We start from the raw sequence: 57,671 nt of genomic DNA on the forward strand, positions 1-57,671 counted from the left end.
GGCTGCGGATTCCACCATCGCAATCCAGCATGAGGAAATTCGCCGATTACGCTCGCAATTGGCATCGAGGCAGTGACGGTATCGTTCCCGATAGCGTTGACTTGTTCTCTTGCTTTTAAAAATGCCGTAGTAACGATTTGTGCTGCCTGTATGATTCATATTGAGATTGCGCTATGTAAACTGAGTCCTGAATAACCGTTATTCAGCAATTCTCGTCGTTTTATTGTGTGGCTGCAATGCGCGAATGCATACGATGGTTTTTCTCTACTGAAGACGGAATAGTGTCGGCGACGTTGGCAGTGGTCAAGTCCGATGAGGCCTCTTTCTGATCGATATGCATGACCTGCTCGGCGATACGGTCTGCCTCGATGGCGGCTATCTGGCGCGAAAACATGATGAACCAGCCAAGGAAAACGAGACCGGCGAGAGCCTCGACGTTGGTCATCGTATTTGCGCCCATCAGCCATTGCACGAGTACCACTCCACATACGGCGATGGCAAGATAGCCTGCTGCGTAGATGGCGATGGAAAGTTGCGGGGCGAGCCAGGGGAGGGCAATTAGGAGCAGGCCCATGACTACGACGATGCCGTGAGCGAATACGTTGTGCAGGAAGGGATGTGGTGTATAGCGAAACATGCCTATGCCGATGAAGGCGATGCCCGAGAAAGTAAGCATGATAGCGAGACAGGCCAAACGTGCCTGGTAATGCTTGATTCTACTAGAACGTAGGGGGCCCTGTTCCTGATGCCATTCGCGGCGCTGGCGATACGAGGTGATGAGCTCGGAGATGGCGAAGTAGCTGACGATGATGATGCACACACCGGCAAGAATCAACGTCGAGTTGAACATGCGTGCAGCGAAGGTGGTGCGGTCGCCGAGCTGCGAGAAGTTATTGGTGTACCAATTCGGATCGTCGGTCGTCAGACCCGCGACGCTTACACCGGAGACCACGAAAAGCGGCAAAAGGCCAGCGAGCGTTTTGGCGTCCATCAGCTCGGCCTGCACGAACGTGACGTAACCTGCAACGCCCGAGAATCCGGCGCAGACTGCGACGATGTATTCAAGGAACATTGTGCCCATCAGATTATTGGCTATGTTCAGAACGGCGAATGAGGTCAGAAACAGCGTGGAGGCATAGACTGTCGCGAGGGCGAGGATTTCTATCAGACGCCTCAAGATTTCAATCCAGCGATTGTGAGGGCTTAGCGAGCTGGAGCGTTTTGCGTAGCCGGAGATGAAGGAAATGGTGCCGCATGCGGCGATGATGATGGAGGCGATGACGAACTGGCGGCGGCTGATCATCCATGCGGCCGGCAGTAGCGAGACGCACAGCTCCATGATGCCCGCCCCTGCGATTGCGCAGACGATGAAGGAGACAAGTCCCGAGGTTTCCGTGCGCTGATGCAATCCCATGGTTGCCTATCGTCCTTCGTATCTTCGTTTTGCTTGTTCTGTGTATCTCTGCTCATTTTAGCGAGTCGCATGGCCGGGGTTGCGCTATACTAATTACTTGTGCCTTGTTTTGTTGGTACATCGGGCTGTAGCGCAGTTTGGTAGCGCGCCTGCTTTGGGAGCAGGATGTCGCAGGTTCAAATCCTGTCAGCCCGACTGAAAACGTTGGAATTGCAACGTTTTGTACGTGGTATTTCTAGCCGTTTTGGTGTCTAGACACGATGGCTTTTATTTTCAGTATCCCTGTTTCATGTTGAATCATTGACATTCCTATATGTTCATTAGCGCTAACCTATATTTTGTCATGGTTAGTGGGATGATGGCGCCAGGTTCGGGATTGTCTATGTGAGGGTATGGCCGAAATCGTAATCCGGTTACAGTCGGTTCAGAAAACCTGATTCTTGTGCGGACGATGTATCGAAAGGAGGCCGTCAAATGCCTGATATTCTTAGAAAGCCAACCCCGATCGCGAAGATATACGAGGCTTTGAGCGCGGTGGCGGATGGTCGTGTGGAATTGCGCGGCTCAGAATCGAAGGCCATCGTGACGTCATCGGCCCGCACGAAGCGGTATACGGTGATGATTTCCGGCGGGTTGTATACTTCGAATGACAATGCGACGTATTGGCAGCATTATGCTGGCTATCCCATCATCGCGGTGCTCATCAAGCAGGGAAGGATTAGTCTTCCGTTGGATTCCCAACTTCTGCTGGAGCATTTCAGGAACGTCAATTGGAAGCAACTGAATACTGACAATAAGAATCACTATGATAAAGCCGTCTCTCAGTTCCTATCTTCGACCGGCCATGCGGCTGAAATTGAGAAGCTCGTCCGAAACGTCTACGAGCAAGCCAATAGTCTCCCGTTCGCGGTCAAAGGCAATCGCAAACCAATCATCAAGATGTCGCAGAGACAATGAAATTCGCCACATGAAAAGTGGCATATGGTCGGACAGCACGGATATTTTGCCGGAAGTTATTCAATTACCGCGTTGATAGCATCTGCAACTTGCCGAGGGTCGTGTACGCCCAACACCAGACGGTCATATTTTTCGTCGCGAAGCTGGATGACCAGCGGTTGCTCAGGTTGCTTGATGTTCCAAAATTCGGTGTCGCCGTCAGGGAATTTGAAGGTGCCGGCCCTTTTGCCTGGAGTGGCGAGGCCGGGATTTCGGAACGCACGGCGTCCAGACATGTTAAATCCGGGGTCGACGGTTGCGCCCGCCACGTGAGCCAGCGGAATCTCCAAATTGCCTTTGAATGACCAGAGTTTGTTCAGACCGTTCGGAACGACCTTTATGTTCTTTCCTTCGATGGTTACGGTGTTGCTTCCCGTGTTTGCAGAATCGTTGCGGTTTGTCTCGTTGCTGTTCTTCTGGTTGTTCGCGATCTCTGACATAGTGATACTTCCTTGTTGTGATAATTGGTTTACGTAGATTTGATGGATTCGAATTGGCTTAGACTGCATTATTTGAGTCAGTCGTCGAATCTGTGCTGATTCCAGCTCGATTAAAGAGGTTGTCTCCGAGGGCTCGCGATAATATTGCTACTTGTTCCGGAGGAATCTGAGAGCGCCATTTGAAGATGATGTCACGAATCTTTGCATCGTGAGGCGCCAGTTCCAGACAAGCGATGGTCGCAAGTGTCAGAACATTATCTGAGAAGAGGCCATTGGTCGGAGATTGCGGTTCTGATTGAATCGCCGTTCTGCCAGAGCCGGATTGATTCTGCGGGGAAGTGCTGTGGCTAGGAATATTATCGTCCTGACGAGATTCGGATTCGTCTGCAGCCTTGCTTTCGGTTTCACAATCAAGCACACTCTGCAACACTTTCAGGAATACTCCGCGTTTACTACCAAACGCTTGGTAAAGGCTGCCGCGTTTGAGTCCAGTTGCGGCTACGAGGTCATCGATCGAAGTGGCGTCGTAGCCGTATGCGCAGAAAACTTCACGACATTGTTCGAGTACTTGGTACTCATCAAAACTTCTTGGTCTTGCCATAATTGGCAGTATAGAAGTTTTTGAATAAATAGTCAAAAACTAGATTCCGCGCAAAGAACATTCGGTTTCGTTGGCGGTTGTGTGAATCTCGCGGAGTGCGTTTGTGGCAGCAGTTCTTACCGATTTGCTCGGAGCTTGCTGCTCCAGACGAGTGAGTGGGCCGACGGCTGACGAGTGGAGTTGACCGAGATAGTCGGTATCGACTACTTCGATGCTGCCGTTGAGATAGCCGTTTACGTCAACATGAGCAATGATGGCATCCGGCTGGATGAAAGCGAAAACAAGCCAAAGTGCAAGCATGCCGAAGAATGCGGTGCGAAACAGTGCAAAATCTGGGTGGAGCAATTTCAATACCGTGACCGCAAGCAGGAATGCAATCGCGATCATGCCCCAGAACGTAAGAATACGTAAACGTGTCAAGCCATATTTGCCGGCATAAAGGCTCATGCGCCAAGCGGCGGAAATCAGCATCACCGCCGTAGAGGCGACCAGCACCAGTTCAAGCGTCAACAATGACATCGCACGTTTTCGTGCTTGCGAAGATAGGTACAGGCCATCAGAATGACAAGATTGATGGCTGTGACGCCGACGAGCTGGAAGAATCCTGCGCGTGCATAGGCGGCGTAGCCGCCGAAACGTTTCAATGTATTCACTCCGCCGAATAGATAGGAGGATTGGATGGCCACGAACAACAGATAGACCACGTCGAGCATGCCAAGCATCGTGTTGAGTGTCGCTGTGGAAGCCTGATAGTGGGATACGCCCGTGCCCGAATCGGCTTTCTTGTGCTGGTGACGTAGTCCGAAAAGCAATGAGAAGGCAAGTGGAATAACCGCTATGAAACGAACGATGTCGAGAGCTCGAGGGCCGAAATCGATATCGGAAAAGCTCTCTAAGAGATGATTGACAATCCACTGGAAGTTTCCGTCGGCAGAGGAGAGCGCGGGAATCACGATAAACAGTACCGCGACCGCGCATATCGCGCCGATTCCAATGCTGCCGAGCGTGCGACCGCGTCCGTGCACCCACGATGAAGCGACCCGACCCAAAACCGACCAGTGACGGAATTGCTCGGTAAAAAATGTTCCGATACTATGCACGACTCCGCGAAAGCGGAACAATTCGGCGTCGCTTTCGCCGCTCAGCAAGAGAAAAGTGAGTGGTAATGCGATGGCCAGAGCGAAGGCATTAATGGCTCTGATCCAAGTTGCCTGGGAGAACGTGGGCACGAACATGAGAGCAATCGTGCAGAGCAACAGTGCGTACGACGCTTTGGTCATTCGTGATTTCGATTGGCTTTGTATGTTCTTGCCGTTCGTGCCGGTTGCATTCTTAATCGCCTGTGATTCCTGTTTTCGCCTCAAAAACCACGCACAGCCAAGGAAAGCGAGCAGGCAGACGCTCAGTGCCGCACCGCCGGCAAATGCAAAATATCCTGAAAACAGTACGGGTGAGACACATACGCACCAGAGCAGCGAAAGCGCCAATGCGCAGATCAATGAGAATTTGTCGGCTCGGGTCAGCGGTGCAGGAGGTACTGTTGCGCTCGCCTTATCAGGGCTGACGGTTATGGCGGGTGTTGTTTGTGCTTTGTCGGGTTTGTTTTCATCGTTTTTAGGCTGATTTTGGGTATAGTTGTCCTTATCCATGATGATTTCCTTTTAAATCGTATGGCTAATCGTGGTTATGAAGCCGCTACTCTGCGGCGAATTATTGTGTGGGCGTCTGAGGCTAATCCTCCGGTTCGTAATGTAAAAGGTCTGCAGGCTGACAATTGAGTTCGTCGCAGATGGCGGCGAGTGTTGTGAACCGTACCGCGCGTGCCTTGCCGGTTTTGAGAATCGAAAGATTGGCCACCGTCACGCCCACACGTTGGGAGAGCTCGGTCAGTGTCATGCGTCGGTCGGCGAGGATGTCGTCAAGGGTTACCGTGATATGTCCCATGTCAGATCACCAGGTCGTTTTCGGTTTTCAGCTCCGTGGCTGCGGCGGTCAGTGAGGCGAGGGCTGCGGACACCACCGCAAGTACGACGCAGAACACGAATGCCACACCCGTGCCCAAGATGGTGCGTCCGCGCGTTCTATTCAGGTTGAAAGCGGCCAATACCAGCTCGACCAGCCATATCGCGGCGGAGACCCCGAACGCCGAGCCAATCATTCGTAACCGGTGGACATTGTTGTCCGTAAAGGTTTCCTCACGTCCGATTGCGGAGAAAAGTCGCCATGCACATATGGCCACTACTGCCAAAGGCAACATGCCGATGGCGGCGAACAGTGCTGCGCCATGCTTGAGATCGCCGACACTTTCGGCCGCGGGAAGTATCAAAAGCGCGATGACAAGGCATATCGCGACCGCGAAGGCATCGGTGACTTCGAGCAGGGTGGCCAGTGTGTGGTGTGACATGTGTGGCTTGCGTTTGACTCGTTCGATGTTGGATGGATGCATTGTGTCTCCGTCGCCGGAAGCATTGGAATCTTCTAGGGGTCTCATCTGAATCTCCTTCAATGGCTAAATTTCTTTCTGAGTTCATATCATAATCACTTCATATTGTTTTTCGATAAAATGCATATCGTTTTTCAATAAAGACACAATTGGATTGTATGAAAAATTATTCTGCAAGAAAGATGGAGAATTCGATGGGTTTATGGAAACGAATACAGATATAAAAAGGAACCGTCCTTGTCTGAATACAGAAGAAGGGCGGTTCCTTTTAGGAGTTAGGAGTACTGTCTAATGACTTGCTGACATTTACTGCTTGATGTCGTCAAGATCCAGCCCGAGCGCTTCGGCAACGCGGGTGCCGTAATCGGGGTCGGCCTGGTAGAACTGGCGGGTCTCGAGAACCTTGATTTCCTCGGCGTGCTTGCCCTCTACCTGGCCCAGGTTGGAGGCGATGGTGGCGACTAGACGCTGCTTTTCGTCCTCGCTCAGCACGTTGTAAAGCGCACCGGCGGCAGAGAAGTTGTCGGGTTCGTGGGCGGTGTAGTTGCCGGTCTTGCCTTCCAACTGGTCGCCGTGGTTGCGTGCGGAGTTGTCCTCGGTCGGGCCGCCGAAGCTGTTCGGCTCATAGTCGACGGAACCGTCCTGAGCATTGTTCGACATGAAGCCGTCACGCTCGTAGTTGTGCACCTCGTTGATGGGGCGGTTGACCTTGAGCTGCTCGTAGTTGGCGCCGAGACGGTAGCGTGCGGCGTCCTTGTAGGCGAAGAGACGGCCCTGCAGCATCTTGTCGGGGGAGGGCTCGATGCCTGGCACGAAGTTGGCCGGTGCGAACGCAGATTCCTCGACGTCCTCGAAGTAGTTGTCGGGGTTGCGGTTCAGGGTGAACTCACCGATTTCGATCAGCGGGTAATCCTTGTGGGAGACGACCTTGGTGATATCGAAGATATCGTGCTTGTAGTTGAGGCCCTCTTCGTAAGGCAGGATCTGTACGCAGACCTTCCAGGACGGGTAGTTCTTGGACTCGATGGCGTCGAAGAGCTCGTGCAGCAGGTAGTCGGTGTCCTCACTGGCGGCCTTGGTTGCGGTCTCCTCGCTCATGTTGACCACGCCCTGCTCGCTCATGAAGTGGTACTTGACCCAGAAGGCGGTGCCGTCTTCGGTGACCCACTTGAAGGTGTGGCTGCCGTATCCGTTCATGGTGCGGTAGCTGGCCGGGTTGCCGCGGTCGCCCATCAGGTAGGTGACCTGGTGCACAGTCTCGGGGAGTGCGCCCAGAAGTCCCACTGACGGGTCGCATTGCGCAGGTGGGTGCGCGGGTCGCGCTTCTGGGAGTGGATGAAGTCGGGGAACTTCAGCGGGTCCTGGATGAAGAAGGTCGGCGTGTTGTTGCCAACGATGTCGTAGTTGCCCTGCTGGGTGTAGAAGCGCAGAGCAAAGCCGCGAACATCACGCAGGGTGTCGGGGTAACCGAGCTCGCCGGCCACCTGGGAGAAACGCAGGAAGATCGGGGTTTCCTTGCCCTCGCCGTTGAAGACGTCGGCCTTGGTGTACTCGCTCATGTCCTTGGTGAGCTTGAAGGTGCCGTAGGCGCCAGCGCCCTTGGCGTGTACCACGCGCTCCGGAATGCGCTCGCGATTGAAGTGCGCAAGTTTCTCGACTAGCTGGTAGTCCTGCAGCAGCACCGGGCCGCGCGCGCCGGCGGTCTGCGAATGGGTATTGTCGGCCCACGGCTGGCCGGAAGCGGTATTGAGATTATCGGTCATTGAAATCCTCCTGTCGTAACAATGTATGAAGAAGATAACAATTTCGTCGGCGTAAAACAAGGTTTTTCTGTCGTTTTGTGGTCTTTGCGACATTTTGTCCTCAAACTATTGACTGAGTGATTTTCCAGCGTTGAGAACTATTTACATGGTGATTAATCCAAATCTGATTAGCAACAGGCGAGCGTGTCGAGTATTGCTGACGGGGCTGTTTGGATGTATTTCGGACTCATCAATGACGAGAGCATCGGCATGAGCCGGGGAATAGGTGCGGTAATTCCGGTGTGTTCCTTGCGGACTCCTTGATTGATGCGTTTCGGAATTTCGATGAGTCATTCGCTAGACTTGGAACCATGCATCTTCTTTTACCGCCGTCCGAAGGCAAGGCCTCACCGACCGAAGGCCCGACGTTTGACCTTGATCGTCTGTCATTTTCGGAACTCAATGACGCCAGAAAATTGGTTTTGTCTGCATTGATCGATGTGTCGAACCGAGAAGACGCGGCGCGAATATTGAAAGTCGGAGCCAAAGGCGCTCATGAAATCGTTGCTCAGCGTGACATTCTTTCCGCTCCCTGCGCCTCGGCGCATGAGGTGTATACAGGTGTGCTATACGAAGCGGCGCAATTGCGTCACGACGATGATGTGTTGATCTTCTCGGGTCTCTTCGGTGTTACGCAAGGGTCGGATTTGATACCGTCGTATCGTCTTTCGATGAACGTCTCGCTTCCCGGCATCGGCCCGTTGAAAGCCTTCTGGCGCAAGCAGCTCGCGGGCTGGACTCCGGACAATGGTTTTGCCGACGGTTCGGAAATGCCCGCTCGGACAACGAATGGTAATGCAATTACTGATGCGACAATGCAAGAATCGTCGATATCTGGCTTCGTGCGTAATGATGATGTCACTGTCGATTTACGTTCCGAACTCTATCGAGTGACCAAGCCAGATCCGTCAAGCGAAAATAGTCAGTGGTGGAGCGTCCGCATCGCCGATTCCCGGAACAAGACAATCTCACACATGGCCAAGTACTACCGAGGCCTGTTAACGAGAGCCTTGCTCGACTCTCCAACGCAACCCGTAGTCGAAGTTGCTCGCAACCTTGGTACAGTAAGCACAAAGATAGAGAACGGTATCCAGCATCTGACGTTGGTTCCATTTGGCATGTAAAATGCTTTTCTGCCCGACGCTGGATTTGCCCGGTATTATGCTTGGATTGAGAGATTTGCTATCTGACGATAGGCAAGAGGGCAAAAGAGATCGGTGGGTGTATGTTTGGCAACGACAACGACGGTTCGTCGGATCAGATAGATTTTTCGGATGCCGCTTCCGACAACTTCACTTCCTCGGACTCGCAGGTATTCGTCAATGACGAGGACTCATGGTCGGCTGCAACCGATGATGGTGCCGAGGGTGCCGAACAGCTTTCTTTTGACCAGGGTGGTGCTGGCAAAACAAAATCGAAAAGCAAACATGGCGTGGCCCGTGTTTTCGGTGTTCTTCTGGTGGTTGTCGTAGTGATCGTTTTTGCATTCGGCTACATAGCCAAGAAGAACCCGTTCGTGGCTTTGAATTACTTGGCGATGACCGACAAATCCTATAAGGACAAGTACCAGCATGATTCGTCTAATCTCAGCCAGTTGGACAAAAGTGTCGAAGATATCCAGGATGACCATGTGAAAATCACAGGCACCATATCGAGCTTGACCCTTAACAATCACGTCAACGATGGCGATCTTAGCAAACTCAAATCGATTGTCGACAAAACCGACAAGGACAACGCGACTTTCGCGGCTTTGCCATATATGGCCGTCCCTGAGGCGAAACCTCAGCTTGACCGCTATGCCAAGGCCACGGACGCTGAAAAGGGCGTGGTCAATGAGTATCTGAACAACGCGAAAACTATCTCGTCGGTCTACGAGGCCTGTGATATTTGGGACTATGTATCCGACCAATCGGATATCGACGATTACAACGCCAAAATGAAAACGTGCAGAAGCCGGATGCAGCCGCTGTCGGCTTCCACGGATCCGGCGATGAAAACGTTTGTTGCATCTATGAACACCGTGTTGGATACCAGCGAGCAGGCCGTCAAACAGATTGCGGCCATCAGCGGCGACACAATATTGGACAGGGCGGCCACAAAACAGATAGAAAAGCTCAACAAGGATGTTGATACCTCTTCGAAAGTGATGGATTATGTCGATAAATATGGTGACGACCTCTGCAAAGAGTGCGACAAGCCTCACCTCGAGTGGGCTTTCGACCGTTCCTATCAGACGGCGAGGGCGGCAAAGGATGCGAAGGATGAGGCCGACGGCATAGTGAAGATGTTCTTTGACGGGTATGGGAAAACTCTCAAAGGTGAGAACAGACAGAAAACCGGCACTGCTCTGGACAATGTCGCCAAGGCATGGAATTTCATGATTGAGATTGCCAGCAATTGCAATCATAGCGGTTTTGGTAATCTGAAGAGTGAGGATATCGACGACATCAACAATGCCATCGCCGCGGCCGACCAAGCCAACCAGCGGCTGGCCGACCAGCTTGCTGCCGATAACGACAAAGACAACAAATGGTTTGCCGATTATCTGACTGCCTACAACAAAGACAAGACGCAAACCCAGCAATATATCAAGACCCTGCTTGCTGTCTCCGACGCCGATTCCCTGTGCGTCAAAATTCCTATGCCCGACAATTCGGATCCGACCTATTCGGCGTATACCAATGGTGTCGCTGTGTGCCAAGCCGCGTTGAAACCGCTGGGTGAAAACGGCGACAACCGCATGCAGAAGATGGTTACCAGATTGAACGATAATTTTGATGGCAATCTACGTGTCATACGCAAAATGAAGGCCCTGGGATCTCCTGATGAGGCGAGCTCGGGGAAGCACAAGAAGGAATATCATAATCTGAACAATAAGCTGGTCTACGATCAGGAAGGCAAGCGCGAGGGGATATTCAATGACTACAAAAGGGAGTTCGACGATCTGCGCGAGCATTCCGGTGTCACCGAGGCGCTTTGGATTCGCAGGCAATGACTCCCAGGATGACATGTAGGAGAGTCCCTCCAAAGTCTTGGCGATGACTAGCATTCAAACCCCGATGAATGTCCCGTTTCCCGGCATTGACCCGTTGAAAACCTGTTTGGACGGTACGAGTTATGATGGTTTTCACCATGTTAGAATATTTCGGTTGCCGCTTGTGAGGTTTGTGGCACATGAGTTATTCAGAGTTAAAGGGAGAGAATTTATATGGTTGACGGCGACAATATGAATGATGATGCATCGCAGTATCAAAACGGACCAGATCAGCCGGCTTCTGAAACGGGTTTGGAGCAGAACGGTCAACCGGACGTTACTGCAAATTCTGTGACGGATTCGACGCCGAAATCTTATGAGCAATCAGCTCAGTCAGGACGGCCGGTTCAGGCGAATCCGCTGAACCAGTCAGCTCAGTCTGTTCAGCCGAGCCAGCAGTGGCAGCCGGCTCAGCCGGAACAGGCTGGCAATTTTGCCCAACCTGGCATGCAAGCATATCCTGGCCAACAAGAGCCGATGACTCAGCAGCGCTTCGATAACCAATATGCACCGATGCAAGATCAGCCGTCTGCTGGGCAGAATCCGACTGCTCCGATGAGTGGAGCCCCATCTCCGGTGAACAGCTCTTTCCCATATCCTCCTCAGGCGTCGCAGAACCCGGAACAAGGCTATCAATATCCACCTGCCATGGGTCCCAACGGAGGTATGGCCATGGCCGAGGGCGTGCCAGTCAAGAAGAAGAGCAGCAAGGCTGTCGTCGCAGTGGTTACCGTCGTCATCGTTATCGTGGTGGTCGTCGCGGTCGTTCTTGGTCTCGATATCGCCGGAGTCATCGGAGGGCCGAAAGAGAAGGACTATAAGGCTGGGCAGGATGATATCGCGATCATGACTCATTCCCTGACTTCGATGACCACTGATTTTGTCTCTGCGTCCTTAGGCGTTGGCAGGGATGGCGTAACCGATCAGAAGACCTCTCAGTTCAAGACGGACAAGGAAAAGTATGAGCAGGCCAATGCTGATTTCAAGAATCTCAAGGTGATGAAGGATTCGAACGTCAAGGCAGCATACGATGCCTACATGCCGAAGGCTCGCGGGTTCGATACCTATATGGACGGTCTTTCCACGGGAATGCAGAAAATTGCATCTCTCAAGGACTCCTGCACCAACGAGAACGATGGCGGAACCGTTGGCAATGATTTCTATCACCAGCAGGATGCGTTCTTCTCTCAATGCTCGGCCAAGATTCAGTCTGTCGGCAAGCTTTCGAATAAGCCGATTGCTGATTTCCTGCAGAGTATGCAAAATTATCTGAACACAAAGAACGGTATCCTCAAGCAGATGGAGGCCATGGGAGACCCGAATGCGATGACTTCGCAGGCTCAGGTTGATCAACTCAATGCTTTGGTTGACAAGTTCAACGCCGTTCCGTCGCCGGAAGAGAACGCCACGTCGCTTCAAGAGTCGGTGACCAAGGACATCTCCAAAACCGATCCTACAAAAAGTCTGAATAATCTAAAGACCGTAGTGGACAACGGGGCTCGTGCCAAGAGAGGGTCGTTGCTGTAAGCCACCCCTTCCGATTATTGCGTGAATACTACTCCCACTGAATATTGTTGAGGTCAATGCCAAGAGTTACGACGTTGACCTCAACAATGTTGGATATTCGCTCATGTCGTTATTCCGGCTGATAATTGAACGTAAATTCTGGTGTTGTACGGTTACCATCAACGTTGACAGCCGTTTTGCAACAGATCGGATGCAATCAAAGGAGTGGAAATGATCGATAAAAAGAATTGATTGAAAAGGCGTTTGACGTTCAACAGCGTGCCTATACCCCGTATTCTCATTTTCAGGTGGGTGCCGCTTTGCTCTGCGAAGACGGAACAATCTATCAGGGATGCAATATCGAGAATGCCGGTTTGACTGCCACGAATTGCGCCGAAAGAACGGCGATTTTCAAGGCGATTTCAGAGGGGAAGAAAAGTTCAGTGCCATCGCAATCGTTGGCAATATGGAAGGGGTCAAGAAAGGCGAGGGCGATTATTGCTCACCCTGCGGTGTGTGCAGGCAGGTCATGGCGGAATTTTGCGATCTGAAGCATTTCACCATTATCATGGCGAAAGACATGGATGACTACATGGAACGTACCTTGGACGAAGTGCTGCCGCTTGCCTTTACCGGCGACAACCTGGAGTAAGCGTGTAGGGGAGTTCCTCTAAAATCACTAGCATGACAAGCGTTGAAGCCGTAGACGGCATTGGTGATGTGCAAACGAATAAATCATCTGAATCTGTTCGTTCCGATGAGAGTCAACTGAGTGGAAATCAATCAAATAGGGATACTGATATGTCTTCTTCTCGAAGCACTTCCTCTGATGTTCCTGATCCATGGCCGGCGCCTCTGGCCATGCAACCGTTGAATGCGACGGTTGTGGTTCCGGGGAGCAAATCACTGTCCAACCGCTATCTGATTCTGGCGGCGTTGGGGAATGGTCCTGTCACGATTGCGGGTATGCTGCGCTCACGCGACACCGAGTTGATGGCGGACGCTTTGCGAACGCTTGGAGTTGGTGTTGAATTCGATGGAGAGGAAGACCGTGTTACGGTCACTCCGCCGGCAAATAGCCGTTTCAAGGGCAATGTCACCGTTTTCTGTGGACTTGCCGGTACGGTGATGCGTTTCGTCCCTGGCCTGGCTTTGTTTGCGGACGGTCCCGTCCGCTTTGACGGCGACGAACAGGCTTACGCTCGGCCGATGCATCCGTTGCTTGATGGGCTTGAACAGTTGGGTGCCCACATCAAATATGAGGGCGAGCCCGGCTTTTTGCCATTTACCATTACGCCGCCGAGAGTGCTGGAATCCCAGGGGCCACAACAAAATGCTGGAAATTCAAGCCTTGTAAATAATTCCGCTGATTCTTCGACTTCGCATCTCGCAAAGGTTGAAATCGATTCGTCTTCGTCTTCACAGTTTATTTCAAGCTTGCTGCTGATTGGCTCACGACTGCCGAATGGTTTGGATTTGAAACACACAGGCAGCAAACTTCCCAGCATGCCCCACATTCGGATGACGATGGCCGATGTAAGTGGTGCAGGCGGAGACGTTGCGATGCCTGAAATCGGCCATTGGCAGGTAACTCATCGTTCCTTGCAGTTGCCGGACGGAGTGGTCGTGGAGCCTGACTTGTCGAACGCTGCTCCGTTCCTAGGTGCGGCAATGATCGCCGGCGGAACGGTCAGTGTGCCGAACTGGCCGACTTCCACCACTCAGCCCGGTGGTCTGCTTCCTGATATCCTCCAAAAGATGGGTGCTACGGTTACATTGGACGGACGTGCTTTCGATGAGGTTATGGCTGACACACGCGGTCAGCAAAATCGGAGTTCGATACCCAAGAACGGAACGTTGATGGTTACTATGAACGGGCCGATTCATGGGCTAGGCCATGGCTTTGACATGTCGGCGGCAGGGGAGATAGCTCCGAGCATCGCCGCATTGGCGACGTTGGCTGACAGTCCCAGCGAGCTAGTGGGCATTGGCCATCTTCGTGGGCACGAGACGAACCGCCTGGCAGCTCTCGTCACTGAAATCACCCGCGTCGGAGCTTCAGCCATGGAATTGCCGGACGGGCTGGCCATTATTCCAGTGCCGCATAATCAATTGTACGGTGAAACCATGGAAACCTATGCCGACCACCGCATGGCGACGTTCGCCGCGATGATTGGCCTGGCTGTCCCAGATACCCGCATCCGTAACATTGCCACCACCCGTAAGACCATCCCTGATTTCCCAAGTATGTGGCGCAAAATGCTTGAAAATTAGTGGCGATGCCACCAGATAGATAGGGAAAGGCCGGAACCGAATATTCCAATCGGTGCCGGCCTTCTTTTCGCGTTTCTCTAGATTTCAGAAGCTGGAGAAACACGGCGGGTTTACTTTTCGAAGACGTTGCCGCAGGAATCCTTGCCTTCGGTAGCAATCTTGTCGAGGTTGTCGCCTTGCAATACCATTAATTATAGGGATATGTTTTCGGAAGGGTTTCATCGTGGACTTTTCGCAAAACAAAGAGGATAAAGTCGCGTGTAACCGGAGAAAGAATGTTTAACAAAAACGATAAAGGTCAGGATGACCAAATAGATTTCTCCGGCGACATGTCATCCACGTCGTTGTCGTCGGATCCTAAGGTTTTCGAGGACGTTGATGACTCTTGGTCCGACGTCGTCGATGACGACGGCACGCAACGTTTGCGCAAACGAGAGGAGAGAAGGCGGCGGTCGGCTTATCGTAAAGCGGCCGGAGACAACGGCCACAGCGGGGGTGCACACGTGCTGAAGGTCGTTCTTCGTATCGCGCTGATCGTCATCATTCTCGCCGTAGTCGTGGTTGGCGTGCTTGTTGCTGTCGGCAAAATCAACGAGGCAAGGCATCCGATGCCAATATGTCAGGGCAAGGTCCAGTGCGACGCGGAATACAAACGTCAGGACCTGAATCGCGCCACATACGACATGGACACTAAATTGCGTGACCTGATTGATGATATGACCACTGCAGATAGGCAAAGCGTGAAGCAAAGCGACGTGGATGCCGTGGCCAAGAGCATCACCAAGGTCGAAAAGTTGGGTGGGGAGTTCGAAAAGCTGCCGGCGATGGACAACGCCGGTGTGAAAAAGGCTTTTACGCAATATAAAGCCCGCTATGAGCGCAAGATTGCCTATGCGCGTGACATCATGACGGTGGCTCCCGCCGCTTCCAAGGCCAATCGTATCTGCGGAAAAACGCCGCTGTACGTACCCATGGATCCGACATGGATGTCTCAGCAGAGCAATTATCTGACGACCTGCAAGGCTGCTGTAGACGCGATTCCAGACGTGAAAAACACCGACGTGGCGAGTTATAAGGCGTCGTGGAATGCTTATGCCACCAAGACCGGTGAGACCTATGCTGCCATCCAGGAGCTCGGGCCGAGTGACCAATTCTCCTCCAACCAGCAGGAAAGTTACGACAAGTTGCAGCGCACGCTGTCTCAGTCCGAAGAAAATGAACGCGACGTGACCAACAAACCTCTCCAGACATTGACGAAGGGACTGGACGATGCTGATGAGAAGGATGGCAACGATTCGGATCTGTCCACAGCCATCTGGGACATGGTCTCGAAGCATTAGACAGGATATAAGTTTGGGAAACGGCAGTAAAAGAATGCCATTGGGTGGGAGTTGATTATGGGGCGTGATACAGGGCAACAGTCATTTGATCAAGGCAATAATCAGAGTTTCTCTGGTGTGGACGATGATATCGCGACATTCAGCTCGATGTCTGCAGACGGTGCTCCAGTAACTGATCAGGTTGCGTGGGCACCGTCGGATGGGTATCGTCCTCGGTCTGGAAAATCAAAGACAGTAGTGCTTATCGTCTGTATGGTGGTCATAGTAGCGCTGATTGTGGTTGCAGATCCGCTCATCAAGACAATCACGTCGTCATCGCTGAGTTCCAGCCAATCACAAGATGCTGCTAACCGTCATACGCATCACGAGCAGCCCACACCCGCAGACAAAGTGAGCAAGGGGATTGACGACATTCATGACGATCACCGCAATCTCATATACAGTCTGGAGGCTCTGGTCACCGGTTCTCATGCTGCGGACAAGGATATCGCCAAACTCACCTCGCTTATCGACAAAACCGACAAGGACAATACCACCTTTGCGAGTCTGCCGATTATGGACAACGCCGAAGCAAAACGGCAATTTGACCGCTATACGAAGGCTACGCAGGCTGACAAGGCAATTCTGAATGATGTTGTCGGGAAGGCCAAGGCTCTGTCTGCGGTGAACAAGGCCTGCGGAGGGCCTTGGAACTACATGTTCGGTTACGAATCCGAGGAGCACAGCTACGACAAGCGATCGGCCTCATGCGCCACAGCATTGCAACCGCTGTCCGGCTCCGATGACGAAGCCATGAAAACATTCGTTGCCTCGGTTACCAGCGCATTGGAAGAAAGCGGCAAGGCCGCCAAACAGCTTGCTGTGCTCCATGCGGGTGCGTCCAGTGATAGATCCGTTGAGCAGCAGGAAGATCAGCTTAACAAAAGTATCGACATTTCCACCAAAGTGCGGGATTACAGCTACCGTTACAGCTGGGCTCTGCAGAAAAGACGTGATGCGCTGCATCTCGATTGGGCCTTCGATCGAGCCTATGATGTCGCTCAGTCGCAGAAAAGTGCCGAGGATTGGGAAAAAGTGTGCTTGAAGGCTTTCCCAAGGGTCCGGGTAAAGCGTTCAAGGGGGACACGGCAAAGAAGATCACTGATGCCATGGCCGAGGTGGCCAAACGGTGGAGTCTCATGGATTCGACCGTCTATGACCGCAGTTTCAAAGGTATGGGCAATCTGGAACAGGCCGATATCGATGACATCAATGACGCTATAAGTGCTGCGGACCAGGCCAATCAGGCGCTCGCCGACCAATTGAGCACGAACGGGAATGCGGATTATCGTCCATTCAAGGATTTCATGACCGCATACGACAAAGAAAAAGCGACGATTGGGGCGTATATTCCGACGATGCTTCCGGTTTCCCAGGCCAAATCGGTGTGTGTCACGTTCCCCCAGCTTGATGAGTCGGATCCGACCTACGCCACTTACATCGGCGCTCTCGATTCATGCCGTGCGGTGTTGAAGCCGATGGACAATCCTCAAGACCAGCGGTTGCATCGGCTGGTCACCAAGATGACGGCCAATCTGGACAAGAATGGCTCGGTCATCGACAGCATGAAGGCATTTGGCTCTTACCATGACGCCGAGGCTGGCAAACAAAGCAAAGCCTACGAGCAGTTGGGCCATCAACTGACTTACGATCAGGTCGGCGAACGTGAGCGGATATTCGATGAATACACCCATGCTTTCGCCAATAGCCGTACCCAATCCGGGGCATCGAATGCGCTTTACCAATTGCAGGGTGGAGGCTATGGGATACGGGAATGATCGATGGCAGCGCGTTTACGGTTGCGACTTGGGCTGGTCGAACTGATTCAATTTCGTGATATGCGCGTGACATGTGACATTGTCGATGTTAAGGTCGGTGCGATTGAGCCATAGCATCTACAAATAGATATGAAAAGGCCGGAACCGAATATTTTCAATCGGTTCCGGCCTTCTCATTATTCTCGCTGGATCTCAGAATCTAGCAGAACAAAGCAGACTTACTTTTCAAAGACGTTGCCGTAGGAATCCTTGCCTTCGGTAGCGATCTTGTCGGCCTTGTGGGCGATTGCCAGCTCCTCGTTGGTGGGGATGACGGCGATGATTACGGAGCTGTCGGGCGTGGAGATGATGCGCGGTTCCTTGGAACGGGTCGCATTCTTCTCCTTGTCGAGCTTGACGCCGAAAGGCTCAAGCTTCTCGCACACGCGGGCACGCACAGCGTCATCGTTCTCACCGACACCGGCGGTGAAGGTGATGACATCCACGCCGCCCATCTGAGCGGTGTAGTTGCCGATGTAGCCTACGATGCGGTGGATGTAGACTTCCATTGCGGTGATGGCGTCTTCGTTGCCTTCCTTGATGAGGCGATCGACTTCACGCATGTCGCCGAAACCGGTCATGCCGATCATGCCGGACTGCTTGTTGAAGAGCGTGTCGAGCTGATCCACGTCCATGTGGGCGTTGCGAATGAGGTGGAAGACCACTGCCGGATCGATGTCGCCGGTACGGCTGCCCATCATCAGACCTTCAAGCGGGGTCAGGCCCATGGAGGTGTCAATCGGCTTACCGGAAATCTGTGCGGAAGCGGAAGCGCCGTTGCCGATGTGCAGTACGATCTGCTTCAGGCCTTCGGCAGGCTTGCCGATGATGCCGGGGACGACGGAGCCGATGTACTCGTGGCTGGTGCCGTGGGCGCCATAGCGACGAATCTTGTACTTCTCGGCGACTTCCTTGTTGAGAGCATAGGTGCTGGCTTCCTTCGGCAGTTGGAAGAAGAAGGAGGAATCGAAGACGAAGATCTGCGGCACGTCGGGCAGAAGCTGTTCCATGACCTCAGCGCCGGTGGCTTCCGGACCGTTGTGCAGCGGGGCGAGCACGGCGAGGTCCTTGACCTGCTGAATCGTCTTTTCATTGACGAGCGCCGGTTCCGGGAAAACGGAGCCACCCTGCACCACGCGGTGGCCAACGGCAACGATGCCGGATTCGTGCAGATCAGGGCCATATTCCTTGAAGAAACCGAGGACGCGCTTCAGGCCATCGGCATGAGTCTTGATCGGCTCTTCGAGCTCGTGCTTCTCACCCTGATATTCGTGTTTGTAGTGGCCATCGATGGGTTCGCCGATCTTCTCCACGAGGCCGCTCGCCAGAGCATCCCCGCTTCCGAGATCCACCAGCTGATATTTGATTGAGCTGGAACCGGAATTAATGACAAGGACGGTTTTCGCCATTGTTTGCATCCTCCATATAAATAATTTGATCCGTGAGTGTTACCACGGCTACCAAGCTTCTAGCTTACTCACGAGATGTTACAAGAGTAAGGAAAATTAAACTTTTGAAAGCTTTTATCGAATTTCAATTTTTCTTTGTCTCAAATAGAATTTTCAGACTGATATGTACAATCCCGTTCTCTCCGTTATGAAGAGAACGGGATTGTACATTGAACATGGATTTCACTGCTGAGCTTCCACGGCGGTGAGGGCTACCGTGTTGATGATGTCTTCTACCAGGGCGCCGCGCGAAAGGTCATTGACGGGCTTGTTGAGGCCTTGGAGCACCGGGCCGATGGCGATGGCACCGGAAGTGCGTTGCACGGCCTTGTAAGCGATGTTGCCGGCAGCCAGGCTCGGGAAGACGAAGACGTTGACATGGCCAGCCACATCGTTGCCCTTGGCCTTGGTGGCAGCCACGGTGGGCGACCAGGCGGCATCGAACTGAATGGAGCCGACGGCTGGCAGATCCGGGGCTTTCTCATGGACAAGCTTTGTGGCTTCTTCGACCAGATCGACGTCCGGGCCCTTGCCGCTGCCCAGCGTGGAGTAGCAGAGCATGCCCACCTTCGGATCCACGCCGAAGGCTCGGGCGGTGTCGGCGGACTGGATGGCGATGTCGGCCAGCTGTTCGGCGTTCGGGTTCAAGTTGATGGCGCAATCGGCGAAGACGGCCACATGGTCCTTAAAGCACATCAGGAACGCGCCGGAGACCAGCGAGGCGCCGGGCTTGGTCTTGATGACCTGCAGTGCGGGGCGCACAGTGTTGGCGGTGGAGTTGATGGAGCCGGAGACAAGGCCGTCGGCCAAGCCCTGCACGACCAGCATGGTGCCGAAGTAGCTCGGATCGGTGAGCTGCTTGCGGGCCTGTTGCTCGGTCATGCCCTTCTTGGCGCGCAGCTCGCAGAGCTTGGCGACCATGGGCTTCAGGACCTCCTCATCGTCCATCGGCTGATAAGTGGCCTTGGAAAGTGAGTTGAGACCGAGTTCCTTGCCGCGCTCGAGGATGGCACTCTTGTCGCCGACGATGATGAGCTTGACGATGTCACGCTGCAGCAGGTAATCAGCAGCCTTGATGATGCGATCTTCCGAGCCTTCTGGCAGAACGATAGTCTTCTGGTTGGCCTTCGCCTTGGCCAGAAGCTCGTTCTGGAAAGCATGCGGAGTGGTAGGTGCGTCGAATGATGTGCGGGCAGCGGCGACTACTTCGTCGGCCGGAGCATTGTCAGCGAAAGCCTTGGCGGCCTTATCGGCGGCATCGGGATCGGTGTCGGAGGGGAAGTCAACGGCCGGAATGGTCCAGACCGGAACGGGGAGTCTTTCAGTGCTTCCTTGGCATCGGCGGCCTTTTCGTCGGTGCAACCGGTGACGAAGACCCCGGCTACCTTTCCGCCGGCTTGTTCCACTTCGGCTGTGCAGGTCTCAACGGTGGCCTTCACCTGTTCGCCGTTGCGTGGAATGGTGCAGATGGCGAGGAACGTCTTGGCTTTGAGGTCAGATGCGATTTCGGCATTGAAAGTGAACGCTTCAGGGTCGAAGATGGAGGAACCGTCACTGCCGACGATGACCATCGAGTCGGGATCGGTACGCTCAAGTTCGGCGCTGTAGGTTGCGACGATGTCACCTCGTGCCGAGCTCTTGTCTTTGCGTGCGCACTTGGGGCACACGCCGCGAACCTGCTCCACGCTTTGCCCGGCGTTGGCTGCCTTGAGCAGTTCGGCGGAGAAGGTCTCCTTCTTGCAGGCTACAGGTCGGAAAACCGCCGTCTTGCCTTGCGCCGCCAGCGCCTTCACTACGCCATAAGCCACCACATTGCGGCCGTTCTTGCCCTCTGGGCTGGCGATATAAATGACTTCTTGTGCCACGATATAACTCCTTTGTGCAGTCTATGCACGATTTTGTGAATCAACAACAATATTGATCATCATTATTTTAAGCATAGAGTGTGACGGGGCGATATTACGCGGTATTCACGAGGCTTGAGAACAAGAAAAGGACGCCGGCCGAAGCCAAACGTCCTTTTCTTTACAGCGTCACTGCGTGAAGCGTAGTCGAATGAGAATCAGCTCACTCGTTGTCGCTACCGGTGCTCATGGCAGCCTTGGCGGCTTCCTTGGAGTCCTGGTTCTTCACGTCGGAGTAAACGAAGCCGGTGTAATCCGGATGATCGTAGCCCTCGTCGACGGCGAACTGGAAGGCTTCGGTACGGAACTTCTCCAGCTTGTCGATGTCCTGAGCGTACTTGTCGGCGTCGAGGGTGCGGAGTACCTCGGCGGTCAGCTCGTAGCGATCCATGTCGTTGACGCGCACCATGTCGTAAGGCGTGGTGGTGGAGCCCTCTTCCTTGTAACCGTGAATGTTGAAGTTGTCGTGGTTCGGACGGTTGAAGATGATGGACTGGATGTCGTGGGCATAGGAGTGATACGCGAAGAGAACCGGCTTGTCTGCGGTGAAGAGCTCGGTGAACTCCTCGTCGCTCAGGGCCTCGTCGTTGTCCTTGGGGCTCTGCAGCTTCAGGATGTCAACAACATTGACGACCTTGAACTTGATGCCGTATTCCTTGAGCTTCTCGCTGGCGGCCATGATCTCCAGAGTGGGGACGTCGCCGACGCAGGCGAGCACTACCTGTGCTTCGTCGTTGTTCTTGGCGGTGGAGGCCCACTTCCACTCGGCAGCACCCTTCTCGAGCTCGGCACGAGCCTCATCGAGGGTGATCCAGGTGGCGGCAGGCTGCTTGCCGGCGAAGATGGCGTTGATCTTGTTGGTGGACTTGAAGGCCTTCTCGGCGACAGCCAGCAGCATGTTGGCGTCGGCGGGGAAGTACTCGGCCACAACGTGATCGTTGTTGAACGTCTTGTTCAGCAGGACGGAGCTCACGCCCGGATCCTGGTGGGAGAAGCCGTTGTGATCCTGACGCCACACGTGCGAGGAGATCAGCATGTTGATCGAAGCGACGGGCTTGCGCCACGGAATGTGACGAACCGTGGCCTCGAGCCACTTGGCGTGCTGGTTGAGCATGGAGTCGATCACATGAGCGAAGGACTCGTAGGTGCTCCAGATGCCGTGGCGGCCAGTGAGGACGTAGCCCTCGAGGAAGCCTTCCATCTGGTGCTCGGAGAGCTGCTCGACGACCTGGCCGGTGACAGCCATGTGCTCATCGGTCTGCTCGGAGAGATAGCCGTTGTCCCACTGCTTGTTGGTGACCTCATAAGCGGCCTGCAGACGGTTGGACGCGGTCTCGTCGGGTCCGAAGATGCGGAACGAATCCGGGTTCATCTTGATGATGTCGCGGGTGTAGTTGCCCAGCTGACGGGTGGCTTCGAGCTGACCCCAGCCATGGCCGTACTCCTTGACGCCCTTGACTTCGTAGGCGTCAAGCTCGGGGAGCTTCAGATCCTCGCGGATGCGGCCGCCGTTGGCGTTCGGGTTCTGGCCCAAGCGCAGCTCGCCCTGAGGCATGAAGTTCGTGACTTCGGGGCGAATCGCACCCTTGTCGTCGAAGAGCTCTTCCGGCTTGTAGGATTCCATCCAGCCCTTGAGGACCTGGAAGTGAGCCTCGGTGTCGCGGGCGCTGGCCAGCGGCACCTGGTGGGCGCGCCAGGAACCTTCGGTCTTCTTGCCGTCGATGTACTTCGGGCAGGTCCAGCCCTTCGGCGTGCGGAAGATGATCATCGGGTAGGTCGGACGATCCATGTCGTCGGTCTGCGCCTTGGCCTTGATGTCGCAGATCTTGTCGAAGACCTCTTCGAGCATGTCGGCGAAACGACGGTGGATGGACATGTGGTCCTCATCGTCGAAGCCTGCGACGAACTCGTAAGGCTCATAACCCATGCCGGAGAAGAACTCGTGGAGCTCCTCATCGGGGATACGGGCAAGAATGGACGGGTTGGCGATCTTGTAGCCGTTGAGGTGCAGGATCGGCAGCACGATGCCGTCGGTGCGCGGGTTGACGAGCTTGTTGGACTGCCAGCTGGTCGCCAGCGGGCCGGTCTCAGCTTCGCCGTCGCCGACCACTGCCGGGACGAAGAGGCTCGGGTTGTTCATGACGGCGCCGTAAGCGTGGCTCAGCGCATAGCCGAGTTCGCCGCCCTCATGGATGGAGCCTGGGGTCTCCGGAGCGAAGTGGGAAGGAATACCGCCCGGATAGGAGAACTGGCGGAAGAACTTCTGCAGTCCACCCTCATCCTTGGTGATGTTCGGATAGTACTCGGTGTAGGTGCCGTCGAGGTAGGACTGCGACGTGCCTGCAGGGCCGCCGTGGCCCGGGCCCATGATGAACACGGTGTTCTGCTGATGGTCCGCGATGAGGCGGTTGATGTGGCCGAACAGGAAGTTCAGGCCAGGGGTGGTGCCCCAGTGGCCCACGAGACGATACTTGACGTCCTTGCGGGTGAAGGGCTCCTTCATCAGAGGGTTGCTGCGCAGATAAATCTGACCGATGGAAAGATAGTTGGCGGTGCGCCAATACTTGTCGACTCCTTCGAGAGCCTCATCAGAAACCGGCTTGCCGAGCTTCTTCCACGGGGTGCCAATAACAGGACTAGTCATTTATGCTCCTGTACTCCTGTACACATTGTGTGCGATTGATTATTTTCTTCAGGCGCAAACCCTTGATATTATTGATGTTCAGGGTTCGTGCCCAATCGATGTTTACTTTACGTGGCGACTCAGACTTTTGGACGTTTTTTTGCTTCTATGTGTACTTCTGAGATATTTTTGTTGGATAATGTTGTATTCTACAAAAAATATGTTAGATTTCCGCACGTGAAAAAACGACTTATAAACGTTGCAATTGAGCCATAAACTCCGTTGTATCAACGCTTAGCGATGTTCGATTCACAGAAAATTCACGCGGCGTGTTGTTTTTTGTGATGTTGTTTTTTGTTTGTTCTGATATTGTTCAGGAAACACTTGATTTTGTCGCCTTGGGCCACGAGAATGGACACTACTTTATTAGTTTATACCGCCAATATACATAGGGAGAATCCATGGCAAAAGGTCCAGTGCTTGTCGTTGACTTCGGCGCGCAATACGCCCAGCTAATCGCACGGCGCGTGCGCGAGGCACATGTCTATTCTGAATTGGTGCCGCATTCCATGCCGGTGGATGAGATGTTGGCCAAGGATCCGAAGGCTATCATCCTCTCGGGCGGTCCTGCTTCTGTCTATGAGCCGGGTGCTCCCGACATCGACAAGAAGATTTTCGAGGCCGGGGTGCCGGTTCTGGGCATCTGCTACGGCTTCCAGGTCATGGCCAACGAGCTGGGTGGCAAGGTTGACAAGGCCGCGCTCGGGGAATACGGCAAGACCGAAGCCGTGATCGACGATGCTGAGGGCGTGCTCGCTGGTTCGCCGACCGAACAGACCACGTGGATGAGCCATGGTGTCGCCGTTGAGGAGGCACCGGAAGGCTTCAAAGTGCTGGCGCACACCGAAGGTGCTCCTGTGGCTGCAATGGAAGACGAGTCTCGCAAGCTTTATGGTGTTCAGTGGCATCCTGAAGTCAAGCATACCCCGCTTGGCAACGAACTGTTCTCCACGTTCCTGCACAAGTGCGCCGGTTTGCCCAGTGATTGGGACGCCGACAGCATCATCGACACGCAGGTGGAGAAGATTCGCGAAGAGGTCGGCGATGCCGAGGTCATCTGCGGACTATCGGGCGGTGTCGATTCCGCCGTTGCGGCGACCTTGGTGCATAAGGCCATTGGCGACCAGCTCACCTGCGTCTTCGTCGACCACGGCATGCTGCGCAAGGGTGAGGCCGAGCAGGTCCGCCACGATTTCGTCGATGCCACTGGCATCAAGCTGATCGAAGTCGATGCCTCCGAAGAGTTCCTGACGGCGCTGAAAGGCGTTACCGAGCCGGAACGCAAGCGCAAGATCATCGGTGAGAAATTCATCCGCACTTTCGAGAAGGCGCAAAAGCAGGTCTTGGAAGAGGCCGGTGCCCGTGGCAAGGAAGTCAAGTTCCTGGTCCAGGGCACGCTCTACCCGGACGTCGTCGAATCCGGCGGCGGGGACGGTGCGGCCAATATCAAGTCGCACCACAATGTTGGTGGTCTGCCCGATGACGTCAAGTTCAAGCTCATCGAGCCGCTGCGCAGCCTCTTCAAAGATGAGGTGCGTGCCATCGGCACCAAGCTCGGCCTGCCTGACAACATCGTGTGGCGCCAGCCGTTCCCGGGCCCGGGCTTGGGCATCCGCATCATCGGCGAAGTCACCAAGGAACGTCTTGACCTGTTGCGTGAGGCCGATGCCATCGCCCGTGAGGAGATGACCAAGGCAGGTCTCGACCGCGACATCTGGCAGTGCCCTGTGGTGCTGCTCGCCAACGTCCATTCCGTGGGCGTACAGGGTGACGAACGTACCTATGGCTCGCCGATTGTGCTGCGCCCGATTTCTTCGGATGACGCGATGACCGCCGACTGGTACCGTCTGCCTTACGATGTGCTGGCCACGATTTCCACGCGTATCACGAACGAATGCCGCGGCATCAACCGCGTGGTGCTTGATTGCACCTCCAAGCCGCCGGCCACCATCGAATGGGAGTGACGGCAGCGCAATCTCGCCGACATATCTAAAGGGTGGCGAATCCAAGGCGGCGTCTCAGCTAGAAACTGAGGCGCCGCCTTTTATGTTGATGAGCGAGGGTCAAATTCGATGTTGTCGTGTGGAACATGGTGTTGCGATTGGGGCCTATGAAACGGCTGGCAGACACCAGTTGTGCGACGAATCTCATAGCTTCTGCGCGCTCACATTGCTAAAATAGATTATTTGGGTTCAAAAGTGTCAGTATTGGCATATCGAACTTTTATACATCCTATGGAAAGGAACGGTTAGGTGAGCAAGGGCAAACGTACATGGCTGATAGTGCTGGGTCTGGTATTGGCAGGGGCCAATCTGCGTCTTCCCATCACGATGATGCCGCCGATTCTGCCGGAGCTTGAAGCGCAGATCGGTCTGCCTTCCGCATTGGCGGGTCTGCTGACCACGATTCCGCTGCTGGCCTTTGCTGTCGCTTCGCCGTTCATGGGCAAGGCAGGTGCCAAACACGGTAACGGCACTGTTTTGTGCATGTCTTTGGCTGTGCTGTGCATCGGCAGTTATTTCCGTATCGTGCCTTCGACAGCGGCGCTCTTGATTGGTACAGTGGCTGTCGGTATCGGTATCGCTGGAGGCAATGTGCTGCTGCCGGCTGTTATCAAAGAATCGTTTCCTGACAGTACCGCATCAAAAACGACCCTGTATACCACGACCATGGGTTTGGTGGCCTCATTGGGCACAGCGACTTCGGGGGTAATTGCCTCGCATGTAAGTGTTCGAGGCAGCATGGGGCTGTTCTCGCTGGTAGGCCCGGTTGCGCTGGTGGTTTGGCTTGTCATCGTGATGGTTTCGAGGAATTCGAAACAGGCCGGCAAAGGGCTGAAGAACGCGGCGGATCGTCCGATGATGGATAAAAGCCCATGGCGCTCGCCGTTGGCATGGGTCATTTTGTTGTATTTTGGCCTTCAGTCCATCCTCTATTATTCATTGGTGACTTGGCTGCCGGCCATGCTCAAAGCCGTGGGATTCAGCGCGGTGGCCGCCGGAAATCTGGCGACGTTGTTCCAGTTGTGTGGTCTGCCGCTGACGTTGTTGACACCGACACTTGCCGAGCGTCGGCACGGTCTAGCGATTGTCAACGTCATCGTCGGTGCTGGATTCGGCGTCGGCTTACTTGGACTGATGCTTTCCGGATCAAATATGGCGGTCGTCGTCGTTGCGATTGTGCTGATGGGGTTTGCCACGGCCGCGGCATTCAGCATCTGCGTGGTCTTCTTCCAGAAAAGGACCTCGTCGGCCGATGATACGGCCCGGCTTTCCGGCATGGCGCAGTCGGGTGGCTATATCATCGCAGCCATCGGCCCGGTCGCCTTTGGCGCACTGAATGGTGTCGTGGGCTCATGGATGCCGGTGAAACTGCTCATGATTGCCATTACTGCAGTATTGTTCGTCGCCGGTGTCGTCATCATCCGTCATCATGATATTTACGAGGGATTAGACTAGATGTGTTACACCTCAATGTGAAAGGCTTGAACCAATGACGATTCTTACTGATACCTATACCCTGAATAACGGCGTGCGCATTCCGAAGATCGGATTCGGCACCTGGCAGATTCCCGATGGGGAAGTGGCCTATGATTCGGTGCGTATGGCACTTGAATCCGGCTACCGACATGTTGACACGGCTTATGTCTATGGCAACGAACGCAGTGTCGGACGCGCCATCCGCGAGTCGGGGATTGACCGTGACGAGATTTTCGTGACTTCGAAACTCCCGGCAGAGGTGAAGCAGGCGGATGAAGTGTTGCCGCATTTCGAGCAGACCATGGAGAATCTTGGTCTCGATACGCTCGATCTTTACCTGATTCATGCGCCTTGGCCTTGGAACCACGCCGGCACGATGCGCATGGACGATGAGAATCTGGCCGTATGGGGCGAGATGGAGAAGCTTTACCGTTCCGGTCGCGTTCGCGCCATCGGTGTGTCGAATTTTGACGACCATGATCTGAAGAACATCCTTGACCATTGCGAAGTGACACCTGCTGCCAATCAGATGCAGTATTATATCGGCGCCACTGAGCCAAGAAACCGCACGTTCTCACAGTCTCATGGTTTGCTGATTGAAGCCTATTCGCCGCTGGCTACTGGCGGGTTGCTCAGTAATCCTGAACTGCAAGCAATGGCTGAAAAGTATGGGGTTTCCACCGCTCAGTTGGCAATCAGATTCTGCCTGCAGAATGGTGTGCTTCCGCTGCCCAAGGCGACGCATCGCGAACATATTGAGGCCAACGCACAAGTTGATTTCACCATTGAGAACGCTGACATGACCACGTTAAACGGGTTTGCTGACCAAGACCCTGACAGGCACAATCCCAGCCAGCGCTGAGTGCTCGGCAATGCTATATGTATCTAGTCTCAATCACGAACGCCGGAACCATCGATGAGGGATAGTTCCGGCGTTCGCAAATTCAAGTCAATAAAAGGCGTTACCTTGATGACTTAATAACCTTAGTGTTTCACGGTTGAATCGTCTCAAGCAGCGCTTTGATTTCCGTATTTCGGCGTGTGACGTCCATGTCCTTGTTCTGGAACAGTTCAAGAATCTGACGAGTGGTGGCAAGGGTGTCTTCGTCACGGTCGGCGGCGTCGGTGAACGTGGCGATGTTGAGGAAGGACTCGATGGAATGAGGATCATTTTCCTGAACAGCCCTTTGGATAAGTCCTCTGACCATCAGCTTGAAGTTGCGAGAGCTTTTCTGATTGGCCCTGCGACGTTCGAAATACGGCAGGAACAGAGCGACCAACACTGCCGCGGTCTCTGCAACTGCAGTGGCCCATTCCGCGATTGATCCGATTTCCATGATAGATAGCCTTCTTTTGTCGAGATATCGAAACGTAATGAAGTGTTGCACTGTTATCGGACAAGGTGGGGAACGTCTGTATTGAATCTCATCGGGGAAGAAGTGCAATGATGAATATTCGCAATCGGTAATGCCGTGAACACAAAAGCGTGGTTAAAATATATGAGTAAGCATTCTTATTTCAAGGAAGGAATCAATATGGACGAGAAAGAAGCCATGGACCTGCTGCGCAAGTTCGTCGGACTCCATACCGAAAACGGCAACGAGAAGGTCGTCGCCGATGAAATCAAGGCGATTTTCGACAAGGCGGGCATTCCCTGCAAGGTGATTCCGCTCGAGGAAGACCCGACCCGCGCCAACCTCGTCGCCGAACTTGGCCACGGAGAGCCGGTTCTCGGCATCACCGGTCATATGGACACGGTTTCGGCACAGCAGGAAGGCTGGAAGACCGATCCGTTCGAGGTCACCGAAGACGGCGATCTGGTCTACGGTCGTGGCGTGACCGATATGAAGGCCGGTCTTGCCGCCATGGTCTTTGCCATGCTCAATCTGAAAAAGCATGAGGATCAGATGCACGGCACCGTGCGTTTCCTGGTCACCGCCGGTGAAGAGGTCGGTATGCCGGGCGCCACTGCCATGCAGGCTCAAGGCTATATGGAGGGCGTCGAGGCGCTGCTGGTCGGCGAACCTTCCGGCTACAACATCGTCTACGCCACCAAGGGCGAGCTCAACCTCAACATCGATATGAAGGGCAAGGCTGCGCACAGCTCGACTCCGGCCCTCGGCATCAACGCCGTGGAGAACCTGCTCGAGTTCCTCGACGTCATCTCCAAGCGCATCAAGGCCGCCGCTGCAGGCAAGAGCAACCCGGACCTCGGCGACACCGTCTACAACATCGACGTCATCCGCGGCGGCCAGCAGGTCAACGCGATTCCCGAATCGGCCAGCGCCGAAATCAACATCCGCATCATCCCCGAATTCAGCAACAAGGAGATCCTCGCGATTCTCGACGAGGAAGTGGATAAGTTCAACAAGAGCCACAAGGCGACCGTTTCCTACACGGTGGGCATGGATATCATCCCGGTCATCGGACCCAAGGACGCCAAGCTTGTCGACATCGTCAAGTCGGTGGGTGAACGCCATTTGAAGGAACAGGGCAAGTCTGCCGAGATTCCGATGTTTGGCGTTTCCGGCGGCACCGACGGCAGCGTGCTGCTGCTCGACAGCCCCAAGGACACGGCCTACGTGATGTTCGGACCGGGCAACGACACGATGCATTGCGTCAACGAGAGCCTGCCGAAGGCGATGTACCTCGACTTCATCGGCATTTATCAGGAGATCATCGACGAGTACATGGGCATCGAAAAGTAGTTTCTGCCTGTGAACTTTGCTTTCGCTGGTCTTCCTGATTGGCTGAGACAAGGCGAATAAAATTGATAGGGCCTCACCGAATATGAATTTCGGTGAGGCCCTGTTGTATTTGTATTGGTTTCTTTACTGGTTCTCTTCTTCGGAATCGGTATGCGTATTGACCAGGAAATGTTCTTCGCTGGGCAGTGTGGCATTGAGGATGACTGCGACCACGAACGAAACGGCGATGCAGTTGGTGGCGAAGATCGATTGGAACAGCTGCGGGAAGTGGGCGAAGATGCCGCCGACCTGCGTGAATCCGATGCCGATGGTCAACGAAAGCGCTGCGATGGTGGTGTTGCGCTGGCTGAAGCCCGCTTCGGCTATCATCTGGAAGCCGGAGAGGATGATATTGCCGAACATCATGATGGTGCAGCCGCCGAGCACGGCCTGGGGCATGGAGTTGAACAGCTGCGCCACGCCGGGAACAAAGCTGGCGAGGATGAGGATTAGACCGCCGGAGAGAATGACTTTGCGGTTGACCACCTTGGTGACGGCGACAAGGCCGATATTCTGGGCGAATGAGGTCAACGGCAGACAGCCGAACAATCCGGAAATCGTGGAGATAAGGCCGTCGCCGGCGATGGCTCCCGAAGTCTCCTTGTCGGTAGGCAGACGGTTCAGACCGACCTGCGAAAGCGCTGCGGTGTCACCCAAAACCTCAACGGAAGAGACGACGTAAAGCAGAGCGAAGGAGATGATTGAACCGGCATCGAAAGTCGGGGTAAACGGCATGAAGTGGGGGACGCTCACGATTTGCAAATGTTGGAAGCCGGAGAAATCGACCTTGCCGAAGAAGATGGCGACGATATAGCCCACAACGAGGCCGAAAAGGATGGACAGCTGTTTGATGGTGCCTTTCATCAACAATTGGAACGCGAGACAGGCGATCAGTGAGATAAGACCCAGCGTGAGGTTCTGCCAGCTGCCAAAGTCCTTGGCTCCGGCGCCGCCACCGAACGAGGAGGCGCCGGTGGAAAGCAGCGAGAACCCGATTGAGGTCACGACGATGGCGGATACGATCGGTGGTACGTATTTCTTCCAAAATTGCGCCGTCAGGCCGAGAACCAGCTCAAGCAGGCCGCCAATGATGACGGCTCCGACGAGTGCCCCGTAACCTTGTTTGCTGACGATGGCGGTGGCCGCAGCGACGTAGGTGAAGGAAATGCCGGTGACCATGGGCAGGCGGCTGCCGACGCGCCAGAGCGGATAGAGCTGCAAGCAGGTGCCGAGGCCGGCAACGAGCAGACCATTCTGGATGATCATCGCGGATTGTGCCGGCGTCAGGTGCGCCGCGCCCGTCACCAGGAAGATCGGGGCGAGGTTGGCGACGAACATGGCCATGACATGTTGCAGGCCGAAGGGGACACCGCGCCAGAAAGAGATCTGGCCGTTGAGGCTGGTCAGAGCCTCTTGGGTGCTGGGTCTGTGTCGAGACGAAGCGTTGGTCTGTGAACCGTTCTCGTTTCGTTTGCGCCAAGGCAGATGGGCAGACAGTCCGGAAGTCGGATTTTTGCCGGATTCGGCCTGCGCAGATGACGATGTCGGTGCGGTTTTTGCGGTAGCCGATTGCTCATCGTTTGATGGATTGATATTCGACGATTCTGCATCATTTTGGATGCTATGCTGATCAGTGCTCAAAGGGTCTCTTTTCCTGATGAAATTGAGATAGTGCTGATGTTGTGCATTGTACGCCTTGTGCAGGCAGCATGTTTTTAGGTGTTTCTTGATGATTCCGTCGTTGCTTTTCGACCAGAGAGGTACAGAATGGCAGACTTGGTTATTCGATATTAGCGCTCGATCGTTATGCGTGGCCATTGCTCACGGCAATACGCAATGTGACTGGCGAAACGAATGACAGTAGTAGGGGCCACCTGGCTTGAATATTGTCAGGTGGCCCCTACTGATGAAGACTGCTGATTGAGTCTACAGCAACGATGGAATCATCACTCGAACTCGATGGTGCCTTTGTCGCCATCCATGGATTCGACGATGGCGAGTGAGGCGACATCGTATCCGGCCTCGCGCAGTTCCTTGCCGCCGCGCTGGAAGCCTTTTTCGATGGCGATGCCGATGCCTTCAATAACGACCCCGGCTTCGTTGCAGATATCGATAAGGCCGTGCATGGCCTTGCCATTGGCGAGAAAATCGTCGATGAGCAGGACATGCTCGCCTTCGTTCAGGAAACGCTTGGAGACGATGACCGGGAATTCCTTCTGCTTGGTGTATGAATAGACGCGTGCGGTGTACTGGTCGCCATCGAGATTAATGGACTGGGTCTTCTTGGCGAAGACAACCGGAACGTTGCCGAAATGCTGCGCCACAATGCAGGCAATGCCGATGCCGCTGGCTTCGATAGTCAGGATTTTGTCGATCTTCTTGCCTTCGAAGATTCGTGCCCATTCCTCGCCCATGTGGTTGAAGAGCGTCACGTCGCACTGGTGATTGAGGAAGGCATCGACCTTGAGTACATCGCCCGGCTTAACAGTTCCGTCCCGACGAATCCTGTCTTCAAGTTCCTTCATATCGTCCTCTCGTTTCCGTCGGTAGGTTTCTAGCGATGCCCCTCGCAACGCGCATATATGGTCTACGAGCATAATATCTGGATTTGACGTTCTGAAAAGCTATTGGAAAGTAATAAAGATATATCTTTTTCGTTTACTCTTTAATGGCTCTACACAGAATAAAAGGCAATACTGGTTTTGATTCGATTTTGACCAGGTATTTGTAATTTTCCAAGTTGCTGTTGGCAAGCTGACGGCGTTAACATGCTGATTCCTGTTGGTCTCACGTTATTCGATGACAACTCTTTGTGATAGAAATGAAGTCTTATGACAGGCGGGTGAACTCGAATTGAGGCTCCCGTAAAACGGCTTTTTCGAAGGGAACAGGTGTGGCACAGGATCCGGATTTGATTGCACGAAGCGCCGAGGAATTGGTCGGTGATCTCAACGAGCAGCAGGCCAAGGCAGTGCAATACCGTGGGCCGGCCCTGCTCATCGGTGCAGGGGCCGGATCAGGCAAGACTCGTGTGCTCACCCGCCGTGTGGCGTGGATTCTTTCGCAGTTCGGCGCATGGCCTAGTCAGATTCTGGCCATCACCTTCACCAACAAGGCCGCAGCCGAGATGCGTGAACGCTTGGAAACACTGATCGGGCCGGTGGCGGAACGCATGTGGATTTCGACCTTCCATTCCGCCTGCGTGCGTATTCTGCGTCGCGACGGCAAGGCCATCGGCCTCAATTCCGGCTTCTCCATTTATGACAGTGCCGACAGCCAGCGGCTCGTGAAACTTATCGCCACCAGTCTCAACATCGATCTGAAGCGTTATACACCCCGTGCGATTCTGGGCCAGATTTCCGACTACAAGAACAAACTGGTCGGCTGGAAGGAACTGCTCAAAACCTATGCGCCGGACTATACGCCCGGTCAGCAGGGCTACCAGCTCGGGCGTTACGACAATGCCGAGGCCCTTTACGCCGTTGTCTACTCGGAATACCAGCATCGTCTTGCCGCCGCGAACGCCGTCGATTTCGACGATCTGATTGTGCGCACCGTCGAGTTGCTGCACGACCATCCAGAAGTCGCGGATTATTATCATCACAAATTCCGTTACATCCTGGTCGATGAGTACCAGGACACCAACCATGCCCAGTATCAGCTGGTGCGTGAGCTTTCCGGTATCGACGACCCGAATCGTCCGGCCATGGGGTCGGCAGCAGGCAACCAGCAGGCCGCAGGACGCGAAGGTCCGGCTTGGGTCACCGTCGTGGGTGATTCCGACCAGTCCATCTACGCCTTCCGTGGCGCCGACATCAGCAACATCCAGGACTTTGAGAAGGACTTCCCGGGCGCGTTGACCATCATGCTGGAGCAGAACTACCGTTCCACGCAGACTATCCTCGATGCGGCCAATGCCGTCATTGCCAAGAACACCGGTCGCAAGCCCAAGAAGCTCTGGACCGCACTGGGCAAGGGGGAGCCGATCGTCGGTTACGCGGCCGACAATGCCCAGCAGGAAGGTGCTTGGATCGCCAACGAGATTGCCAACCTGCGTACCGAGAACGGATACCGCTATTCCGACATGGCCATCATGTACCGTGCCAATGCGCAGTCCCGTGCGCTTGAGGAGGCGCTGATCAACGCCGGAATTCCTTACCAGCTGGTCGGCGGTACGAAGTTCTACGAGCGCCGTGAGGTCAAGGATGCCATCGCCTATCTGCAGGCCATCACCAATCCGGCCGACAGTGTCAACATGCGTCGTATCATGAACACCCCAAAACGTGGGCTTGGTGCCCGTGCAGAATCCATGGTTGCGGGCTTCGCCGAAGCGCATAACGTGCCTTTCTGGAACGCTATCCAGCAGATGGACCAGATTCCTGACCTGCCCACCCGCACCCGTACCAAGCTTGGCGAATTCCGTGACCTGATGAGCGGACTGATGCAGTTCGCAGCCGACCATGATTCCAAACCTTCCGAGATTGTGGCGGAAGTGCTCAACCAATCCAAACTGCTTGAAGAGCTGCAGCGTTCCACCGACCCGCAGGACGAGTCGCGCGTCGAGAACCTTTCGCAGTTGCAGTCCGTGGCCGCTGAGTTCGAACAGAAGACCCCGGATGCCACGCTTTCCGGATTCCTTGAGACCACAGCGTTGGTCGCCGACTCAGACCAGCTGCCTGGCGAGGGGGAGGACTCGGGCAAGGTCACGCTGATGACCCTGCACACGGCCAAGGGACTCGAATATCCGGTCGTGTTCCTCACGGGCATGGAACAGGGCACGTTCCCGCATTCGCGCTCGCTGGAAGACGAGCAGGAGCTGAGTGAGGAACGTCGCTTGGCCTACGTTGGCATCACCCGCGCCAAGCAGCGGCTTTATGTTACTCGTGCCGCCGTGCGCTCGCAGTGGGGGCAGGCCAACGATATGATGCCCAGCCAGTTCCTTGACGAGATTCCCGATGAACTCATCGAATGGAAGCGTCGCGAGGCTGGCGTGGAACGCATGCGTTCCGGCTGGAGTTCTGGTGGCGACGGCGATTTCGACGACGAGTTCGGTGGCTGGGACGATGACGATGACTTCTCTGCTGGTTCCACGTTCGGCAACTCGGGTTCGTCCTCTTACGGCGGTTCACGTGGTTCCGGCCATTCTGGTTACGGCTCTTCGTATGGTGCGCATTCAGGTTACGGCTCATCTAATGGTTCCCGTTCTGGTTCGTCGTATGGCTCGCGCTCCAGTTCACATTCCCTATATGGCTCTGGTTCCAACTACCGCAGTTCGTCATCGCATTCAGGTTACGGTTCGCATTCATCCGGTGGGTCCTCTTACGGCTCACGTTCTGGTTATGGCTCATCCTCGTATGGTTCCGGTTCTCATACCCGCGGTGGCAAAGTGACCACACGGCGGACCGCACCCAAATCCGCTTCGCGTTCGGTGCCTGCATCGGCCCTCAAAAAAGACAACAAGCTCGATATCTCCGATTTCAATATCGGCGACAAGATCACTCACGACCAGTACGGTTTGGGTACGGTCGTTGACACTCAGGACAAGGGACGCAACTCGATCATCACGGTCGACTTCGGTTCTGACGGCGTCAAACGCCTGATGCTTCGTGTCGCTCCGATTGAAAAGCTGTGAATGAATTTCTGGGCTTTTGCAGGAAAGCCCTAAGCGTTCGAGCCTTTGAACTCTAAAGGGACTCGTGGTTCGTTTCAAGTAATGGCCTACATTGTTTTGCACAATGTAGGCCATTTTTCGTTTGACCATGTTCATGAAAAATGTTGATTCCGTCGTACTTTAGAGAGAACAAAAGTTCAACCTCAAAACTTTACATTTGTAAAAAAGGTGATACGCTAACAATTGTTCGGCCGATGAGACCGGATTGCAGTCACAAAACTTTTTAATGGCGAAAGGATTTGTATATGGACGAACAAGAGAGTTTCCAAGGCAATTACATTCAATGGCTTGGTGCAGAATTTAAGAAGATCAATCTGGTTGCTACGATAATCTGGTTCTTTGGCATTGGATTCCAGACGGCGCTGTTGGTCACCAACCCCATCACATGGCAGGCTATCATCACTTATCTGGCGACTGTGGTCGGCTTGGGTTGTACTGTCTACATGATGGTGGGTGCACCTATTAACGGGCTTCTCGGCTTGATCAGTGCCTTTGGCTTCATAACGGTTAATCTATTTGCTCACCATTGGTGGAGCGTCGTCGATCAGATTATCTTCGCATGCGCCATCGATATCCCTCTGATGATGAAGTGGAGGACTTGGGGCGAAGATTTCGGCGCAAAGGTTCGCAAACTGCATCTCAAGGGTTGGATGGTCACCATCGCGGCCATCGTCGTCGAATGGATTATTCTCTTCCAGGTTGCCCGTATCCTCAAGGATTCTCAGCCGGCAGTCGATGCCCTCGTGCTTTCCTTCGGAGCTACGGCTTCGGTGCTGTGCGTGATGCATGTTTCCAACACCTACACTCTGTGGCTCGCTGAAGATATTGTCAACGTTATCCTTTGGTTCTATGCGCTCAAGGATGGCTACAGCCCTTCAGCTCTGCCGATGCTCATCAGCACGCTCATGTATACTGCCACCGCGATTTACGGACAGTTCTTCAGCATCTGGCATAAGGCAGGCAAAGCCAACGGAGAAGTTGCTCTAGAGAAATAATTTTTGATTGAGCCGCTCATTGAAGATGATGAAGTATTCGTCCTTTACACTAAAGTGGCTCTGTTTTCATTCAACAAGATTAGGGATAGATAAAATGAACAAATCAACACTGGCCAAGTACATCGATCACACCTACCTCAAGGCTAATGCGACCAAGGCGGATATCCTCCAGACCTGTGCCGAAGCCAAGCAATACAACACAGCTTCCGTGTGTGTCAACGCCTATTGGGCTGCATTAGTGACCGAACAGCTGGCCGGCACCGACATCAACACGTGCTGCGTCGTCGGCTTCCCGCTCGGAGCGACAAGCACCGCCTCCAAGGTTTATGAAGCTCAGCAGGCGATCAAGGACGGCGCCGAGGAAATCGACATGGTCATCAACATCGGCGAGCTGATCGCCGGCGAGGACAACAATGTCGAAGCCGACATCAAGGCCGTTGCCGATGCCGTACACGCTTCCGGTAAGCTTCTGAAGGTCATCATCGAGACCTCGTTCCTCGACCACGACCAGAAGGTGCGTGCCTGCCAGCTCAGTGAAAAGGCGGGTGCCGATTTCGTCAAGACCTCCACCGGTTTCAGCTCGGCCGGAGCCAAGGCTGAGGATGTCGCGTTGATGCGCCAGACCGTTGGCGATCGTTTGGGTGTCAAGGCGTCCGGCGGTATTCACAGCTATGAGGATGCCATGAGGATGATTGAAGCTGGCGCCAGCCGTCTGGGTGTCAGCGCGACCGTCAAGATTCTTGAAGGAGCCGAAGAGGACTGATCATGAAATACAATCGTATTTTTGGGTTGGTGATGGATTCGATCGGTACCGGCGCAGCACCCGATGCTGCGAAGTTCGGCGACGAGGGGTCCGACACCTTGGGAACCATCGGCAAGTTTTTCGATGGCAAGTTGAGGCTGCCGAATTTTGCAAGACTGGGCATCTCGAATCTGAGAGACACGCCGATCGAAGGCGTCCCCGCGGCTGAACATCCCATCGGTTGCTTCGGCAAGATGGAAGAGGTCTCGGTGAGTAAGGACAGCATGTCCGGTCACTGGGAAATGATGGGACTCCCGGTCACCCAGAAGCTGAGCTACTTCCCGAACGGTTTTCCCGATGACCTTCTCGATCCGATTTCAAAATTCTCCGGACGAAAGATCGTTGGTAACCGTCCTGAATCAGGTACGCAGATTCTTGAAGAGCTCGGCGAGCATCAGATGGAGACGGGCGACCTGATCATCTACACGTCCGGTGATTCCGTCCTGCAGATTGCAGCGCATGAAGACATTATTCCCGTTAAGGAACTCTATAGGATTTCCGAATATGCACGCAGTCTCGTCAATGGCCCGAAATACCTCGTCGGCCGCATTATCGCACGGCCGTATGTCGGCAGCGGTAAGGGGCATTTCACTCGTACTGCGAACCGTCATGACTTTACGCTCAAACCGCTGGGCGAGACCGATCTCGACAAGCTGCAGCAAGCTGGTTTCAAGACCATCGGCATCGGTAAGGTCAACGATATTTTCTCCGGAGAAGGTATCGACGAAGGCTATCACAATCAGAGCAATATGGATGGCATGGATCATCTTGACCATGTTATGACGCAGGACTTCACCGGTTTCTGCTTCACCAATCTGGTCGATTTCGATGCCATGTATGGCCACCGACGCAACCCTGAAGGCGATGGACAGGCCTTGATGGATCTGGATCGTCGTTTGGGTACAGTCATCGACAATATGCGTGACGATGATCTGCTGATGATTACGGCGGACCATGGTAACGACCCATGTTTCAAGGGAACTGACCATACCCGGGAATACGTTCCGCTGCTAGCCTACTCGCCGAGCATGAAGCACCCGCAAAGTCTCGGTACCCGCACGACCTTCTCCGATTACGGCGCCACCGTTCTCGACAATTTCGGCGTGAAAACTGATATGCCGGGCACCAGCTTCCTGTCGGAGCTCAACTGATCTCAGTCTAGGCAGCATAAACATATCGGTATCAATTTCGACGTACCATCTCGACGTTTTCAACGGAGCATGGTACGTCGGAATTGATACCAGAATTAATATTTTTAGCCACTTTCGATAAGTGGCTGATGCAAATTAAAGGAGATTTGTGATGAGCACTCACATTGATGCACAACGCGGCGATATCGCGGAAACCGTATTGATGCCCGGAGACCCGTTGCGTGCCAAGTATATTGCGGAGAACTTCCTGACTGACCCCAAGCGTTACAACACCGTGCGCAACGCGTTCGGCTACACCGGCACGTATAAGGGCAAGCCCGTTTCCGTGCAGGCCACAGGCATGGGCATTCCCTCGCTGTCGATCTACACCACCGAACTCATCAAGGACTTCGGAGTGAAGAACCTGATTCGTGTCGGATCCTGCGGGGGATTAGGCAAGGACGTCAAACTTCGCGACATCCTCATAGCTCAAAGCGCCAGCACTGATTCTTCCATCATTCACAACACCTTCGGCCAAGGTGTCTATTTCGCACCCACTGCCGATTTCGGTCTGCTTGAGGATTCTTACCAGGTGGCGAAGGCCAAGGGAATCTCGGTGAAAGTCGGCAACATTCTCTCCGAAGATCGTTTCTACGATGATGAGCTCGATATCAATAAGCTCGCCGATTACGGCATCATGGGTGCCGAGATGGAGGCTGCGGGCCTTTACCTGCTTGCCGCGAAGCACCATGTCAAGGCGTTGGCCATTTCAACCGTCAGCGATATGATTGGCACCAATGAGGGCCTGAGCGCCGAAGAGCGTGCGACCACTTTCAACGAAATGATTGAAATCTGCCTGGAGGTGGCTTATCAGCAGTCATGAGTGAGCGATACGACAAGAAGAAGCTGAAACAGAGCATCACCGCTGCCAGACTGTACTACGAGGACGGTCTCGGACAGACCGAAATTGCGCACAGTATGGGGGTTTCGAGGCCGACGGTTTCCCGACTGCTGAAGATGGCGAGGGAAACCGGGGTTCTCAAGATTGAGATTGACAATCCCTTCGTCGATGCTGGAGATCTCAACGAGCAGCTAATCGAGAAATACCATCGTGATATCTACGTTGTGCCCAACAATTACAACGGCGAGGTCTCCACATTGGCCAGTATCGGTGCTTATACCGCGCAATATCTGATGCAGTTGATCAAGCCTGGTGACATTATCGGCTTGGGATGGGGCAAAACGATTCATTCTGTCACTACCCATTTGGATAGGCATCCGGTAGAGGATACTACGGTCGTTCAGCTCAAGGGCGGCATCAATATCCGCTATCAGGACACGTATGCTGATGAAAGTGTCACTGAACTGGCTTCGGCTTTGGGCGCGACTGTGCATTTCCTTCCCTTGCCACCGTTTTTCGACAGTAAGGTGACCAAGGAAATCGTGGAACGTGATCGCTTCATCAAGCAGACGCTCGAGCTTGGCAAAAAGGCCAATATCGCCCTTTACAGCGTCGGCACCGTGCGCAACGATGCGTTGCTGTTTCAGCTTGGATATTTCAATGCAAAGCAAAAAGCCGCGTTGAAGCAGACTGCCGTAGGCGATGCTGTGTCGCGTTTTATCGATAAGGACGGCAAGATCGTCAATGAGGATTTGAACGATCGGACCGTCGGAATCGGGCTGGCGGACCTAAAGAACAAGGAACACTCGATTGTGGTGGCTGCCGGGATTCTCAAGGCTCCTGTCATCCACGCGGTGATGAAGGCTGGGTATGCCAATGAATTCATCGTCGATCAGGCGATAGCCCAGGAATTATTAACTTATGAAGATTGAGGTGTGGTAACGATGCGAATGGTTGATGTTATCGACAAGAAAAGGAACGGCGGAGAGCTGAGCGACGAGGAGATCAAATTCTTCGTCGACGGTGTGGTCAGCGGGGAGATTCCCGATTACCAGACCAGCGCCCTGTTGATGTCGATTTATTTCAAGGATATGAACGATCACGAGCGCTCCCAGCTTACGCTGGACATGATGAACTCGGGTGACCGACTTGACCTTTCGAGTATTCCGGGCATCAAGGTGGACAAGCATTCTACCGGAGGGGTCGGCGATAAAGTGAGCCTGCCACTCGCTGCCATGGTAGCGGCTACCGGCATTCCTGTCCCGATGATTTCAGGGCGCGGTCTGGGCCACACCGGCGGAACGCTTGACAAGCTTGAAGCCATCCCGGGTTATCAGGTCGAAATCAGTGAAGAGGACTTCATCGATCAGGTCAAGCGCGAAAAGCTGGCGATTATCGGCGCGACGGGCAACATCGCTCCTGCGGACAAGAAAATATATGCTTTGCGTGACGTCACGGACACGGTTGATTCGATTCCGCTGATCGCCAGCTCCATCATGAGTAAGAAGATCGCCTCCGGCACCGACGCTTTGGTCATCGATGTCAAAACCGGGGCCGGTGCGTTCATGAAGACACTGCCGGAGTCTGAGGAACTGGCGAAGGCTTTGGTCGAGATCGGCAAGGGTGTCGGCATGCAATGCATGGCCGTCATCTCGGACATGAACCAGCCGCTGGGCCGCAAGGTCGGCAACACCCTCGAGATTGAGGAGACTCTCGACACCCTGAAAGGCAAAGGTCCCAAGGACCTGCTTGAGCTGGTGCTCACTCTGGGCAGTTACATGGTCGTTCTGGGCAAGAAAGCGGACAACGAAGACGAAGCGCGAGCCATGCTCGAGAAGACCATCGAAGATGGTTCGGCGCTTGACCGATTCCGTGCCATGGTCGTCGCCCAAGGCGGCGACGGACGAGTCATCGACGATTACAGCATCATGCCTCACGCGAAATACCGCATCGAATTGCCGGCCAAGAGCAGCGGCTATGTTTCGCAGATGCTTGCCGATGAGGTCGGCATCGCCAGCATGAAGCTCGGCGGCGGACGTGAGAAGGCCGATGACAAGCTCAATTACGGTGTCGGCATTGAGCTCAACAAGAAGGTCGGCGATCAGGTTGAGCAAGGGGAATCCTTGCTGACTATCTGCAGCGACCGTGAGGATGTCGACGACATCAAGGAACTGTTGTATAGCTGCATCAAGATCGGCGACAAGGCCGAACCTTATCCGATGATTTACAAGATCATCAAGTAGTAATCTCGGTTTGATTCGTAGTAGCGTGTGCCTTGTCCATCTCGACGGGGCACACGTCCATAGTCTGCGAGTAAAATGATGGTTTGTGTCTGCCATGAGGTGGGCATTATCTGGAGTCTTAGCCCATCAGTGGGTCGGCGATGTGTTCGGCAAAACGAGGATATCGTTGGCGCTTGGCGCCTTGAAGCACTGGAGAGGCCCGGCTCAGCGCGGTTTCGCATGATTCCGCGTTCCGTTCAGATAACGACAGAATACAAAGGAACAACAGAATGACTAACATTCAGCGTTCTCGCCGTCAGGTGCGTCTTTCGCGTGCCCTCGGCATCGCACTGACCCCTAAGGCTCAGCGCATCTTCGAGAAGCGTCCGTACGCTCCTGGTGAGCATGGCCGCACGCGTCGTCGCACCGAATCCGATTACGCGGTTCGTCTGCGCGAGAAGCAGCGTCTGCGCGCTCAGTACGGCGTCTCCGAGAAGCAGCTTCGTGCAGCTTATGAAAAGGGCACCCACACCAAGGGCCAGACCGGCGATGCAATGCTCGTCGATCTCGAGACTCGTCTCGACGCTCTGGTGCTTCGCGCAGGCTTCGCCCGCACGACCGCTCAGGCACGTCAGTATGTCGTGCACCGTCACATCATGGTCGACGGCAACGTGGTGGACCGTCCGTCCTACCGTGTCAAGCCCGGCCAGACCATTCAGGTTCGTCCGAAGAGCCAGACCATGGTTCCCTTCCAGATTGCCGCTGAAGGCGTGCACCGCGATGTGCTGCCCGCAGTCCCCGGATACCTGGACGTCAACCTGCCTTCGCTCAAGGCGACTCTCACCCGTAAGCCGGAAACCAAAGAGATTCCGGTCGAGGTCAACATTCAGTACGTCGTCGAGTTCTACGCTCGCTGATTTCTGAATCCCATTCCTTTTAGGACATACCGCAAGGGCCCTGTGAGTTTCAAGCTCACAGGGCCCTTGGCGTTGTCGGGTTGAATTGTTCAAACTTGCCAATGACAGCATCGACGAGTCTTTAGAACCCGTCTTCGAAGAACTCGAGCAGGTCGTTCATCGTCAGTTTCTTTTTTCTTCGGCGTTGAGGTCGCGAACGATCTGGCCCTTTTGCAGCACGATGAGACGGTTGCCGTATTTCAGGGCATCATCAAGGCGGTGCGTGATCATCAAGCAGGTCAGTTGCTGCTCGGCGATGGTGCTTGCGGTGATAGCCATGAGCTGTTTGGAGGTCTTCGGGTCGAGGGCAGCGGTGTGCTCATCAAGCAGCAGCAGGTCTGGCTTGGTGATGGTAGCCATGATCAGGCTCAACGCCTGACGCTGCCCGCCGGAAAGATTGCCGGCAGGAGTGTCAAGGTGCTCTTCAAGCCCGTTGCCGATGCCCTTACACAGTTCATAGAACCGGTCATGGTTGGCCGCCATCTCACGCATTTTGAACCGGCGGGGCAGTCCGCGTCTGGTGGCGAGCAACAGATTTTCTGCAACGGTCATGCGTGGGGCAGTGCCCATCTTCGGATCCTGAAAGACGCGGGCGATGTATTTTGCTCGGGCTTCCTGTGAAGTCGAGGTGACGTCTTCGCCGTTGAGCAGCACACGTCCTTGAGTTGGGTGGAGGCCACCGGCGATGATGTTGAACAAGGTACTCTTGCCTGCACCGTTGCCACCGAGCACGGTGATGAAATCGCCGGGTTTCACCGCAAGGTTGGCATCGGTCAGAATCTCCTTGGTGTCGTCCATTCCGTTGTCGACTCTCACCGAGCAGTGCTCGATTGCGAGGCGGATATCCGTCGGATTGGTGACTGCTTGGGTTTCGGTCTCGCTGGCGGTCAAGGCAGCGTCCGTTTCATTCGGTTTGGTCATGGTCTTGCCTTTCATGCTTCTGCCTTTCCGCTGGATTCCACGACGTCGTTCTTCTTGAAGTATTTTTCAAATCCCGTGGTCAGATGCAACGCTCTCTTGAATTGGGGGATAAGCATGCACAAGGAAAGCACGACGGCCGAGAAGAACTTCAGGTATGTGGTGTCGAAACCGAGGCGGATAACCAGCAAAATAAGGAGCTGATAGATGATGCTGCCGACCACGGTGGCAAGCATGCGCTGGAAGAAGGAGAGCTCGCCGAAGAGGACCTCGCCGATGATGATGGAGGAGAGGCCGATGACGATGGTGCCTACGCCCTTGCTCACATCGGCATAGCCGTCATGCTGGGAGATGAGTGCGCCGGAAAGCGCGATCAGGCCATTGAAAGCATGAGCCCGACGTTGGTCATACGTTCGGTGTGGATGCCAAGTGATTTGGCCATGGATTCGTTGTCACCGGTGGCGATGTAGGCCTGTCCGAACTCAGTGTTGAAGAACAGGGACATCAATCCGATGACGATGGTGACGGCCAACAGTCCGATAAAGACGGTGTCGTAGTTTTCCGGAAGATTCAGCGGCTGGAAAACATCCTGTATTTTCGGCATGTTCAGCAGGGAGAGGTTCGGCGATTTCATGATGAAGAGCATCACGGAGTTCAATGCGGACATCACCAGAATGCCGGCGAGGACCACGGGAATCTTTCCTTTTGTATAGAGCAGGCCGGTCACCAGTCCTGCGCACATGCCGGCCAGAACGCCGAGCAGTGTAGCGAGGAAGGGATTGACGCCCATCGTAATCGCCGCGACGCACACCGCGCCTCCCAGGGGGAACGAGCCTTCAGTGGTCATATCGGGGAAGCCGAGAATGCGGTAGGTCATGAAGATGCCGAGACCGAGCATGCTCCACAGCATGCCCTGGCCGATTGATGAGATGATCATTTGTTGCTGCCTTCCTCTCCAACGATCTTCGCGTTCTTCATCACCGAGTCGGGCACGGTGATGCCGTTGAGATCTGCTTCCTTCTTATTGATATAGACGTCGCCGCCGTTAAACACATACACGGGCGTGGTGGCGGTCTTGGTTTTGCCGCTCAACACATCGGCCATCATTTCCCCGGTTTTCAGGCCGAAATCGTACTGGCTTGGAGCGATGGTAGCGACGGCTCCTTGCTTGACCATGGTATCGGCGGCCACGATAACCGGTTCGTGCTTCTTGTTAGCTTCCTGCGTCACGGTGGGCATGGCATTGGCGATGGCGTTGTCGTTGGGGATGAAGATGAAGTCGACCTGATCGCTCATGATCTGCACGGTCTGGGCGATTTCGTTGCTGCTGGGCACCGCGAAACGCTTGGTCTGCAAGCCCATCTTCTTGGCAATGGCGTCGGCATGCTCGACCTGTGATTTCGCGTTGACCTCATCGGAGTTATAGAGAAAACCGACCGATTTTGCCTTCGGCAGGAGCTTTTGGGCCAGTTCCAGCTGCGCCTTGAGCGGCGGGACGTTGGAGACACCGGTGATGTTGCCGCCCGGGTGTTTGAGGTCCTTGACCACGCCTGCTGCGATCGGATCGGTGACCGCGCCGAGCATGATCGGAATGTCTTTGGTGGTGTTGGCCAATGCCTGCGTGGCGCCGGTGGCGATGCCGCAAAGGGCATCAGGCTTCTTGTTAACCAGCTGTTGGCTCATGGTGGCGAGCTTGCTCTGGTCGCCTTCGCCGTTCATGCTGGTGATTTCGAGGTTCTTGCCTTCGATGTAGCCGCCTTTTTGAGGCCGTCGATGACACCTTGGTGGATCTGGTCAAGCGCCGGATGGCTCATGGTCTGCAGGATGCCGACCTTTTTGGTTCCCTGTGTTTGTGCAGTGGCGGTCGTATTGGTCGCGGTGCTCTTCACACTGTGCTCGCCGACGAAATACATGACGACCCCGACGACGACCACGGCCACCGCTGTGACCGCAGCGGTCACTACGGTGCTTGGTGAACGATGTTCTTTTTCGGACATGGTGATTTACTCTGATCTTTTTAACGATTGGTTGTATTTAAGGTTTGTCTAATACAGACTGTTATCAACGTATAGCGGCGAAGTTGATTACTTATTCTTGCCGGCATCGGTGGTGACGATCTTAGCGTTCTTCATCAGCTTTTCGGGCACATTGATGCCAAGTCGTTGCACCTGATCTTTGTTGATAATCGTGTCGCCGGTCGTAAACGTGTAAACGGGTGTTGTCGCCGGTTTGCTCTTGCCTTTAAGGATGTTCGCGGCCATCTTGCCGGTCTGGATTCCCAGCTGGTACTGGTTGACGCCGATGGTGGCGAGCCCTCCCTGCGTGACCATAGTGTCCACCGAAGTGATGACCGGCTTCTTCTGCTTGTTGGCCTCTTCGGTGACGGTGGGCATGGCGTTGGCGATGGTGTTGTCCAGCGGAATGTAGATGAAATCAACCTGGCTGCTCATTACCTGCACGGTCTGGGCGATCTCGTTGCTGGATGGCACCGCGAATTTCTTGACCTTGAGACCGAGCTGCGTGGCGGCCTTGGCGGCCGTGTCAACCTGCGACTTGGAATTGTCCTCGGTGGAGGAGTAGAGCATGCCAACGGTTTTGGCGTGAGGCATCAGTTCTTTGCCGAGCTTGATTTCCGAAGCCACGGGAGGCTGGTCGGAGACACCGGTGATGTTTTTGCCAGGAGTCTTCATGTCACGAACCAATCCTGCGGCCACGGGGTCGGTGACAGCGCCGAGCACAATCGGAGTGGTACTGGTGGCATTGGCCAGCGCCTGTGCGGCCGGCGTGGCGATGCCGACCAATACGTCAGCCTTCTTGTTGACGAGCTGCTCGCTCATCGTGGCGAGCTTGCTCTGGTCGGCCTGTCCGTTCTGGTCGATGATCTGGATGTTCTTGCCGTCGACGAATCCTTCTTTTTCAGCTCGTCGACCACACCCTTGTGAATCTGGTTCAGCGCCGGATGGCTGACATATTGGAGGATGCCTACGCGTTTCATGGTCGTTTGCTGCGATGTACTTGCGGCGTTGTTCCCGCCTAGGGCGTGACGCCTGCCAAGTTGGTAGGTAAAACCTCCGACAAGGATGAGTACGATGACGATGATGGTCGCCGTCAAGGCCTTTCCGTGCGAGGCTTGGTGATTTTCATTGTTCATAGCGTTTCTGTTACTCTTTCGATTGACTTAAAGCCATACCAAGCGAGGTATGTTATCAGCGCTGGAACAACTGCGGATACAGACACAAAATACTGCAATTTCCGGAACAACCGAACAGACAAAATGATGCAGTGATTGCACACAAAACAAATGACGCCATGGCAAGGCTCGATATTAAATTCTGGTTTACCTAACTTCTTATGTTAGCTACGCCAGCCACGCCAAACGAAATGCAACAGGAGCCGAGATGCTGAGATCATACTGGCTGCTCCTTTCATACATTTCAAAACACTTTTAAACATAGAGGAAGGCGTGGAAAATGACAAAACCGTCATTCATATTATGAGATATAAAGCTGTGCGATAATGGAGCTATGTTGTTGCATCTTCATCTGGTCCGCCATGGGCAGACCTATTTCAACCGTTATAACCGTCTGCAGGGCTGGTCGAATTCGCCGTTGACCGAGTCCGGCATTGCCGATGCCGACAAGGCCGGAACAAAACTCAAGAATTTCGATTTTGCCGCCGCCTATTGTTCCGACACGACGCGTGCTGAACAGACCGCTGCCCGTATCCTCGATATCAACGAGCAAGCTGGTCACTCCCACCCGAAGCTTGTCGCCGACATGCATTTCCGCGAGCAGTTCTACGGGTATTTCGAAGGTCAGGACATGAATATGGCCTGGTGGGCCGCTGGCGCCCCGCATGGTGCCAAAACCTATAACCAGATTGTCGAGCAATACGGACTCAAGGGGACCAGAGATTTTTTGAAGGAAGCCGACCCCTTCCACGACGCCGAAAGCGACGATGAATACTGGAAGCGTGTCGAGGGTGGGTTTGCTCTGATTGCCGCGAATCCCGATCTCAAGGATGGTGACGATGTTCTTCAGATCTCGCACGGCAACACGCTACTGAGCCTGATGCATCGCTTTGCCGGGTCGGGTTATGACCTTTCCGAGCGACCGGCGAACGGCAGCGTCACCTCATTGGATTTCGATACCACCAAGCCGATGGAAACTGCGGTGACGGTCGTCTCTTACAATCAATGATTCATTGCCCCAGCGTCGCGGGCGTTGGGTAATCTGGGAATTCATTGTGTCTGAAATGTCAATGGACTTCATCGGAAAGAGGCTTACATGAGTATTGGAGACATTGCAGGGCTTATCGCCGCCATAGCGTTTGCTGTGCTGGCCGGGTTCCTGATTTATCCGCTCATCAGGCTGGGCAAGCTCTTCGATCAGCTCGCACAGACCGTCAAGGATTCCGGAGACCATGCCATTCCGGCGTTGGACGAAGGTGTGACCACGGTGCGTCAGGTCAACAAGTCGCTCGAGGACGTCAACAAGATTTCCTCGGCCGCTTCCACTACCGCCGGCAACATCGGCGCACTGACCGATCTTTATGGCTCGTTCCTCGGCAAGCCGGTCATCAAGCTGGCCTCGTCGTTCTATGCCCTGAAATCCACCGCCCAAAGTTTCATGCGTCAGAAAGCTGCGGCTCCTGCAGGCAATATGGGCAAGAGCAAGGTTCCGACAGCTAAGACGAAGAGTGGCAGGGAGTAACGATGGTCAAACGTATTTTCTGGGTATCGCTTGGTGTGGTCATCGGTGTGGTGGCAGTCTCGAAGGCTGAGGCCTATGTCCGCGCCAATACTCCCGACAAAGCCCGACAGTTCGTACTTGGCCCCGATCAGGACCACGTTATGGAGCGCTCGTTGCGTGGCCTGTTCGACGAGTTCAATGCCACTCGCGTTGCTCGTGAAGAGGAACTTAACGCCCAATATGCCGACAAACTCAGCTGATTGTCCTGTCGTTGACTTGGGCAGCAGGTCTTCTTTCGTTTTGTCTGCTATCTGAATCGTATCGGATAAGACATAATCATTGACAATGATTGCGAATTAGGTTTGTACAAGAATAGGGAATTGAGTATTCGGTTCCTGACAATTATTTTTTAATGTGATAAGTAGAATCGCAACAATTTCGTTGCGAACGTAACAAGGAGCAGCAGCAAGCATGCGCACCTCTGAAATCGCCAGTAGGTTCCAACATTATTTTGAGAAGCAGGGCCATCTGGTCCTTCCCTCGGCATCGTTGATTTCTCCGAACCCCACAACGTTGTTCACCATCGCCGGCATGGTTCCCTTTATTCCGTATTTGCTCGGCGAGCAGACCCCACCGAGCAAGCGTGTGACCTCCAACCAGAAGTGCGTGCGCACGTTGGACATCGACGAGGTCGGCAAGACCACCCGTCACGGCACCTTCTTCCAGATGCTCGGCAACTTCTCCTTCGGTGATTATTTCAAGGCCGAAGCCATCCATTACGCCTGGGATTTGCTGACCACTCCGCAAGACAAGGGCGGCCTGGGCTTCGACCCTGAGACCCTGTGGGTCACCACCTACACCGATGACGATGAGGCACGCTCACTGTGGGTCAATGAGGGCATGGATCCCGAGCACATGGAAATCCTCGGCATGGAAGACAACTTCTGGACCACAGGCGGCCCTGGCCCTGGCGGCCCCTGCTCCGAGATCTACGTCGATCGCGGCCCGAAGTACGGCAAGGAAGGCGGCCCCAGCGCCGACGACAACCGTTACATCGAGATCTGGGATCTCGTTTTCGAGAACTACGCCGTCGACAACGTCAAGTCCAAGACCGACCTGCACATCGTCGGCGAGCTCGAGCACAAGAACATCGATACCGGTGCCGGCCTCGAGCGCGTGGCCTATCTGCTGCAAGGCAAGCAGAACATCTACGAGACCGACGAGATTTATCCGGTCATCGAAGCCGCTGAGAAGATTTCTGGTCACAAGTACGGCGAGGATGAGCAATCCGATGTCCGCTTCCGCGTGGTGGCCGATCACGTGCGTTCCGCACTGATGATTATGAGTGACGGTGTACGTCCGAGCAACGTCGGCCGTGGCTATGTGCTGCGCCGTCTGCTGCGTCGTACCGTCCGCTCGATGAAGATGCTCGGTGTCAACGAGCCCGTGCTGCCTACGCTTTTCCCGGTTTCCAAGGACGCGATGGTGCCCAGCTATCCGGAATTGAACGACACGTTCCATGACGTTTCCGAAGCCGCTTACGGTGAGGAGGATGCGTTCCGTCGCACGCTCGAAAACGGCACGACCATCCTTGATACGGCCGTCAAGAAAGCCAAGAAGTCAGGCAACGACGAGGTCTCCGGGAAGGATGCCTTCACTCTGCACGACACCTACGGCTTCCCGATTGAGCTGACCCGTGAGATGGCCGGCGAGCAAGGTGTCAAGGTCGACGACAAGGGCTTCCAGGAGCTGATGGACGAGCAGAAGTCCCGTGCCCGCGCCGATGCTCTGAAGAAGCGCCACAACGTTGATGTCAGCGTCTATGACGACTTCAAGAAGACTCTCAAGAAGCCGATTGAATTCCTCGGCTACACGGACCATTCCAGCCGCTCCACCATTCTCGGCATTTTCGAGGAAGGCAAGGGCAGCGTCCAGAGCGTCGAAGGCCCAGCCAATGTCGAGATCGTGCTCGACCGTACCCCGTTCTATGCAGAGCAGGGCGGACAGCAGGCCGACGAAGGCGAGATGATTTCTGACGATGGCGCTGTGCTGGAGATTGATGATGTACAGAAGCCGATCAAGGATCTGATCGTACACAGCTGCAGGCTTACCGAAGGCAAGCTCAGCGTCGGCGAGAAAGTCAACGCCACCATCGATGAGGAACGTCGTCGTGGTTTGGCGCGTTCCCATACCGCCACGCACATGTTGCACAAAGCGCTGCGTGAGGTGCTCGGAGAACAGGCGACCCAGCGCGGTTCGCTTGTGGCACCCGATTATCTGCACTTTGATTTCCAGTGGCCGACCGCCATGACTCGTGAGGAGATCGATCAGGTCGAGGCTCGCGTTGTTGAACGAGCTTGTGACGACCTGCCGGTCACCATGGAGGAAATGGACTATAAGGAAGCCATCAAGCTTGGATCCATGCATCTCTTTGGCGAGAAATATGGTGACCGTGTGCGTGTGGTGACCATCGGTGAAGACGCTTGGAGCCGTGAGCTCTGTGGAGGTACGCACCTCAACGCTACCGGTAAAATCGGCGAGTTTGTCATCACTTCCGAGTCTTCGGTCGGCTCGGGTGTTCGTCGTATCGAAGCGTTCATGGGTAAGAAGGCCTATGAATTCAACGACAAACAGCATAAGACCGTTTCAGGCTTGGCCGATGAGCTCAAGGTTCGTCCAGAGGAGTTGCGCGATCGCGTGCTCGCTCTTGAAGACAAGGTCAAGGAAGCCGATCAGCGTCTCAATGCACTCTACGAATCCCAGCTTGAGGCAGCAGTGCCGGCGTTGATCGAGCAGGCGGAAGCCGACGCCGATGCTCCGGTCGAACTGGTGGCTTCGAATGTCGGTCATTTTGGGTCCTTTGATGCGCTGCGCAAGACCGTGATGGACCTGCGCGCCAAGCTCGGTGACGCGAAATCTGCGGTTATCGCACTTTCCGGCGTCAACGAGGAAGGCAAGCCGATGGTCGCGGTGGCTACCAACGACAATGCACGCAAGGCCGGCTTCAAGGCCGGTGACCTTGTTCGCGTAGCTTCCAAGGTGCTCGGCGGCGGTGGCGGCGGCAAGCCGGACTTCGCCCAGGGCGGCGGTGCTGATGCATCCAAGATCGACGAGGCGCTGAAGGCCCTTCGTCAGGCAGTTCGCAAGGACTGAAACCAGAATGACATGGTTGGGCGTGGATTTGGGAGACGCCAGGGTCGGCTTGGCTTTAAGCGACCCTGAGCTCTCCTTCGCTCACCCTGAAGGCAATATTCAGGCCAATGGCGATTCATTTCGTGCGCTCGATGAGGTGGTGGACTTCATCGATGACCATACCGATATCGATACCGTGGTTATTGGCTTGCCGCTTCTTCTGAGCGGTGAACCAGGGAAAAGCGCCAAAAAAGCCAAACGATGGGCTGCAAATCTCGCCAAAAGACTTGAAATTGCCGTTCAGAGCGAGGATTATACGATCGACAAGGTTCCTGAGATAGTACTTCAGGACGAGCGTCTCACCACAGTGAGCGCTCACCATCAGCTGAGCCAAGCCAGTGTGCAGAGCAGAAATCATAGGCCAGTAGTTGATCAGCAGTCGGCGGTCGTCATCCTGCAGTCAGCTTTGGACAAGCGTAACTAACCAACCGAGATCAGAGGGGAATTCATGCCAGAAGACTTCAACGAGCTTTTCGACACGAATGCCGAGTGGGTGGATGATTCCACCGGCTCATCTTCTGGTACCCAGCCGCCCGAGCCTCCCAAGTCACGTCATGAAATGCGTCTACGCAGGCAGCAGCAGCGTCGTCGGCAGACTATTGCCGCCGCCATTGTCGCGCTTATCGTGTTGATTGTGGGTTGTGGCGGTTTCTTCGGTGTGAGGGCCATTGTCCATCATATCGATGTCAACCGCTCACAGAATATTTCTACCGATTACCAAGGCCCCGGAACCGGTAAGGTCTGGTTCACCATCGAAAGCGGCGAAGGAGTGAACTCCGTCGCGCATAGCCTGGTCAAACAGGATGTCGTCAAGAATGCAGATACATTCGCCAGTACGGTGGCCGCCAACAACAGCACGTTGTATCCGGGCATGTATCAGCTCAAAAAACACATGTCATCCATGGACGCGGTGAAAATCTTGTCCGACAGGACCAAGGCCACCGGGTTCCTCGAAGTCAAAGCCGGCGAACGCAGTTCTGATGTGATAGCGCAGGCCGCGCAGCTTTCCGGAATAGATAAATCTCAGTTTGACGCAATCGTCAACGGCGGCGGACAAGGTATCCTGCCCGCTGAAGCCGGCGGCAAATTTGAAGGCTGGCTTGAACCCGGCATCTACGATGTGAAGAAAAAGGGCAGTACTGCAGCCTCGATTTTGAAGCAGATCGTTGATAAGCGTGTCACTAAGCTCAACGCCTTGAATGTCCCTGCCGGAGCGCAACGTGAAACCGTTCTCAATATGGCTTCCATCGCAGAGTCCGAGGTGAACCGTTCGGACTATTATGGCAAAGTCGTACGTGTCATCGTCAATCGACTCAACCAAAGTATGGCGCTGGGCATGGATTCGACCGTTGCCTACGGCGCCAACGTCAAGCCGAGCCAGCTCACCAATGCCATGCTCACCAATGCCGCTGACCCGTACAACACTCGCATTAACAAGGGGTTGCCGCCCACTCCAATCAGTTCGCCGGGCGACGAAGCCATTCAGGCCGCTATGAATCCGACACCTGGTGACTGGTTGTATTTCGTGACTACGAACTTGCAGACTGGCGAGACGAAGTTCGCCACGACCGAAGCCGAATTCAACCAGATTCGCCAGGAATACAAGTCTCAGAATCCGAATGCCAACTGAGCTGTTTAATTTGTGTTCAGTTGTGTAGCTGAGTTGCTTGTCGTGGTTGGCCGTATATTCCCCCAAATTCACTCATGCTTCGCAAATAGTCGTATGAACTAAATAAATACAGCGGCGATTGCTGAAAACACTATCACTGGAGCAAACGGTGCCTTGCGGGCGCCGTTGTTGACAAATCTCGGCCAGATGAAGATCCAGAGCAGTCCCAGGGCGCCCATGAACAGCCACCAATAGAGGTAGGACATCAGTCCGAATGAGCCTACGGCAAGGCCTGTCAAGAACGATGCAGTGACATCGCCGAAGCCAAGTGCTCCTGGTTTCAGGCGCGAAAGCAAGAATTGAATAGCGGCCGATAGCGCTGCATATCCCAGAGGAAGCAGCACTTTGGCAGGGTTGCATTCGACGATGGCAAGGATGAGGAAAACCACGAATTGAATCAACGTACCGAACGCCACCCACGTTCTGGGCACACGCAAACGGCGGATGTCTTCGACGACGAGCATCAGTCCGCAGATGAGACTCGGAAACACAGCAATGTAGGCCATATCGGTAAGATAGTTCCTAAACCCATTATTCGACGAATGGAAAGCACGAAAACGCGGAAATTTCAAGGTTTGATTTTTCTGTGGCTGAATTCGTCAAGGTTCGATAAGGAGCAAGCATGTTGCGTTGGCAGACGGCAGGGGAGTCGCACGGTGAGGCGTTGGTCGCGATGATTGAGGGCCTTCCGGCCGGCGTGGAAGTGCGTTTGCAGGATGTTGTCGACGCCTTGGCGAGACGGCGTCTGGGCTACGGCCGTGGCGCCCGCATGAAGTTTGAAGAGGACAAGGTACGGCTTTTGACCGGTGTTCGTCACGGCAAGACGCTTGGTTCGCCGGTGACCATCGAGATTGCCAACACCGAATGGCCGAAGTGGACCGAAGTGATGAGCGCCGACCCGCTTGACCATGAACTGCCGCCCACGGGCCGCAACGAGCCTCTGACCCGTCCACGTCCTGGCCATGCTGACTTGACCGGTATGCGCAAATACGGTTTTGACGACGCCCGAAATGCTTTGGAGCGTTCCAGTGCCCGTGAGACCGCTTCGCGTGTGGCCTTGGGCGAGGTCGCAGCGAAATTCCTCGAGCAATCGGTTGGCATTCGCACCGTTGCTCACGTTGTCTCTTTGGGCGGCGAAAAAGCCGACACCAGTACGTTGCCTACGCCTTCGGACGTCGAGGCGCTTGATGCCTCGCCGGTGCGTACGCTCGACAAGGATGCAGAGAAACGCATGATGGCCAAGGTTGATGAGGCCAAATCCCGCGCCGATACGCTCGGTGGCGTGGTTGAGGTCATCGCCTACGGCGTACCTGCAGGTTTGGGCACATATGTGGAAAGCGACCGCAGGCTCGACGCAGCGTTGGCCGGTGCGTTGATGGGCATCCAGGCCATGAAAGGTGTGGAGGTGGGTGATGGCTTCCTTGAGGCCGATAGGTTCGGTTCTGAAGCCCATGATGAGATGTTCACCGACGACAATGGTCATATTGAACGTTATTCCAACCGTTCCGGCGGCACCGAAGGCGGCATGTCCGACGGACAGCCGATCCGGGTGCGTGCCGCGATGAAGCCGATTCCCTCGATTCCGCGCGCGCTGCGCACCGTGGATGTCGCCACCGGCGAAGAGGCCAAGGCTATCAATCAGCGTTCCGATACTACTGCGGTCCCGGCTGCATCCGTGGTCGCCGAGGCCATGGTGCGGTTGACATTGGCCCAGTTCGTGCTTGAGAAGTTCGGCGGCGACAGCGTCGAGGAAACGCGCAGAAACGCGCAGAATTATCTTGATTCATGGCCGGAGCACATGCGCTAGATTGTTAACGGGTATTGGCGCTTGAAGATATTCAAGGTCGATATTGGAATAGATTAGCATTCGTTTCCGGGGCACTTGAGAGAGCGCTTTTAGAATAGGGAACGATTCGTGGTGAAGAGAGATAAGGTGCAGCAATCATGAGTGGTCATCGTCCGCTTGCCGTCGTCATCGGCATGCCCGGTGCCGGCAAGACACGCGTGGGGCGTGAGGCGGCGCAGATGCTTAATGTCGATTTCGCGGATGCGGATATCGAGATCGAGCAGGAAGTCGGTATGAAGATTCCCCGGTATTTCAAGAAATACGGGGAACCCGCATTCCGTGAGGTGGAGGCCGATGTCATCGCTGATTTGCTTGAGTCGTTTGACGGGTTGCTTGCATTGGGCGGCGGTGCTCCCATGACGGAGTCCACGAGAGATGCACTGGCTGACTATATCGCCGCAGGAGGCAAGCTGGTCTATCTGGAAGCCGATAGGCATGAGGCCATGGAACGTGCCGCACGTGGCGGCAACCGGCCGATGCTCAATGGTGACGCCAACAAACGTTGGATGAAACTCTATGAGGAACGCGATCCCGTGTTCCGTGAAATCTCTAATCTGCATGTGCACACCCACGGTTCGACGCCGCGAGTGGCGGCAAGGAAGCTGAGCAATATGATCCAGGAACGCATCGTCCATGTCACCGGTTCGGGTATCGAACCTTATGACGTCTGCATTGGCGAAGGCACGTTGAACCGTCTTCCGGAAGTGCTCGGACAAGACGTCTTGCGCGTCGCCCTGATTCACACCCAACCGGTGCAGCGCCATTCCGATCAAGCGCGAGCTTTGTTGCGTCAAACCGGTTATGAAGTATATGACATGCTCATTCCCGATGCGGAAAAAGGCAAGACCATCGACGTGGCCAAAACCATTTGGAAGCGGCTCGGGGAGATCGGTTTCACCCGTTCCGACGCCATTGTTGGTTTGGGTGGGGGAGCTGCGACCGATCTCGCCGGTTTCATTGCCGCCACCTGGATGCGCGGCATCCGCTATGTCAACTGTCCGACCTCGCTGCTGGCGATGGTTGACGCCTCGACCGGCGGCAAAACCGGTATCAATACCGACGAGGGCAAGAATCTGGTCGGCTCATTCTATACGCCAGCCGGCGTGCTCGCGGACTTGCGCACCTTAAAGACCCTGCCTCGCGACATCTTCACCGAGGGGCTTGGGGAAGTCACCAAATCCGGGTTCATCCGCGATACCGAGATCCTAACATCCTGCAGGAGCATGCCGAGGAGCTCCGGAACTTCAACGGTGACGATTTTCTCGGTTCGCCGCTCGAGGACGTGGTCGCCGAGCTCATCGAGCGCACGGTCCGCGTCAAGGCCTACCACGTTTCCAATGACTTGAAGGAAGCCGGTCTACGCGAATTCCTTAACTATGGTCATACGTTGGCGCATGCCATCGAAAAACTCGAGAATTTCCGCTGGCGTCACGGCAACGCGGTGGCTGTCGGTTGCGTCTACGCTGCCGAACTCTCCCATATCCTCGGCCATATCGATCAGGAAACCGTCGACCTTCACCGTTCGATTCTCTCCTCGCTTGGCCTGCCGATTTCATGGGACGGCGGCGATTGGGATTCGGTGCTGGCACTAATGCACAAGGACAAGAAGGCGCGTGGCAACACATTGCGTTTCGTCATCCTCGACAGCATCGGCCATCCGATGCATCTTGAGGATCCGCCGATGGACGCACTCGTCGAGGCGTTTGAGCGGATTCGTAACTGAGCAATTGCACAAGTCGGCAAGTGGGTTTTGAGACTTGGCGGAATGTCAAAGTTTTAAAGGCTGGTCTGTTGACCTATGCAGGGAAATGTACTTCATCAAATAGAAAGAACGAAACAATGACCAAGGTAATCGTCGTCAACGGGCCGAATCTCGGACGTCTGGGTGTGCGTGAGCCTGACGTATACGGACATCAGGATTTGCAGACTTTGCGCAAGGATTGCGCCGAATGGGGCAAGGCTCTTGGCCTTGAAGTCGAGGTGCGTCAGTCCGACGACGAAGCCGAAGTCATCGGCTGGATGCATCAGGCCGTCGACGAGCAGACCCCGGTGGTGATGAACCCTGCCGCGTTCACCCATTACAGCTACGGGCTTTCAGACGCTGCCAAAATGGTCACCGATGCCGGTCTGCCGCTGATGGAAGTGCACATCTCCAACCCGTCGTCGCGTGATTCTTTCCGTAAATACAGCGTCATCAGCCCCGTAGCCACAGGCACCATCACCGGCATGGGCTTCTACGGGTACAAGCTCGCCCTCGATGCAGTGGCCCATCTGTTGGCGCAATAGAACACGAAAAATGCCCTATTGATGAAGCGTTAAATGGCGGAACGGACACCCAATTTCCGGTCCCGCCTACGAACACGCCGAGTCAATAGCGGCTGATAGACTGAAGTTCCATGGCAAGAGAAAATAATGATAATTCCCATGGACATGTCACTAAGCATATTTTCGTCACTGGTGGCGTTGTTTCCTCCCTTGGTAAGGGCCTGACAGCATCCTCTCTCGGTCGCCTTCTGCGCAGCCGTGGTCTCCGCGTTCTGCAGCAGAAACTCGATCCTTATATCAACGTTGACCCGGGCACTATGAACCCGTTCCAGCACGGTGAGGTCTACGTCACCGAAGACGGCGCCGAAACCGATTTGGACATCGGCCACTACGAGCGCTTCCTTGACGTCTTCCTTTCCCAGAAGGCCAACGTCACCACTGGCCAG

54 protein-coding genes, 1 tRNA gene and 2 pseudogenes (2 of these 57 only partly in view) are annotated in these 57,671 nt (G+C 54.6%); 34 read left to right on the plus strand and 23 right to left on the minus strand.

The genetic code is table 11. From position 1 onward, the window contains the following. On the plus strand, positions 1–76 hold the 3' end of the coding sequence (locus OZX57_RS03625) for an NUDIX hydrolase (RefSeq protein WP_277162744.1). It extends 569 nt beyond the left edge of the window; 76 of the gene's 645 nt are visible here — the last part of the coding sequence; its start codon lies beyond the left edge, outside the window; its stop codon occupies positions 74–76. Between the two features lie 144 nt (positions 77–220). Here OZX57_RS03625 and OZX57_RS03630 read toward each other — a convergent pair whose 3' ends face one another. Further along, positions 221–1,414, minus strand: a complete 1,194-nt coding sequence (locus OZX57_RS03630; RefSeq protein WP_277162745.1) for an ABC transporter permease — start codon at positions 1,412–1,414, stop codon at positions 221–223. Between the two features lie 121 nt (positions 1,415–1,535). Here OZX57_RS03630 and OZX57_RS03635 point away from each other — a divergent pair. Then, positions 1,536–1,609, plus strand: a tRNA-Pro gene (locus OZX57_RS03635). Positions 1,610–1,888: 279 nt separating this feature from the next. Then, positions 1,889–2,371, plus strand: a complete 483-nt coding sequence (locus OZX57_RS03640; protein ID WP_277162746.1) for a hypothetical protein — start codon at positions 1,889–1,891, stop codon at positions 2,369–2,371. 56 nt (positions 2,372–2,427) lie between these two features. Here OZX57_RS03640 and OZX57_RS03645 read toward each other — a convergent pair whose 3' ends face one another. The 8 genes from OZX57_RS03645 to OZX57_RS03680 form a co-directional block, all read right to left on the minus strand. After that, complete coding sequence (locus OZX57_RS03645; protein ID WP_277162747.1) at positions 2,428–2,850, minus strand: hypothetical protein; 423 nt, start codon at positions 2,848–2,850, stop codon at positions 2,428–2,430. 58 nt (positions 2,851–2,908) lie between these two features. After that, positions 2,909–3,487: a TetR/AcrR family transcriptional regulator gene (locus OZX57_RS03650; RefSeq protein ID WP_277162748.1), complete on the minus strand. Its 579-nt coding sequence runs from the start codon at positions 3,485–3,487 to the stop codon at positions 2,909–2,911. 3 nt (positions 3,488–3,490) lie between these two features. Next, positions 3,491–3,970 carry a DUF4173 domain-containing protein gene (locus OZX57_RS03655; RefSeq protein WP_277162749.1) on the minus strand — a complete coding sequence of 160 codons (480 nt, stop codon included), beginning with the start codon at positions 3,968–3,970 and terminating at the stop codon, positions 3,491–3,493. Beyond that, entirely contained in the window at positions 3,958–5,100 is a 1,143-nt protein-coding gene (locus OZX57_RS03660) for a DUF4153 domain-containing protein (protein ID WP_277162750.1), read from the minus strand. Before OZX57_RS03660 ends, OZX57_RS03655 begins: the two co-directional genes overlap by 13 nt. Before the next feature lie 82 nt (positions 5,101–5,182). Further along, positions 5,183–5,395 (minus strand): helix-turn-helix transcriptional regulator, encoded by a 213-nt coding sequence (locus OZX57_RS03665; protein ID WP_277162751.1) that lies wholly within the window; start codon positions 5,393–5,395, stop codon positions 5,183–5,185. A 1-nt stretch (position 5,396) separates the two neighbouring features. Beyond that, positions 5,397–5,942, minus strand: coding sequence for a DUF2975 domain-containing protein (locus OZX57_RS03670; protein WP_277162752.1), 546 nt, complete (start codon positions 5,940–5,942; stop codon positions 5,397–5,399). A 258-nt stretch (positions 5,943–6,200) separates the two neighbouring features. Beyond that, on the minus strand, positions 6,201–7,178 hold the full coding sequence (locus OZX57_RS03675) for a catalase (protein ID WP_277162753.1): 978 nt from the start codon (positions 7,176–7,178) through the stop codon (positions 6,201–6,203). Continuing rightward, entirely contained in the window at positions 7,127–7,657 is a 531-nt protein-coding gene (locus OZX57_RS03680) for a catalase (RefSeq protein ID WP_277162754.1), read from the minus strand. The genes OZX57_RS03675 and OZX57_RS03680 overlap by 52 nt, the downstream gene beginning before the upstream one ends. A 350-nt stretch (positions 7,658–8,007) precedes the next feature. On the opposite strand from OZX57_RS03680, the gene yaaA reads away from it, so the two are divergent. From yaaA to OZX57_RS03725, 9 genes are all read left to right on the plus strand, one after another. Next, a complete protein-coding gene (gene yaaA / locus OZX57_RS03685; RefSeq protein WP_277162755.1) occupies positions 8,008–8,820 on the plus strand; it encodes a peroxide stress protein YaaA in 813 nt (270 codons plus the stop codon). Positions 8,821–8,921: 101 nt separating this feature from the next. Continuing rightward, complete coding sequence (locus OZX57_RS03690; RefSeq protein WP_277162756.1) at positions 8,922–10,691, plus strand: hypothetical protein; 1,770 nt, start codon at positions 8,922–8,924, stop codon at positions 10,689–10,691. A 213-nt stretch (positions 10,692–10,904) separates the two neighbouring features. After that, positions 10,905–12,257 (plus strand): hypothetical protein, encoded by a 1,353-nt coding sequence (locus OZX57_RS03695; protein ID WP_277162757.1) that lies wholly within the window; start codon positions 10,905–10,907, stop codon positions 12,255–12,257. A gap of 227 nt (positions 12,258–12,484) precedes the next feature. Continuing rightward, positions 12,485–12,787, plus strand: a complete 303-nt coding sequence (locus OZX57_RS03700) for a cytidine deaminase (protein ID WP_277162758.1) — start codon at positions 12,485–12,487, stop codon at positions 12,785–12,787. Then, positions 12,766–12,888, plus strand: coding sequence for a hypothetical protein (locus OZX57_RS03705; protein WP_277162759.1), 123 nt, complete (start codon positions 12,766–12,768; stop codon positions 12,886–12,888). The genes OZX57_RS03700 and OZX57_RS03705 overlap by 22 nt, the downstream gene beginning before the upstream one ends. Before the next feature lie 149 nt (positions 12,889–13,037). Then, positions 13,038–14,510, plus strand: coding sequence for a 3-phosphoshikimate 1-carboxyvinyltransferase (locus OZX57_RS03710; RefSeq protein ID WP_277162760.1), 1,473 nt, complete (start codon positions 13,038–13,040; stop codon positions 14,508–14,510). Positions 14,511–14,785: 275 nt separating this feature from the next. Beyond that, positions 14,786–15,850: a hypothetical protein gene (locus tag OZX57_RS03715; RefSeq protein ID WP_277162761.1), complete on the plus strand. Its 1,065-nt coding sequence runs from the start codon at positions 14,786–14,788 to the stop codon at positions 15,848–15,850. A gap of 57 nt (positions 15,851–15,907) precedes the next feature. Then, positions 15,908–17,113: a hypothetical protein gene (locus OZX57_RS03720; protein ID WP_277162762.1), complete on the plus strand. Its 1,206-nt coding sequence runs from the start codon at positions 15,908–15,910 to the stop codon at positions 17,111–17,113. Next, on the plus strand, positions 17,029–17,667 hold the full coding sequence (locus OZX57_RS03725) for a hypothetical protein (protein WP_277162763.1): 639 nt from the start codon (positions 17,029–17,031) through the stop codon (positions 17,665–17,667). Before OZX57_RS03720 ends, OZX57_RS03725 begins: the two co-directional genes overlap by 85 nt. Before the next feature lie 218 nt (positions 17,668–17,885). Here OZX57_RS03725 and OZX57_RS03730 read toward each other — a convergent pair whose 3' ends face one another. The 3 genes and pseudogenes from OZX57_RS03730 to OZX57_RS03740 form a co-directional block, all read right to left on the minus strand. Beyond that, positions 17,886–19,115: an acetate kinase gene (locus tag OZX57_RS03730; protein WP_277162764.1), complete on the minus strand. Its 1,230-nt coding sequence runs from the start codon at positions 19,113–19,115 to the stop codon at positions 17,886–17,888. 222 nt (positions 19,116–19,337) lie between these two features. Next, positions 19,338–21,019 (minus strand): annotated as a pseudogene (gene pta / locus OZX57_RS03735) (phosphate acetyltransferase). A 202-nt stretch (positions 21,020–21,221) separates the two neighbouring features. Further along, positions 21,222–23,702: a phosphoketolase gene (locus OZX57_RS03740; RefSeq protein WP_277162765.1), complete on the minus strand. Its 2,481-nt coding sequence runs from the start codon at positions 23,700–23,702 to the stop codon at positions 21,222–21,224. A 440-nt stretch (positions 23,703–24,142) separates the two neighbouring features. Here OZX57_RS03740 and guaA point away from each other — a divergent pair, with 440 nt between their 5' ends. The 3 genes from guaA to OZX57_RS03755 all read left to right on the plus strand — a co-directional run bounded on the left by guaA (position 24,143) and on the right by OZX57_RS03755 (position 28,082). Further along, positions 24,143–25,705 carry a glutamine-hydrolyzing GMP synthase gene (guaA, locus tag OZX57_RS03745; protein WP_277162766.1) on the plus strand — a complete coding sequence of 521 codons (1,563 nt, stop codon included), beginning with the start codon at positions 24,143–24,145 and terminating at the stop codon, positions 25,703–25,705. A 288-nt stretch (positions 25,706–25,993) separates the two neighbouring features. Then, positions 25,994–27,199 carry an MFS transporter gene (locus OZX57_RS03750; RefSeq protein ID WP_277162767.1) on the plus strand — a complete coding sequence of 402 codons (1,206 nt, stop codon included), beginning with the start codon at positions 25,994–25,996 and terminating at the stop codon, positions 27,197–27,199. 34 nt (positions 27,200–27,233) lie between these two features. Then, positions 27,234–28,082, plus strand: coding sequence for an aldo/keto reductase (locus tag OZX57_RS03755; RefSeq protein WP_277162768.1), 849 nt, complete (start codon positions 27,234–27,236; stop codon positions 28,080–28,082). A 130-nt stretch (positions 28,083–28,212) separates the two neighbouring features. Here OZX57_RS03755 and OZX57_RS03760 read toward each other — a convergent pair whose 3' ends face one another. Beyond that, positions 28,213–28,557, minus strand: coding sequence for a hypothetical protein (locus OZX57_RS03760; protein WP_277162769.1), 345 nt, complete (start codon positions 28,555–28,557; stop codon positions 28,213–28,215). 198 nt (positions 28,558–28,755) lie between these two features. Between OZX57_RS03760 and OZX57_RS03765 the strand changes: the two genes are divergently transcribed. Then, positions 28,756–29,928, plus strand: coding sequence for an ArgE/DapE family deacylase (locus OZX57_RS03765; RefSeq protein ID WP_277162770.1), 1,173 nt, complete (start codon positions 28,756–28,758; stop codon positions 29,926–29,928). A 123-nt stretch (positions 29,929–30,051) separates the two neighbouring features. Here the strand turns inward: OZX57_RS03765 and OZX57_RS03770 are convergent, their stop codons facing one another. After that, complete coding sequence (locus tag OZX57_RS03770; protein WP_277162927.1) at positions 30,052–31,374, minus strand: nucleobase:cation symporter-2 family protein; 1,323 nt, start codon at positions 31,372–31,374, stop codon at positions 30,052–30,054. A gap of 539 nt (positions 31,375–31,913) precedes the next feature. Continuing rightward, on the minus strand, positions 31,914–32,492 hold the full coding sequence (locus OZX57_RS03775; RefSeq protein ID WP_277162771.1) for a xanthine phosphoribosyltransferase: 579 nt from the start codon (positions 32,490–32,492) through the stop codon (positions 31,914–31,916). A gap of 368 nt (positions 32,493–32,860) precedes the next feature. On the opposite strand from OZX57_RS03775, the gene OZX57_RS03780 reads away from it, so the two are divergent. From OZX57_RS03780 to rpsD, 8 genes are all read left to right on the plus strand, one after another. Continuing rightward, complete coding sequence (locus tag OZX57_RS03780) at positions 32,861–35,599, plus strand: UvrD-helicase domain-containing protein (RefSeq protein WP_277162772.1); 2,739 nt, start codon at positions 32,861–32,863, stop codon at positions 35,597–35,599. Positions 35,600–35,883: 284 nt separating this feature from the next. After that, complete coding sequence (gene pnuC / locus OZX57_RS03785; RefSeq protein ID WP_277162773.1) at positions 35,884–36,633, plus strand: nicotinamide riboside transporter PnuC; 750 nt, start codon at positions 35,884–35,886, stop codon at positions 36,631–36,633. Positions 36,634–36,727: 94 nt separating this feature from the next. Beyond that, positions 36,728–37,396, plus strand: a complete 669-nt coding sequence (gene deoC, locus OZX57_RS03790) for a deoxyribose-phosphate aldolase (RefSeq protein WP_277162774.1) — start codon at positions 36,728–36,730, stop codon at positions 37,394–37,396. Between the two features lie 2 nt (positions 37,397–37,398). Further along, entirely contained in the window at positions 37,399–38,586 is a 1,188-nt protein-coding gene (locus OZX57_RS03795; protein ID WP_277162775.1) for a phosphopentomutase, read from the plus strand. 151 nt (positions 38,587–38,737) lie between these two features. Next, complete coding sequence (deoD, locus tag OZX57_RS03800) at positions 38,738–39,448, plus strand: purine-nucleoside phosphorylase (RefSeq protein WP_277162776.1); 711 nt, start codon at positions 38,738–38,740, stop codon at positions 39,446–39,448. Continuing rightward, positions 39,445–40,398 carry a sugar-binding transcriptional regulator gene (locus tag OZX57_RS03805; protein ID WP_277162777.1) on the plus strand — a complete coding sequence of 318 codons (954 nt, stop codon included), beginning with the start codon at positions 39,445–39,447 and terminating at the stop codon, positions 40,396–40,398. Before deoD ends, OZX57_RS03805 begins: the two co-directional genes overlap by 4 nt. A gap of 12 nt (positions 40,399–40,410) precedes the next feature. Further along, a complete protein-coding gene (locus OZX57_RS03810) occupies positions 40,411–41,709 on the plus strand; it encodes a pyrimidine-nucleoside phosphorylase (RefSeq protein ID WP_277162778.1) in 1,299 nt (432 codons plus the stop codon). A 269-nt stretch (positions 41,710–41,978) separates the two neighbouring features. Next, positions 41,979–42,605 carry a 30S ribosomal protein S4 gene (gene rpsD, locus OZX57_RS03815; RefSeq protein ID WP_277162779.1) on the plus strand — a complete coding sequence of 209 codons (627 nt, stop codon included), beginning with the start codon at positions 41,979–41,981 and terminating at the stop codon, positions 42,603–42,605. Positions 42,606–42,767: 162 nt separating this feature from the next. On the opposite strand, the gene OZX57_RS03820 is transcribed toward rpsD, so the two are convergent. From OZX57_RS03820 to OZX57_RS03850, 7 genes are all read right to left on the minus strand, one after another. Next, positions 42,768–43,565, minus strand: coding sequence for an ATP-binding cassette domain-containing protein (locus tag OZX57_RS03820; protein ID WP_277162780.1), 798 nt, complete (start codon positions 43,563–43,565; stop codon positions 42,768–42,770). 11 nt (positions 43,566–43,576) lie between these two features. Then, positions 43,577–43,888, minus strand: a complete 312-nt coding sequence (locus OZX57_RS03825; protein ID WP_277162781.1) for a hypothetical protein — start codon at positions 43,886–43,888, stop codon at positions 43,577–43,579. Between the two features lie 47 nt (positions 43,889–43,935). Beyond that, the gene (locus OZX57_RS03830; RefSeq protein WP_277162782.1) at positions 43,936–44,499 is read right to left on the minus strand and encodes a hypothetical protein; all 564 of its coding nucleotides are present in this window, start codon (positions 44,497–44,499) and stop codon (positions 43,936–43,938) included. Next, positions 44,496–45,281: an ABC transporter substrate-binding protein gene (locus OZX57_RS03835; protein ID WP_277162783.1), complete on the minus strand. Its 786-nt coding sequence runs from the start codon at positions 45,279–45,281 to the stop codon at positions 44,496–44,498. Before OZX57_RS03835 ends, OZX57_RS03830 begins: the two co-directional genes overlap by 4 nt. Next, complete coding sequence (locus OZX57_RS03840; protein ID WP_277162784.1) at positions 45,278–45,559, minus strand: hypothetical protein; 282 nt, start codon at positions 45,557–45,559, stop codon at positions 45,278–45,280. Before OZX57_RS03840 ends, OZX57_RS03835 begins: the two co-directional genes overlap by 4 nt. An 87-nt stretch (positions 45,560–45,646) precedes the next feature. Beyond that, positions 45,647–46,450, minus strand: coding sequence for an ABC transporter substrate-binding protein (locus tag OZX57_RS03845; protein WP_348637179.1), 804 nt, complete (start codon positions 46,448–46,450; stop codon positions 45,647–45,649). Continuing rightward, complete coding sequence (locus OZX57_RS03850) at positions 46,396–46,713, minus strand: hypothetical protein (RefSeq protein WP_277162785.1); 318 nt, start codon at positions 46,711–46,713, stop codon at positions 46,396–46,398. The genes OZX57_RS03845 and OZX57_RS03850 overlap by 55 nt, the downstream gene beginning before the upstream one ends. A 373-nt stretch (positions 46,714–47,086) precedes the next feature. On the opposite strand from OZX57_RS03850, the gene OZX57_RS03855 reads away from it, so the two are divergent. The 6 genes from OZX57_RS03855 to mltG all read left to right on the plus strand — a co-directional run bounded on the left by OZX57_RS03855 (position 47,087) and on the right by mltG (position 53,075). After that, on the plus strand, positions 47,087–47,761 hold the full coding sequence (locus OZX57_RS03855; RefSeq protein WP_277162786.1) for a histidine phosphatase family protein: 675 nt from the start codon (positions 47,087–47,089) through the stop codon (positions 47,759–47,761). 87 nt (positions 47,762–47,848) lie between these two features. After that, the gene (locus tag OZX57_RS03860) at positions 47,849–48,274 is read left to right on the plus strand and encodes a DUF948 domain-containing protein (protein WP_277162787.1); all 426 of its coding nucleotides are present in this window, start codon (positions 47,849–47,851) and stop codon (positions 48,272–48,274) included. Positions 48,275–48,276: 2 nt separating this feature from the next. After that, a complete protein-coding gene (locus OZX57_RS03865) occupies positions 48,277–48,513 on the plus strand; it encodes a hypothetical protein (protein ID WP_277162788.1) in 237 nt (78 codons plus the stop codon). A 211-nt stretch (positions 48,514–48,724) separates the two neighbouring features. Continuing rightward, a complete protein-coding gene (gene alaS, locus OZX57_RS03870; protein ID WP_277162789.1) occupies positions 48,725–51,406 on the plus strand; it encodes an alanine--tRNA ligase in 2,682 nt (893 codons plus the stop codon). A gap of 7 nt (positions 51,407–51,413) precedes the next feature. Continuing rightward, a complete protein-coding gene (gene ruvX / locus OZX57_RS03875; protein WP_277162790.1) occupies positions 51,414–51,869 on the plus strand; it encodes a Holliday junction resolvase RuvX in 456 nt (151 codons plus the stop codon). Between the two features lie 24 nt (positions 51,870–51,893). After that, entirely contained in the window at positions 51,894–53,075 is a 1,182-nt protein-coding gene (gene mltG / locus OZX57_RS03880; RefSeq protein WP_277162791.1) for an endolytic transglycosylase MltG, read from the plus strand. 98 nt (positions 53,076–53,173) lie between these two features. Here the strand turns inward: mltG and OZX57_RS03885 are convergent, their stop codons facing one another. Further along, a complete protein-coding gene (locus OZX57_RS03885; protein WP_277162792.1) occupies positions 53,174–53,620 on the minus strand; it encodes a peptidase A24 in 447 nt (148 codons plus the stop codon). A 116-nt stretch (positions 53,621–53,736) separates the two neighbouring features. Here OZX57_RS03885 and aroC point away from each other — a divergent pair, with 116 nt between their 5' ends. The 4 genes and pseudogenes from aroC to OZX57_RS03905 all read left to right on the plus strand — a co-directional run. Beyond that, a complete protein-coding gene (gene aroC, locus OZX57_RS03890) occupies positions 53,737–54,921 on the plus strand; it encodes a chorismate synthase (RefSeq protein WP_277162793.1) in 1,185 nt (394 codons plus the stop codon). A 137-nt stretch (positions 54,922–55,058) separates the two neighbouring features. After that, positions 55,059–56,683, plus strand: a pseudogene (locus OZX57_RS03895) (bifunctional shikimate kinase/3-dehydroquinate synthase). Between the two features lie 116 nt (positions 56,684–56,799). Then, positions 56,800–57,246 (plus strand): type II 3-dehydroquinate dehydratase, encoded by a 447-nt coding sequence (locus OZX57_RS03900; protein ID WP_277162794.1) that lies wholly within the window; start codon positions 56,800–56,802, stop codon positions 57,244–57,246. 110 nt (positions 57,247–57,356) lie between these two features. Further along, positions 57,357–57,671, plus strand: partial view of a CTP synthase gene (locus tag OZX57_RS03905; RefSeq protein WP_277162795.1) — the 5' portion only. Its footprint extends 1,365 nt past the window's final position; only the first 315 of its 1,680 coding nucleotides appear in the window; the start codon lies at positions 57,357–57,359; its stop codon lies off the right edge, out of view.

It is taken from the genome of Bifidobacterium sp. ESL0682 (assembly GCF_029392815.1).
Lineage (GTDB): Bacteria > Actinomycetota > Actinomycetes > Actinomycetales > Bifidobacteriaceae > Bifidobacterium.

Excerpts from the sequence above, each read along its gene's own strand:
- OZX57_RS03630 (WP_277162745.1), bottom strand. The coding sequence starts at position 1,414 with ATGGGATTGCATCAGCGCACGGAAACCTCGGGACTTGTCTCCTTCATC.
- OZX57_RS03640 (WP_277162746.1), top strand. The coding sequence starts at position 1,889 with ATGCCTGATATTCTTAGAAAGCCAACCCCGATCGCGAAGATATACGAG.
- OZX57_RS03645 (WP_277162747.1), bottom strand. The coding sequence starts at position 2,850 with ATGTCAGAGATCGCGAACAACCAGAAGAACAGCAACGAGACAAACCGC.
- OZX57_RS03655 (WP_277162749.1), bottom strand. The coding sequence starts at position 3,970 with ATGTCATTGTTGACGCTTGAACTGGTGCTGGTCGCCTCTACGGCGGTG.
- OZX57_RS03660 (WP_277162750.1), bottom strand. The coding sequence starts at position 5,100 with ATGGATAAGGACAACTATACCCAAAATCAGCCTAAAAACGATGAAAAC.
- OZX57_RS03665 (WP_277162751.1), bottom strand. The coding sequence starts at position 5,395 with ATGGGACATATCACGGTAACCCTTGACGACATCCTCGCCGACCGACGC.
- OZX57_RS03670 (WP_277162752.1), bottom strand. The coding sequence starts at position 5,942 with ATGAGACCCCTAGAAGATTCCAATGCTTCCGGCGACGGAGACACAATG.
- OZX57_RS03680 (WP_277162754.1), bottom strand. The coding sequence starts at position 7,657 with ATGACCGATAATCTCAATACCGCTTCCGGCCAGCCGTGGGCCGACAAT.
- yaaA (WP_277162755.1), top strand. The coding sequence starts at position 8,008 with ATGCATCTTCTTTTACCGCCGTCCGAAGGCAAGGCCTCACCGACCGAA.
- OZX57_RS03690 (WP_277162756.1), top strand. The coding sequence starts at position 8,922 with ATGTTTGGCAACGACAACGACGGTTCGTCGGATCAGATAGATTTTTCG.
- OZX57_RS03695 (WP_277162757.1), top strand. The coding sequence starts at position 10,905 with ATGGTTGACGGCGACAATATGAATGATGATGCATCGCAGTATCAAAAC.
- OZX57_RS03705 (WP_277162759.1), top strand. The coding sequence starts at position 12,766 with ATGGCGGAATTTTGCGATCTGAAGCATTTCACCATTATCATGGCGAAA.
- OZX57_RS03710 (WP_277162760.1), top strand. The coding sequence starts at position 13,038 with ATGTCTTCTTCTCGAAGCACTTCCTCTGATGTTCCTGATCCATGGCCG.
- OZX57_RS03715 (WP_277162761.1), top strand. The coding sequence starts at position 14,786 with ATGTTTAACAAAAACGATAAAGGTCAGGATGACCAAATAGATTTCTCC.
- OZX57_RS03720 (WP_277162762.1), top strand. The coding sequence starts at position 15,908 with ATGGGGCGTGATACAGGGCAACAGTCATTTGATCAAGGCAATAATCAG.
- OZX57_RS03725 (WP_277162763.1), top strand. The coding sequence starts at position 17,029 with ATGGATTCGACCGTCTATGACCGCAGTTTCAAAGGTATGGGCAATCTG.
- OZX57_RS03730 (WP_277162764.1), bottom strand. The coding sequence starts at position 19,115 with ATGGCGAAAACCGTCCTTGTCATTAATTCCGGTTCCAGCTCAATCAAA.
- OZX57_RS03740 (WP_277162765.1), bottom strand. The coding sequence starts at position 23,702 with ATGACTAGTCCTGTTATTGGCACCCCGTGGAAGAAGCTCGGCAAGCCG.
- guaA (WP_277162766.1), top strand. The coding sequence starts at position 24,143 with ATGGCAAAAGGTCCAGTGCTTGTCGTTGACTTCGGCGCGCAATACGCC.
- OZX57_RS03755 (WP_277162768.1), top strand. The coding sequence starts at position 27,234 with ATGACGATTCTTACTGATACCTATACCCTGAATAACGGCGTGCGCATT.
- OZX57_RS03760 (WP_277162769.1), bottom strand. The coding sequence starts at position 28,557 with ATGGAAATCGGATCAATCGCGGAATGGGCCACTGCAGTTGCAGAGACC.
- OZX57_RS03765 (WP_277162770.1), top strand. The coding sequence starts at position 28,756 with ATGGACGAGAAAGAAGCCATGGACCTGCTGCGCAAGTTCGTCGGACTC.
- OZX57_RS03775 (WP_277162771.1), bottom strand. The coding sequence starts at position 32,492 with ATGAAGGAACTTGAAGACAGGATTCGTCGGGACGGAACTGTTAAGCCG.
- pnuC (WP_277162773.1), top strand. The coding sequence starts at position 35,884 with ATGGACGAACAAGAGAGTTTCCAAGGCAATTACATTCAATGGCTTGGT.
- deoC (WP_277162774.1), top strand. The coding sequence starts at position 36,728 with ATGAACAAATCAACACTGGCCAAGTACATCGATCACACCTACCTCAAG.
- OZX57_RS03795 (WP_277162775.1), top strand. The coding sequence starts at position 37,399 with ATGAAATACAATCGTATTTTTGGGTTGGTGATGGATTCGATCGGTACC.
- deoD (WP_277162776.1), top strand. The coding sequence starts at position 38,738 with ATGAGCACTCACATTGATGCACAACGCGGCGATATCGCGGAAACCGTA.
- OZX57_RS03805 (WP_277162777.1), top strand. The coding sequence starts at position 39,445 with ATGAGTGAGCGATACGACAAGAAGAAGCTGAAACAGAGCATCACCGCT.
- OZX57_RS03810 (WP_277162778.1), top strand. The coding sequence starts at position 40,411 with ATGCGAATGGTTGATGTTATCGACAAGAAAAGGAACGGCGGAGAGCTG.
- rpsD (WP_277162779.1), top strand. The coding sequence starts at position 41,979 with ATGACTAACATTCAGCGTTCTCGCCGTCAGGTGCGTCTTTCGCGTGCC.
- OZX57_RS03820 (WP_277162780.1), bottom strand. The coding sequence starts at position 43,565 with ATGACCAAACCGAATGAAACGGACGCTGCCTTGACCGCCAGCGAGACC.
- OZX57_RS03830 (WP_277162782.1), bottom strand. The coding sequence starts at position 44,499 with ATGATCATCTCATCAATCGGCCAGGGCATGCTGTGGAGCATGCTCGGT.
- OZX57_RS03835 (WP_277162783.1), bottom strand. The coding sequence starts at position 45,281 with ATGAACGGCGAAGGCGACCAGAGCAAGCTCGCCACCATGAGCCAACAG.
- OZX57_RS03840 (WP_277162784.1), bottom strand. The coding sequence starts at position 45,559 with ATGTCCGAAAAAGAACATCGTTCACCAAGCACCGTAGTGACCGCTGCG.
- OZX57_RS03850 (WP_277162785.1), bottom strand. The coding sequence starts at position 46,713 with ATGAACAATGAAAATCACCAAGCCTCGCACGGAAAGGCCTTGACGGCG.
- OZX57_RS03855 (WP_277162786.1), top strand. The coding sequence starts at position 47,087 with ATGTTGTTGCATCTTCATCTGGTCCGCCATGGGCAGACCTATTTCAAC.
- OZX57_RS03860 (WP_277162787.1), top strand. The coding sequence starts at position 47,849 with ATGAGTATTGGAGACATTGCAGGGCTTATCGCCGCCATAGCGTTTGCT.
- OZX57_RS03865 (WP_277162788.1), top strand. The coding sequence starts at position 48,277 with ATGGTCAAACGTATTTTCTGGGTATCGCTTGGTGTGGTCATCGGTGTG.
- alaS (WP_277162789.1), top strand. The coding sequence starts at position 48,725 with ATGCGCACCTCTGAAATCGCCAGTAGGTTCCAACATTATTTTGAGAAG.
- ruvX (WP_277162790.1), top strand. The coding sequence starts at position 51,414 with ATGACATGGTTGGGCGTGGATTTGGGAGACGCCAGGGTCGGCTTGGCT.
- mltG (WP_277162791.1), top strand. The coding sequence starts at position 51,894 with ATGCCAGAAGACTTCAACGAGCTTTTCGACACGAATGCCGAGTGGGTG.
- OZX57_RS03885 (WP_277162792.1), bottom strand. The coding sequence starts at position 53,620 with ATGGCCTACATTGCTGTGTTTCCGAGTCTCATCTGCGGACTGATGCTC.
- aroC (WP_277162793.1), top strand. The coding sequence starts at position 53,737 with ATGTTGCGTTGGCAGACGGCAGGGGAGTCGCACGGTGAGGCGTTGGTC.
- OZX57_RS03900 (WP_277162794.1), top strand. The coding sequence starts at position 56,800 with ATGACCAAGGTAATCGTCGTCAACGGGCCGAATCTCGGACGTCTGGGT.